The 57,329-nt window shown below is 49.3% G+C and carries 59 protein-coding genes, 1 pseudogene and 1 other annotated feature (1 of these 61 running past the window's edge); of the genes and pseudogenes, 40 read left to right on the top strand and 20 right to left on the bottom strand.

Annotation, left to right across the window (positions count from 1 at the left end):
* Positions 1–256: 256 nt before the first annotated feature.
* Together C8J48_RS18950 and C8J48_RS18795 are read right to left on the bottom strand one after the other, a co-directional pair.
* Positions 257–370 carry a sporulation protein YjcZ gene (locus C8J48_RS18950; RefSeq protein ID WP_211316624.1) on the bottom strand — a complete coding sequence of 38 codons (114 nt, stop codon included), beginning with the start codon at positions 368–370 and terminating at the stop codon, positions 257–259.
* Between the two features lie 96 nt (positions 371–466).
* Positions 467–616: a hypothetical protein gene (locus C8J48_RS18795; RefSeq protein WP_170105469.1), complete on the bottom strand. Its 150-nt coding sequence runs from the start codon at positions 614–616 to the stop codon at positions 467–469.
* A gap of 186 nt (positions 617–802) precedes the next feature.
* Here C8J48_RS18795 and C8J48_RS12765 point away from each other — a divergent pair, with 186 nt between their 5' ends.
* Both C8J48_RS12765 and C8J48_RS12760 read left to right on the top strand, forming a co-directional pair.
* A complete protein-coding gene (locus C8J48_RS12765) occupies positions 803–1,093 on the top strand; it encodes a hypothetical protein (protein WP_107727404.1) in 291 nt (96 codons plus the stop codon).
* 195 nt (positions 1,094–1,288) lie between these two features.
* Complete coding sequence (locus C8J48_RS12760) at positions 1,289–1,570, top strand: hypothetical protein (protein WP_146160490.1); 282 nt, start codon at positions 1,289–1,291, stop codon at positions 1,568–1,570.
* A 73-nt stretch (positions 1,571–1,643) separates the two neighbouring features.
* Here the strand turns inward: C8J48_RS12760 and C8J48_RS12755 are convergent, their stop codons facing one another.
* Together C8J48_RS12755 and C8J48_RS12750 are read right to left on the bottom strand one after the other, a co-directional pair.
* Entirely contained in the window at positions 1,644–1,976 is a 333-nt protein-coding gene (locus C8J48_RS12755; RefSeq protein WP_107727400.1) for a hypothetical protein, read from the bottom strand.
* A gap of 169 nt (positions 1,977–2,145) precedes the next feature.
* Positions 2,146–3,225 carry an isocitrate/isopropylmalate family dehydrogenase gene (locus C8J48_RS12750; protein ID WP_107727742.1) on the bottom strand — a complete coding sequence of 360 codons (1,080 nt, stop codon included), beginning with the start codon at positions 3,223–3,225 and terminating at the stop codon, positions 2,146–2,148.
* A gap of 185 nt (positions 3,226–3,410) precedes the next feature.
* On the opposite strand from C8J48_RS12750, the gene nagZ reads away from it, so the two are divergent.
* The 10 genes from nagZ (at position 3,411) to C8J48_RS12705 (ending at position 11,385) form a co-directional block, all read left to right on the top strand.
* On the top strand, positions 3,411–5,177 hold the full coding sequence (gene nagZ, locus C8J48_RS12745) for a beta-N-acetylhexosaminidase (protein WP_107727399.1): 1,767 nt from the start codon (positions 3,411–3,413) through the stop codon (positions 5,175–5,177).
* A gap of 42 nt (positions 5,178–5,219) precedes the next feature.
* Positions 5,220–5,630, top strand: coding sequence for a DUF948 domain-containing protein (locus C8J48_RS12740; protein WP_170105467.1), 411 nt, complete (start codon positions 5,220–5,222; stop codon positions 5,628–5,630).
* A gap of 19 nt (positions 5,631–5,649) precedes the next feature.
* Entirely contained in the window at positions 5,650–6,036 is a 387-nt protein-coding gene (locus C8J48_RS12735) for a YtxH domain-containing protein (RefSeq protein ID WP_107727395.1), read from the top strand.
* Between the two features lie 185 nt (positions 6,037–6,221).
* Positions 6,222–6,650 carry an EamA family transporter gene (locus C8J48_RS12730; RefSeq protein ID WP_170105465.1) on the top strand — a complete coding sequence of 143 codons (429 nt, stop codon included), beginning with the start codon at positions 6,222–6,224 and terminating at the stop codon, positions 6,648–6,650.
* 2 nt (positions 6,651–6,652) lie between these two features.
* On the top strand, positions 6,653–6,820 hold the full coding sequence (locus C8J48_RS18790) for a hypothetical protein (RefSeq protein ID WP_170105463.1): 168 nt from the start codon (positions 6,653–6,655) through the stop codon (positions 6,818–6,820).
* 32 nt (positions 6,821–6,852) lie between these two features.
* Positions 6,853–7,389, top strand: coding sequence for an RNA polymerase sigma factor (locus C8J48_RS12725; RefSeq protein ID WP_107727390.1), 537 nt, complete (start codon positions 6,853–6,855; stop codon positions 7,387–7,389).
* Positions 7,390–7,401: 12 nt separating this feature from the next.
* Positions 7,402–8,178, top strand: coding sequence for an anti-sigma factor family protein (locus tag C8J48_RS12720; protein WP_107727388.1), 777 nt, complete (start codon positions 7,402–7,404; stop codon positions 8,176–8,178).
* Positions 8,179–8,284: 106 nt separating this feature from the next.
* The gene (locus C8J48_RS12715; RefSeq protein WP_107727386.1) at positions 8,285–9,391 is read left to right on the top strand and encodes a bifunctional 3-deoxy-7-phosphoheptulonate synthase/chorismate mutase; all 1,107 of its coding nucleotides are present in this window, start codon (positions 8,285–8,287) and stop codon (positions 9,389–9,391) included.
* A 249-nt stretch (positions 9,392–9,640) separates the two neighbouring features.
* Positions 9,641–10,669 (top strand): catabolite control protein A, encoded by a 1,029-nt coding sequence (gene ccpA / locus C8J48_RS12710; protein WP_107727383.1) that lies wholly within the window; start codon positions 9,641–9,643, stop codon positions 10,667–10,669.
* A gap of 11 nt (positions 10,670–10,680) precedes the next feature.
* Positions 10,681–11,385 (top strand): 5'-methylthioadenosine/adenosylhomocysteine nucleosidase, encoded by a 705-nt coding sequence (locus C8J48_RS12705; RefSeq protein WP_107727381.1) that lies wholly within the window; start codon positions 10,681–10,683, stop codon positions 11,383–11,385.
* A gap of 94 nt (positions 11,386–11,479) precedes the next feature.
* On the opposite strand, the gene C8J48_RS12700 is transcribed toward C8J48_RS12705, so the two are convergent.
* The 3 genes from C8J48_RS12700 to C8J48_RS12690 form a co-directional block, all read right to left on the bottom strand.
* Positions 11,480–11,671 (bottom strand): hypothetical protein, encoded by a 192-nt coding sequence (locus C8J48_RS12700; protein WP_107727379.1) that lies wholly within the window; start codon positions 11,669–11,671, stop codon positions 11,480–11,482.
* Positions 11,672–11,825: 154 nt separating this feature from the next.
* Positions 11,826–12,992: an acetoin utilization protein AcuC gene (locus C8J48_RS12695; protein ID WP_107727377.1), complete on the bottom strand. Its 1,167-nt coding sequence runs from the start codon at positions 12,990–12,992 to the stop codon at positions 11,826–11,828.
* 96 nt (positions 12,993–13,088) lie between these two features.
* Entirely contained in the window at positions 13,089–13,721 is a 633-nt protein-coding gene (locus C8J48_RS12690) for a GNAT family N-acetyltransferase (RefSeq protein WP_107727741.1), read from the bottom strand.
* A 382-nt stretch (positions 13,722–14,103) separates the two neighbouring features.
* Between C8J48_RS12690 and acsA the strand changes: the two genes are divergently transcribed.
* Positions 14,104–15,822, top strand: coding sequence for an acetate--CoA ligase (acsA, locus tag C8J48_RS12685; RefSeq protein WP_107727375.1), 1,719 nt, complete (start codon positions 14,104–14,106; stop codon positions 15,820–15,822).
* Between the two features lie 113 nt (positions 15,823–15,935).
* Here acsA and C8J48_RS12680 read toward each other — a convergent pair whose 3' ends face one another.
* A complete protein-coding gene (locus C8J48_RS12680) occupies positions 15,936–16,490 on the bottom strand; it encodes a hypothetical protein (protein WP_107727373.1) in 555 nt (184 codons plus the stop codon).
* Positions 16,447–16,734 (bottom strand): hypothetical protein, encoded by a 288-nt coding sequence (locus C8J48_RS12675; RefSeq protein WP_107727371.1) that lies wholly within the window; start codon positions 16,732–16,734, stop codon positions 16,447–16,449. Before C8J48_RS12675 ends, C8J48_RS12680 begins: the two co-directional genes overlap by 44 nt.
* Positions 16,735–17,147: 413 nt before the next feature.
* Here C8J48_RS12675 and C8J48_RS12670 point away from each other — a divergent pair, with 413 nt between their 5' ends.
* Together C8J48_RS12670 and C8J48_RS12660 are read left to right on the top strand one after the other, a co-directional pair.
* Positions 17,148–17,996 (top strand): MBL fold metallo-hydrolase, encoded by an 849-nt coding sequence (locus C8J48_RS12670; protein ID WP_107727369.1) that lies wholly within the window; start codon positions 17,148–17,150, stop codon positions 17,994–17,996.
* A gap of 180 nt (positions 17,997–18,176) precedes the next feature.
* Positions 18,177–18,899 carry an SLC5/6 family protein gene (locus C8J48_RS12660; RefSeq protein WP_146160489.1) on the top strand — a complete coding sequence of 241 codons (723 nt, stop codon included), beginning with the start codon at positions 18,177–18,179 and terminating at the stop codon, positions 18,897–18,899.
* 218 nt (positions 18,900–19,117) lie between these two features.
* On the opposite strand, the gene C8J48_RS12655 is transcribed toward C8J48_RS12660, so the two are convergent.
* Positions 19,118–21,757 (bottom strand): transglycosylase domain-containing protein, encoded by a 2,640-nt coding sequence (locus C8J48_RS12655; RefSeq protein WP_107727363.1) that lies wholly within the window; start codon positions 21,755–21,757, stop codon positions 19,118–19,120.
* Between the two features lie 207 nt (positions 21,758–21,964).
* Positions 21,965–22,187: a binding site (T-box leader), on the top strand.
* An 81-nt stretch (positions 22,188–22,268) separates the two neighbouring features.
* Here C8J48_RS12655 and tyrS point away from each other — a divergent pair.
* Positions 22,269–23,507 carry a tyrosine--tRNA ligase gene (gene tyrS / locus C8J48_RS12650; protein ID WP_107727740.1) on the top strand — a complete coding sequence of 413 codons (1,239 nt, stop codon included), beginning with the start codon at positions 22,269–22,271 and terminating at the stop codon, positions 23,505–23,507.
* A gap of 426 nt (positions 23,508–23,933) precedes the next feature.
* On the opposite strand, the gene rpsD is transcribed toward tyrS, so the two are convergent.
* On the bottom strand, positions 23,934–24,533 hold the full coding sequence (gene rpsD, locus C8J48_RS12645) for a 30S ribosomal protein S4 (RefSeq protein ID WP_107727361.1): 600 nt from the start codon (positions 24,531–24,533) through the stop codon (positions 23,934–23,936).
* Between the two features lie 778 nt (positions 24,534–25,311).
* Between rpsD and ilvA the strand changes: the two genes are divergently transcribed.
* A complete protein-coding gene (gene ilvA, locus C8J48_RS12635) occupies positions 25,312–26,607 on the top strand; it encodes a threonine ammonia-lyase IlvA (RefSeq protein WP_281261209.1) in 1,296 nt (431 codons plus the stop codon).
* A gap of 154 nt (positions 26,608–26,761) precedes the next feature.
* Here the strand turns inward: ilvA and C8J48_RS12630 are convergent, their stop codons facing one another.
* Positions 26,762–27,703: a hypothetical protein gene (locus C8J48_RS12630; protein ID WP_107727357.1), complete on the bottom strand. Its 942-nt coding sequence runs from the start codon at positions 27,701–27,703 to the stop codon at positions 26,762–26,764.
* Positions 27,704–27,849: 146 nt separating this feature from the next.
* On the opposite strand from C8J48_RS12630, the gene C8J48_RS12625 reads away from it, so the two are divergent.
* Both C8J48_RS12625 and C8J48_RS12620 read left to right on the top strand, forming a co-directional pair.
* Positions 27,850–28,884, top strand: coding sequence for a carboxypeptidase-like regulatory domain-containing protein (locus C8J48_RS12625; RefSeq protein ID WP_146160488.1), 1,035 nt, complete (start codon positions 27,850–27,852; stop codon positions 28,882–28,884).
* 27 nt (positions 28,885–28,911) lie between these two features.
* Positions 28,912–29,286: a FixH family protein gene (locus C8J48_RS12620; protein WP_107727353.1), complete on the top strand. Its 375-nt coding sequence runs from the start codon at positions 28,912–28,914 to the stop codon at positions 29,284–29,286.
* A gap of 95 nt (positions 29,287–29,381) precedes the next feature.
* Here the strand turns inward: C8J48_RS12620 and trmB are convergent, their stop codons facing one another.
* Positions 29,382–30,023 carry a tRNA (guanosine(46)-N7)-methyltransferase TrmB gene (trmB, locus tag C8J48_RS12615; protein WP_107727351.1) on the bottom strand — a complete coding sequence of 214 codons (642 nt, stop codon included), beginning with the start codon at positions 30,021–30,023 and terminating at the stop codon, positions 29,382–29,384.
* A 685-nt stretch (positions 30,024–30,708) separates the two neighbouring features.
* Between trmB and C8J48_RS12605 the strand changes: the two genes are divergently transcribed.
* The 8 genes from C8J48_RS12605 (at position 30,709) to C8J48_RS12570 (ending at position 39,084) form a co-directional block, all read left to right on the top strand.
* On the top strand, positions 30,709–31,677 hold the full coding sequence (locus C8J48_RS12605; RefSeq protein WP_107727349.1) for a sugar phosphate isomerase/epimerase family protein: 969 nt from the start codon (positions 30,709–30,711) through the stop codon (positions 31,675–31,677).
* Positions 31,678–31,785: 108 nt separating this feature from the next.
* Entirely contained in the window at positions 31,786–32,802 is a 1,017-nt protein-coding gene (locus tag C8J48_RS12600; protein WP_107727347.1) for a Gfo/Idh/MocA family protein, read from the top strand.
* Between the two features lie 20 nt (positions 32,803–32,822).
* Positions 32,823–33,881 carry a Gfo/Idh/MocA family protein gene (locus C8J48_RS12595; RefSeq protein WP_107727345.1) on the top strand — a complete coding sequence of 353 codons (1,059 nt, stop codon included), beginning with the start codon at positions 32,823–32,825 and terminating at the stop codon, positions 33,879–33,881.
* An 87-nt stretch (positions 33,882–33,968) separates the two neighbouring features.
* A complete protein-coding gene (locus C8J48_RS12590; protein ID WP_107727343.1) occupies positions 33,969–35,243 on the top strand; it encodes an ABC transporter substrate-binding protein in 1,275 nt (424 codons plus the stop codon).
* A gap of 90 nt (positions 35,244–35,333) precedes the next feature.
* Entirely contained in the window at positions 35,334–36,626 is a 1,293-nt protein-coding gene (locus C8J48_RS12585; RefSeq protein ID WP_107727738.1) for a carbohydrate ABC transporter permease, read from the top strand.
* Positions 36,627–36,631: 5 nt separating this feature from the next.
* Positions 36,632–37,459 carry a carbohydrate ABC transporter permease gene (locus tag C8J48_RS12580; protein ID WP_107727342.1) on the top strand — a complete coding sequence of 276 codons (828 nt, stop codon included), beginning with the start codon at positions 36,632–36,634 and terminating at the stop codon, positions 37,457–37,459.
* A gap of 26 nt (positions 37,460–37,485) precedes the next feature.
* On the top strand, positions 37,486–38,520 hold the full coding sequence (locus tag C8J48_RS12575) for a LacI family DNA-binding transcriptional regulator (RefSeq protein WP_107727340.1): 1,035 nt from the start codon (positions 37,486–37,488) through the stop codon (positions 38,518–38,520).
* Positions 38,521–38,616: 96 nt separating this feature from the next.
* Complete coding sequence (locus tag C8J48_RS12570) at positions 38,617–39,084, top strand: hypothetical protein (RefSeq protein ID WP_107727338.1); 468 nt, start codon at positions 38,617–38,619, stop codon at positions 39,082–39,084.
* Between the two features lie 116 nt (positions 39,085–39,200).
* Here the strand turns inward: C8J48_RS12570 and C8J48_RS12565 are convergent, their stop codons facing one another.
* Positions 39,201–39,815: a GNAT family N-acetyltransferase gene (locus C8J48_RS12565; protein ID WP_170105461.1), complete on the bottom strand. Its 615-nt coding sequence runs from the start codon at positions 39,813–39,815 to the stop codon at positions 39,201–39,203.
* 118 nt (positions 39,816–39,933) lie between these two features.
* Here C8J48_RS12565 and C8J48_RS12560 point away from each other — a divergent pair, with 118 nt between their 5' ends.
* The 6 genes from C8J48_RS12560 (at position 39,934) to arsC (ending at position 44,598) form a co-directional block, all read left to right on the top strand.
* Complete coding sequence (locus C8J48_RS12560; protein ID WP_107727334.1) at positions 39,934–41,130, top strand: hypothetical protein; 1,197 nt, start codon at positions 39,934–39,936, stop codon at positions 41,128–41,130.
* Entirely contained in the window at positions 41,131–41,736 is a 606-nt protein-coding gene (locus C8J48_RS12555) for a histidine phosphatase family protein (RefSeq protein ID WP_107727331.1), read from the top strand. It begins immediately after the preceding gene.
* A 47-nt stretch (positions 41,737–41,783) separates the two neighbouring features.
* Positions 41,784–42,344, top strand: coding sequence for a histidine phosphatase family protein (locus tag C8J48_RS12550; protein ID WP_107727328.1), 561 nt, complete (start codon positions 41,784–41,786; stop codon positions 42,342–42,344).
* A gap of 164 nt (positions 42,345–42,508) precedes the next feature.
* Entirely contained in the window at positions 42,509–42,820 is a 312-nt protein-coding gene (locus C8J48_RS12545) for an ArsR/SmtB family transcription factor (RefSeq protein WP_107727326.1), read from the top strand.
* Between the two features lie 27 nt (positions 42,821–42,847).
* Positions 42,848–44,140: an arsenic transporter gene (locus C8J48_RS12540; protein WP_107727737.1), complete on the top strand. Its 1,293-nt coding sequence runs from the start codon at positions 42,848–42,850 to the stop codon at positions 44,138–44,140.
* Positions 44,141–44,163: 23 nt separating this feature from the next.
* Positions 44,164–44,598 carry an arsenate reductase (thioredoxin) gene (arsC, locus tag C8J48_RS12535; RefSeq protein WP_107727324.1) on the top strand — a complete coding sequence of 145 codons (435 nt, stop codon included), beginning with the start codon at positions 44,164–44,166 and terminating at the stop codon, positions 44,596–44,598.
* A gap of 111 nt (positions 44,599–44,709) precedes the next feature.
* On the opposite strand, the gene C8J48_RS12530 is transcribed toward arsC, so the two are convergent.
* On the bottom strand, positions 44,710–45,618 hold the full coding sequence (locus C8J48_RS12530) for a metal-dependent hydrolase (protein WP_170105459.1): 909 nt from the start codon (positions 45,616–45,618) through the stop codon (positions 44,710–44,712).
* A 141-nt stretch (positions 45,619–45,759) separates the two neighbouring features.
* The gene (locus C8J48_RS12525) at positions 45,760–46,665 is read right to left on the bottom strand and encodes a diacylglycerol/lipid kinase family protein (protein WP_107727319.1); all 906 of its coding nucleotides are present in this window, start codon (positions 46,663–46,665) and stop codon (positions 45,760–45,762) included.
* 205 nt (positions 46,666–46,870) lie between these two features.
* Here C8J48_RS12525 and C8J48_RS12520 point away from each other — a divergent pair, with 205 nt between their 5' ends.
* The 6 genes from C8J48_RS12520 (at position 46,871) to C8J48_RS12495 (ending at position 53,081) form a co-directional block, all read left to right on the top strand.
* Positions 46,871–47,524, top strand: coding sequence for a class I SAM-dependent methyltransferase (locus tag C8J48_RS12520; RefSeq protein ID WP_107727317.1), 654 nt, complete (start codon positions 46,871–46,873; stop codon positions 47,522–47,524).
* A gap of 136 nt (positions 47,525–47,660) precedes the next feature.
* Entirely contained in the window at positions 47,661–49,061 is a 1,401-nt protein-coding gene (locus C8J48_RS12515) for a sigma-54 interaction domain-containing protein (RefSeq protein WP_245891144.1), read from the top strand.
* A 474-nt stretch (positions 49,062–49,535) separates the two neighbouring features.
* Positions 49,536–50,951 carry a GntP family permease gene (locus C8J48_RS12510; protein WP_107727315.1) on the top strand — a complete coding sequence of 472 codons (1,416 nt, stop codon included), beginning with the start codon at positions 49,536–49,538 and terminating at the stop codon, positions 50,949–50,951.
* 34 nt (positions 50,952–50,985) lie between these two features.
* Positions 50,986–51,759 (top strand): 3-hydroxybutyrate dehydrogenase, encoded by a 774-nt coding sequence (locus tag C8J48_RS12505; protein ID WP_107727313.1) that lies wholly within the window; start codon positions 50,986–50,988, stop codon positions 51,757–51,759.
* Between the two features lie 397 nt (positions 51,760–52,156).
* Complete coding sequence (locus C8J48_RS12500) at positions 52,157–52,633, top strand: PaaI family thioesterase (RefSeq protein ID WP_170105457.1); 477 nt, start codon at positions 52,157–52,159, stop codon at positions 52,631–52,633.
* Positions 52,634–52,667: 34 nt separating this feature from the next.
* Entirely contained in the window at positions 52,668–53,081 is a 414-nt protein-coding gene (locus tag C8J48_RS12495; protein WP_107727308.1) for an NUDIX hydrolase, read from the top strand.
* Positions 53,082–53,203: 122 nt separating this feature from the next.
* Here C8J48_RS12495 and C8J48_RS12490 read toward each other — a convergent pair whose 3' ends face one another.
* The 4 genes and pseudogenes from C8J48_RS12490 to C8J48_RS12480 all read right to left on the bottom strand — a co-directional run bounded on the left by C8J48_RS12490 (position 53,204) and on the right by C8J48_RS12480 (position 56,615).
* On the bottom strand, positions 53,204–53,743 hold the full coding sequence (locus C8J48_RS12490; RefSeq protein WP_342748252.1) for a DMT family transporter: 540 nt from the start codon (positions 53,741–53,743) through the stop codon (positions 53,204–53,206).
* A pseudogene (locus C8J48_RS19290) lies at positions 53,723–53,923 on the bottom strand (EamA family transporter); the annotation flags it as partial. The gene C8J48_RS12490 and the pseudogene C8J48_RS19290, both read right to left, overlap by 21 nt.
* A 39-nt stretch (positions 53,924–53,962) precedes the next feature.
* Positions 53,963–55,834, bottom strand: coding sequence for a S8 family serine peptidase (locus tag C8J48_RS12485; RefSeq protein ID WP_107727304.1), 1,872 nt, complete (start codon positions 55,832–55,834; stop codon positions 53,963–53,965).
* Between the two features lie 271 nt (positions 55,835–56,105).
* A complete protein-coding gene (locus C8J48_RS12480) occupies positions 56,106–56,615 on the bottom strand; it encodes a GAF domain-containing protein (RefSeq protein WP_107727302.1) in 510 nt (169 codons plus the stop codon).
* Between the two features lie 118 nt (positions 56,616–56,733).
* Between C8J48_RS12480 and C8J48_RS12475 the strand changes: the two genes are divergently transcribed.
* On the top strand, positions 56,734–57,329 hold the 5' portion of the coding sequence (locus C8J48_RS12475; protein WP_107727300.1) for an aminopeptidase. The gene runs 520 nt beyond the window's last position; only the first 596 of its 1,116 coding nucleotides appear in the window; its start codon is at positions 56,734–56,736; the stop codon falls past the right edge of the window.

Raw genomic sequence — 57,329 nt, 5'->3', positions numbered from 1 at the left:
AAACGCCGCAGACCGAAGCCATAACCAAAACCGTAACCGTAGCCCATGATTCTCCCTCCTTCCCAGCGGTACAAGGATGCCCCGGATTAGGGGGCCCTGTTTTTAGTAACACACCAGAGCGAAGATGGTGGCGATGACCAGCAGGAAGATCAATAAACGACGCAAGCCAAAGCCATAACCGAAACCATAACCGTAGCCGGACATGGTTTTCCCCCCTTTCCACGCCCGGTTGGGGGACCGGGCCTGCTTTGTTCGTTCAATACCAGATGCCGAGAACGGCGAAGATGGTAGCGATGATAAGCAGGAAGATCAATAAGCGACGCAGGCCGAAACCATAGCCATAACCATAGCCGTAGCCGTAGCCGGACATGTGGTCGCCCCCCTTCCCAACGTGATGGTACAAATTATGCATAGGGCAAATGAAGTGTACAGGCGAATATCACGAGCCTGTAAATTGGATGTTCGTCTAGTAGAACTCCTCATCTAAAACACCTGCGTACCAAAAAATCGTCGGGATAATCAGCAGAAAAAGAAGCAAGCGTCGCATTTCCTCCTGAAACGCCGCCTCCTCTGGGGGGAGGGAAACCGGTGCCGAAGCTTTTCGGTAACGGTACAAGATTTTTTCCCCCTTCCTTTTGTAAAAGACGAGTATCCTCTGCTTTAGCATATTCATTCCCATCGGGAAAGCGCGGGGAAAATGCTTGTCACTGAAGCCTATTTTGTCCGACCGAAGGCAAGTGCCCGTGCTCTTGCAAACAGTTGGACATATGGTGAAGGGAAAGAGCGCAGGGGAGGGAGAATCATGGCGGGTGAAGGTCCTTCGGTAAAGCAGTTGACTGAGATGATCAATAGCATGATGGGCCAACGGGTGCTGACGGAGCAACAGTTGAATCAAATTTTGGCCGGAGCGAAACGGGCGAATGAACGCGGAGGTATGGGTGCCGTTCTCGATTATCTGATGAAAGTGACACAAGCGGATGTAGAAAAAGGTGAGTTGCAGGATTTTGCCCAGGATATTAAACGCAACCCCCAGCTCGGGATGGATTTTCTACAAGGAAAACGGAGAATTCCCCGTGGACGGAGGAAAAAATAGACGGGACGGTATTCGTCCCGTTTTATTTTTGGCCGAAATCTTGGGGAAAGGTTTATCGATTTAAAAAAAGCCCTTTCACTCTTCTTTTCATTTCGTTTAAAATAAAAGTGTTATCCAGATATTCATTTTGGTTTATTTTTACAAAAACAACAGAGAAGCGTGGTAGACACTCAGCCAGGAAAGGACCGGTCGTTGATGGATCTGCAAAAGAAAAAGATGATGGCGATTATACTACGCATGGTTAAAGAAGTCTACCAAAAGACAACACAGTTGGAGTCTGTATTACAATCAGGAAGCGTTCAGCTGTTAAGTCGTTCCTATGATCCGCTCAACGAGATGTTAGAAGCGCTCGAATATCCGCCTGAGCAGATGGCGACGGTATACGAGCTGTTGCAAGTCTACCTGGAAGACCAAATGACACTGGATGAAGTGATTATTGGTATTGAAAACGGATGGAAGCAGGCGAATGCGGGTTAAAGAGAAGTTACATAAGCAAAGGCCCGGTATAAAAAAGAACGACCGCCCTGGTGAAATGTCAGGGCGGTTGCCGTTATGAGCGTAAACGGGTCAAAGGAAAGGAGCGGTGTGGAGAGGGGGGACTCCATGTTGAACATCCATGGTCTAAATAATCTTTCATGATCCTTTTCGCTTTTTTGATGGCCCATGTTTTTCGGAATTCGCTTTCAAAAAAGGTCCACCCGCGCACGGAACGTCCGTCCACATCCCATGTTGTTTCCAGATAGATTTCCCAGTGGTGATAGGATTGTCCCAGGATTTTTGCCCGCAGTATCGGTTTTGAATCTTTGATGCAATGCAAGTAGATGATGTGACCGTAATAACCCCGAAATTCCATCTCCATCCAATGAGAATTGTTCCCGCGCACATGACATCCTCCTTTTTTTCTCTATTCCCGGTGAAGAGGGGGAGAATAACGTATTTTTGAGAAAGAATCCATTTTTTGTTGTAAATCTTCCTTCGGGCAAACGGGTGAGTCATTTGCGCAGGAAAAATTGCAAAATAAACCCCCGCAGTTTGTCGGCGGGGGAGAGGAGTTACATCTGTAGGCTGTTCCATACCTCCAACTTGGTTTGAACCTTGGCGATTACCTCATCAGTAAATTCAGAGGTAGTGGCGTTTCCGCCCAAGTCGGATGTGCGAACCCCTTCACGTACCGTCTCAATCGTCGCTTCGTAGATCGCACGAGACGCTGCTGACGCTTGCGGTTCATGAAAGTGAGTTAACAGGGAAGCAGTAGCCAAAATCATGGCCATCGGGTTGGCGACATTCTTTTTATACAGGGAAGGCGCCGTGCCGTGAGGGGCTTCCGCCATTACGACTTGCGGATTAAAATCTTCGTCAAAGCTCATCAGGATGGACTCCGAACCGGCGATGGAGCCAAACAGTTGCAACACCATGTCGCTGAGGCAATCACCGTCGCGGTTGAGGGCCGGGATTACCAGCGGATCGCCAGGGCTGTTCAACAACAGTGCATAGGTGGCATCGATCAATTGGGGGTCGTAGGCAACCTCCGGGTACCGTTTGCTGGCTTCATCCATCTCTTCCTTCAACATGCCTTCATAAACGGGACTGACCGTATATTTGGGACCGCCGAATACTTTTGATTTGGTACGTTTGGCATGGCGAAAGGCATATTCAGCGACGGCACGACATGTTTTGCGATCGACCGTTTCCGTACGGTAGGCGACCTCATCCACCCCTTCGCCTTCGCGCCATTCTTTGGCACCATAAGCATCACCTACGGCCATGCGGATGACGGAGATTGGAGAGAAGGTCCCGGCTACAGGCACCACACCAGGGATGCGGCGTCCGGTTCGAATGATCACTTTCCCGTCGATCTCCTTGCGCAAAATAGCGTTAGGGCTGCCCACGTCCCCTTTTTCTTCTGGGGTGATGGTGGCCGCTTTTAATCCGTAACCGGCTTCTTTCATGGCCCGTGCCGCTTCATAAACGATTTCGTTTTGGGTGGCACGACGGTTTTCCAAACTAAGATCATAGTGTTCTAAATCGATTTCCATCCCGATCACATCGGGAGCGATAACACGCAGAGCTTCTTCCAACAGTTCTTGGCCGGTTTGGTCTCCGTCCAGAACGACGATGCTTTTCTTCTCCACCAAGATGATCACCTCGTCTTTATATCCTTCCCCATTATACCTATAGGAGGGTCTTGTCACCACCGCTGAACATTCAGAAAAGACGTCGTTTTGTCGAATTCTAACCTTCAGTGGCGGATAGGGTCGTTTATAATGGGGGGGACGAACCCCTACACGGGTAAGTCACATTTAAAGGAGTGTTGGGATTGAAGCGTGCCTACGGGCGCAAAGCGCTGGCGGTGCTCATACTGGCCGTCATTTTGACCCTGTCCTTGTGGTTTTTTTCCACTCAGTCTCCGGTATCCCATATTGGCGGAAAAGCGGAAGGAGAGACTGGGGATGAGTGGGTGGAGCGAAAGATACAGGAAATGAGCTTAGAAGAAAAAGTTGGGCAAATGTTTATGGTCGGTTTTCAAAACGGAAACCAACCGGCATTGGAGATGAACGAGCAAGCCCAAGCGTTGATTCAGGATTATCATGTGGGGGGGATGGTGCTGTTTGATCGCAATGTGGATTCCCCCGAACAGGTGGCGGAACTGAACAATACGCTTCAATCCACTGCTGAAAATGGATCGACAGGAGTTCCCCTGTTTATTTCCATTGACCAGGAAGGGGGCAAAGTGTTACGCATCCGTGACGGTGTCACGGTTTTCCCTGGAAATATGGCTTTAGGCGCAACCGGGGATGTGGAGTTGTCCCGTCAAAGCGGAAAAGTGATGGGAGAAGAGCTGAGAGCCCTCGGGATCAATATGAATCTGGCCCCCTCCCTCGATGTCAACAACAATGATCAAAACCCGATTATCGGTGTACGTTCTTTTTCTAGTGATCCGGATCAGGTGGCGGAGATGGGTATCGCCCAAATGGAGGGCTTTCGTGAAGGCGGCGTGTTAAGCGTGGTAAAACATTTCCCCGGTCATGGGGATACTGACAGCGATTCGCATATCGATCTGCCGACGGTCGCTCATTCTATGGAGCAGCTGGAAGAAGTGGAGCTGAAACCGTTCCAACGAGCAACAGATGAAGGGGTGGATGCGGTGATGTCGGCTCATATCACGTTTCCGGCCATCGATGATACGCCGGGTTTACCGGGTACTCTCTCCCCCCGTGTGCTGACGGATCTGTTGCGGAAGGAGTGGGGGTATGACGGCGTCATCATGACTGACGACATGGAGATGGGAGCGATCGTAGATAACTTTGGGGCGAGCGATGCCGCTGTACGAGCGGTAAAAGCGGGAGCGGACATCCTCTTGGTCGTCCATGAATGGGAACGGCAAAAAGAATCGATCGAAGCTGTGATTCAGGCTGTGGAAAAGGGGGAAATCTCTGAACAGAGGATTGACCAATCCACTCGTCGGATTCTACAATTAAAAGCGAAGCCACTTGGACAAAAGTCTATTGTGGATCATCCGTATACCGACCTCGAATCACTTCCAGAGAAACTAGCCACCTCAGAACATACTCGTCAAGCTGAAAAAGTAGCGGAGCAATCGATTACAGTTGTACGCGACCCAAACAATCAACTTCCCCTCAACCCGTCAAGAACTGCACGAATTTTGATTCTGACACCCGCCTATGAAGAGGAATGGGAGAAAGCGTTCCAGGGATTCGATTTTCAAGTGGAAACACGATCGGTTCCACTAATACCTAAACCGGAGGAGCGGCAGGAAGCGCTAGCCGGGATCGCCGCCTATGATGTGGTGGTGGTAGCTTTATCGCAAACACAGATGCGACCGGATCAACAGGCATTGGTCACTGAATTGAATCAAACTGGCAAAGCGGTGATTGCGGTAGGGTTGGATACCCCTTATGATGTGGTGGCGTTGCCATCCAATATCCCTTATATCGCCGCATACAGCTCCCAACCGGTTTCAATTCACGCAGCAGTGGCGGTTGTGACGGGTAAAAAAGACCCCGGCGGAAAGCTGCCGGTTGCAATTCCTGATTTCTATCCTCTCGGTCACCCGGATCGCTAGTGACAAATCACGATCGTACCTTCTTGAAAGGAGGTGCTGACTTTGACCCTACAAATCAGTGTAGCCGTTGTTGCGATTGCGTTTGTTGCACTTGTGGTCTACTTGATTCTGGCCTTGCGCCAGTTGACCCGGACATTGACATCCGTCGATACCACGCTACAGGAGATGAAGCCCCGCTTAGAGGAAGTGGCTGATGAATCGAACCGTACCCTCAAGGAAGCGAGGGCGCTCTTGGCGGATGCACGTCAGAAAACGGAGCAGACAGATGCGTTTTTCCAAGCGGTAAACAATGCGGGAACCAGTTTGAAGGAATTATCATCCGGTATTACTCGCGCAGCAGCTGTACAGAAAGAACGATTGGGCAGCGTGACGGCGATTGCGTCCGTAGCGATTGAACTGATGAAAAAATGGCGTTCGGAAAAAGGGACCGATGACCGCAAAAGGGTAAACTAAATCAAAAGGGGATGGGAACATGGGTGATCACAAAGGTTTAAACGGAAAAGATTTTTTTATCGGTGCGGTGGTTGGAGGCTTTATCGGTGCAACTGCGGCTCTGTTGTTGGCTCCGAAAACCGGGCGGGAAACCCGTGAAGATCTGAGCCGCAACTTTGATACCGCCAAGGGTGTTGTATTAGAAAAATCGGATCAATTTACCCGGCGGGCGAATGAAGTGAAGGATACCGCCGCCGACAAGTGGATTGAGATCCGCGACACCGCCTCCTCCACCGTCAAAGAAGTCGCTTCTACGGTGGAGGAGTGGAAGGATGTAGCTGGTAAGAAGAAAGCGCAAGACGAAGCGGATCAAGTGGAAGCAAGTGAAAAAGCGGAAGCGACAAACTCAAACCCCTCAGAAGTGTAAGATAAAACGGCACCGATGCAAATCGGTGTCCAAATGTCGAAACCCATTAGAATATCGACTTCGACTGTTTCGATGGGATCATTCATCACCTTACGCGGGCGCCGACTGGCGCCTTTTTTTACTCCATCCGAAATATAGCATGTCCGCTTGTCCGGCACATATATATGTGTGGGAAGAAGGGACGGATGCCCATGAGCCGGGAATTGACATTTGCGTTGTTGGCAGCGTTCTGTTTTGGTGTAGCCCCCATTTTTGAAAAACTGGGACTGGCCCGAACGGACGCAGCGGTGGCACTGTTTCTCAGAGCGGGAGTTACCACAGTGTTGGTCGTTATCTATTGGCTTCTTTTTCCACAGATGGGCGGGTGGACGATGCCGGATGGACGTTCACTGGTCTATATATTGTTGGGTGGGGTTTTTGGTGTGTTGTTTGCACAATACTTCTACTTCAAAGCGCTGGCGATCGGCGATGTAGGCCGTGTGATGCCGATTGTGGGTAGCTTTCCGGTGTTGGCGTTTCTCTTATCGGCCCTCATCTTGGGTGAAGCGGTAACGGTAATGAAGGTAGTGGGGATTTTATTGGTTGTCGTCGGTGTTTTTCTATTAGGAGAATAAGATTGCAAACGGGTTTATATTTGGGAGGAAATGAGAGAAAGCCCAAAGAAAGAAGAGCCTATCCTGAGATGGATCGGTTGTGCTTTTTGTTTGAACATGTTCTTCTGTTACAGAAGACGGTGCGTCTTCAAAATCTACAACAGGAATCGCTATCCACCCATATCTGTTAGGTGAACGAGTGGAGAGCAGGAGGTTTCTTAATATGAATGGGGAAGAATCATCAAGAAAATCGTTTACGGATGAATTTTTGGAACGGCTTCAGGAGCATCGACGCTACCTGTATCATATTGCCTATCGTTTAACGGGAAATACGGAGGATGCCAAGGACCTGGCACAGGAGACATTGTGGCAGGCTCATCGCAAATCCAATAAATATGTATATGAAAAATCCCTGAAGGCATGGTTGCGAACCATGATGACCAATCGCTTCCGTGACCAGAAAAGGAAAAAAAGCTTGAAACTGGTTGCCCTGGAAGACGCGTTTATACAATCAGAACCCCCTCATTCGGTCGACCGTCTATCCGTTGAAGAGCAGGTAGAACAGCGATTGATGCTGGAGCGGGTGAAGGGTGAGATCCAAGAACTGCCTGAAATCTACCGGAGGGTGGTTGTACTACGGCATTTCCGGGGATACTCCTATACCGAGATCAGTGAATCCTTGGATATTCCTGAAGGAACAGTAAAAACGCAGTTGTTTCGCGCCCGGAAGATGCTAAAGGAGCGACTTTCCAAAAAGTAAGGGGATCGATGGATGTCTTGCAAGGATATGGATCGCTTAATCCAACTCTACCTCGATCAAGAGATTGAGGAGACGGATCTCCAGCGGCTTTGGGAACATGTCCAAACGTGTGATTCATGTCGACAGAGCTTGCGGGAAATGATCGCCCTGGTGCAAACGTTGGAAGGAATTCGGAGTAAACGGGAGGACAGCCGAATCGTCAGAATGAACCAGCTGGTCAAATGGATGGCTGTTGCTACTTCGATCGTGTTTATCATCGTTTTTTCCCCCCCTCTACAAAGTCACTACCAATCGGAATCTGACATCGCTGGCCGCTCACCGGAACCGATCGCCACTCATGCTGCGGAGGAATTGCCGGTGGAATCGGCAGAGATGATGGTGTTGGCCACAGGATCGGAGAGTTTGCCGATCCCTGAAAACGATTATATTCGGGTGATTCGGCCTCGGGATGACGAGGAGGGGTTAGAGGATGATGAACTGCAAGCGGATACTGCATGGATCTATCCCAGTGCTTTGCCGTTTGTGTTGCAGAATCAGATCGATTGGCACGAACAACTGAAACGGTTGGTTTTTATCGGGGTGCCGGATTCCGATACCTTGCACACGCTGTTAGCGGCGGTGGGATTTTCTCCCAGTATACAGGAAGAGCTTGAAGAGCCGTCCTTTCCTACCTCCGTAATTTTGACTACAGGGCAGAACCCACAGCTGGAGACCTTTACTTTCCCTGAAAAAGAAAGCAGTATATCCCATTGGTTTGAAAAAATGGCCACCACCCCCGCCATACCCTGACCCTAAATTTGGGAAAGGGCATTGGCGGTTTTTTATGCCTTTTTTATGACATAGCCGGAGGATTTCGATATAATAGGGATTAAAAATTTGTAAGGGGAGTTTTGGGATGAGCCAGGAACAGAAACATCCAGACTTGGAACAGTTGCGCAACCAGATCGATGACATCAACCAACAACTGTTACAGTTGTTGAGCCAACGGGCGGAGTTGGCCCGTGCGATCGGCGAAGTGAAAAAAGCACAAGGGATTAACCGCTTTGACCCGGTGCGAGAACGGGATATGTTGGATCGATTGGTGCAGGATAATCCGGGACCGTTTGACGACGGTACGATCCGGCATCTGTTTAAACAGATTTTTAAAGCTTCCCTTGATCTGCAACAAAAAAATCACAAAAAAGCATTGTTAGTCAGCCGCAAACGGCGTCCCGAAGATACCGTGGTTCATGTGGGAGAGATCCCAGTCGGAAACGGGGCCAAATCGATTGTGGCCGGACCGTGTTCAGTGGAGTCGGAAGAGCAAGTGCGTCAGGTGGCCCAGGCGTTGAAGGAACAAGGGGTCTCCTTGCTGCGAGGTGGAGCGTTTAAACCCCGCACCTCCCCTTACGATTTTCAGGGGTTGGGAATTGAGGGTCTGCGTATTTTGCGCAAGGCGGGGGATGAGTTTGGGTTGAAAGTGGTCAGCGAGATTGTGAATCCCGCCGATATAGAGCTGGCGGAGCAGTATGTGGATGTGATTCAGATCGGTGCGCGCAATATGCAGAACTTCGAACTGCTAAAGGCTGCTGGAGCAGCATCCAAACCGGTCTTTCTGAAGCGGGGAATGTCGGCGACAGTAGAGGAATTTCTGTTTGCAGCGGAGTATATCGTCTCCCGCGGAAACAGCCAGGTAATGTTGTGCGAACGGGGAATCCGCACATACGAAAAATGGACGCGCAACACCTTAGACATCTCAGCGGTACCCATTTTAAAACAGGAAAGTCACTTACCCGTCTTTGTCGATATTACCCATTCCACCGGGCGACGGGATATTCAACTGCCTGTGGCGCGGGCGGCATTGGCTGCCGGAGCGGACGGAATTATGCTGGAAGTGCACCCCGACCCGTCGGTTGCCTTGTCTGATGCCAACCAACAGATCGATATCCCTCAGTTTAACAAGTTTATGGAAGAGATGCGCAGGGCAGGATTTGTGACATCGTCTACTGCTACTGTCGGTTAACGGACTATATGTCGGAATCATGTTAGATTTGTTGACGATTTTGGTAATTTTAATGGGGGACCGGCTATTATTCAGCCAGTCCCTTTTTCTTGTAAAAGTAGCGCAAACAAGGGATGGACAGCCTTTGTTGAGGGAACGATATTTTTTTGAAAAGGTGTTCTTCCAAGGTGGACATCCTTTGCATGGAGATGGAATTTATCGTATTCTTATAAGAACAGCGGAAAATCAAACCAAATGGATGTGGATCCAATGGGGAAAAAAAGAGAAACGATTACGATTTATGATGTTGCCCGTGAAGCGGGTGTATCGATGGCAACTGTTTCCCGTGTGGTTAACGGCAATCCCAATGTAAAGCCGGTCACCCGTAAAAAGGTGTTGGAAACGATCCGCCAGATGGGGTATCGTCCCAATGCGGTTGCCCGCGGGTTGGCAAGTAAGCGAACGACGACAGTCGGAGTCGTCATCCCTGACATCTCTTACGCTTTTTTTGCCGAATTGACACGGGGAATTGAAGATATCGCCAATATGTATCACTACAACATTATGTTGTGTAACTCCGATCTGCAAAAGGATAAAGAACTGCAACTAACTGAAGCGCTGTTGGAAAAACAGGTGGATGGACTGTTGTTTTTGGGTGGCGAAGTGACACAGGAGCATCGGGAAATATTTGCTGGGGCCCAAGTGCCGATTGTACTGGCGGCTACGTTTGACGAGGTAGAGAAAAGCCGTCCTTATGTAACCATCGACCAAGTAGGGGCAGCCAAAGAAGCGACCCAAGTGTTGATCCAGGAAGGACATGAACGCATCGGTCTGTTGGGAGGACCGTTAACCGACCCGATTATCGGCTATCCCCGTTACCAGGGATATAAAGAAGCCTTGGCGGAAGAGGGGATTGCCTTTAACGATCAATGGGTGCGTCTCGGTAACTACCGCTATGATTCTGGTTTGGAGGCGGCTAAGGAGCTACTGGCAATGGAGGATGCGCCGACTGCGATTTTTGCCGTCAACGATGAGATGGCGGTAGGTGCGATTCATGCCGCCCAGGATCAGGGGCTGAAAGTGCCAGACGATGTGTCGGTGATCGGCTTTGACAATACGCCGTTAGCGTCGCAGGTGCGGCCGCTGTTAAGTACGGTTTCCGTACCGATGTATGATATCGGTGCCGTGGCAATGCGATTGTTGACCAAGTATATGAACGACGAAACGATTGAAGAGAACGAAGTGGTGTTGCCGCATCGACTGCGACTGGCCGACTCCACTCGTCTAAAGGAAGAATAGGAGAAGAAAGCATGGAGAAACCGATTGGTATCATTGGGGCGATGGAGGAGGAGATCGCCCTTTTTTTGAAGGAAATGGAGCAGGAACGAACGGAAGAGCATGCGGGGATATCATTCTACATCGGACGGCTGGTCGATCGTTCTGTGGTGATCTGCCGTTCTGGGGTGGGTAAAGTAAATGCAGCCGTCTGTACACAGGTACTGATCGATCGCTTTCAAATAGAAGCTGTCATCTTTACCGGTGTGGCGGGGGCATTAGATCCGGAACTGGAGATCGGTGATATCGTGGTCTCATCCTCTTGCCAACAACATGATGTCGATGTTACTCCACTGGGACTGGACAAAGGAGTGATTCCGTTTCAGGAGACCTCGGAGTTTCCGGCGGATCCCACATGGATTCAATTGGCGGAAAAAGCGGCGTCCGCCTGGACGGAAGGGCGTGCGATTACAGGAAAAGTACTCTCCGGTGACCAATTTATCGCAGATCAAGAAACGGTCCGTCAATTGCGCGAGCAGTTAAACGGGGTTTGTGTGGAGATGGAAGGAGCCGCCGTCGCTCATGTTTGCCACTTAAACGACGTTCCCTTTGTCGTGATCCGTTCCATGTCCGATCGGGCGGATCATTCCGCCGATGTCAACTTTCAAGAATTTGCTGCCGTTGCTGCCCGCCGTTCCAACGGAATCGTCAAGGATATGCTTGCACAGAAACCGATATAATGCGAGCGCAATCCCGTCATAGTTCGGGGAAAGCATCTTGTAGTCAGTAATGATAACCCGTCAGTCCCAGGGGCTGACGGGTTTATTCTGTCTGTCAATCGTCACTGCGAAAAAAGACTCTTTCATCCGTTACCGCTTGTGCCTCACATAAGCAGGTTTCCATGGTTCTTTCATCGGGGAAAATCGCTTCATATCCCGTTTCTACCATCTGAACCGCGATTCCTCGTGCAACCAGCTGCTGTGCGAAACGATCTCCGCCCGGCCCCCAAAATCGGCAGATCTCCATTGTTATCCCTCCTCTCAAAGCGATCGCACTACTGGGAGACAGGCTATGCCGTGTAAGCATCGCACCATCGGTCCCTAACAGGCAGGTGGCTTGCCGTCTTCTACTCACTATTGGTGTTGGTTTCAACAGGCGAAAATATTCTCGTGCAATTTTTTCACTGGCCACAGGCCTTATCACTGTTGAAATATTGGGATACTTGTTGCGTAATGATTGCATTTTTGCGGGAAATCTCTTCTCTCCGTGGAATTGGTTGAAACATTCCTTCTGGATCTAGTAATCGTGTCGGTAAAGGGTGGGGGCTTTCCGTTTGCCACCGTTGAACCCAATCAGTGGGAAGGTCCTGGTCATCTAATCGTTGATCGGACAGTTCCGCCCACAGAAGCGTCCAGGCACGTGGAACCACCCGCCAGATATCGTAGCCGCCACCGCCCACAGCAATCCATCGTCCCGCGGTATAGGTGTGAGCCAACTGGTGAATGCGCCTGGGAATTTCATGATAGATGCGCATGGTGGCGGACAGGTGGGTAAGCGGATCAAAGCGGTGGGCGTCACAGCCGTGCTGGGAAAGAATAACGTCAGGACGGAATTGCTTAATCGCTGAGGGTACCACTTTTTCAAAGGCGTGCAGCCAGGATTCATCCTCGGTAAAGGCATCCAAGGGCACATTGACACAGGTGCCCAGTCCGATATCTGTTCCTCGTTCATACACATTTCCCGTCCCAGGGAACAAATATCGTCCCGTTTCGTGGAGGGATACGGTCATTACATGGGGATCGTCGTAAAAAGCCCATTGCACCCCATCGCCGTGGTGTGCATCGGTATCGATATACATGATGCGGGCGTCATAATTTTTGCGCAAGTAAGCGATTGCAACAGAAGCATCATTAAAGATGCAAAAACCAGAAGCCTTTCCCCGAAGAGCGTGGTGAAGCCCTCCGGAAAGGTTGAGAGCGTGGGAGCAGTGACCCCTCATCACCGCTTCCGCCGCTGTCAGCGTTCCCCCCACCACCAGGGTGGCTGCTTGATAGATGCCGGGAAAGACGGGGTTGTCTTCGGTGTGTAACCCATATTCCTGCAGCCGCTCAACGGGGATCGTTTCACGATCCGCTTGTTTGACAATGTCAATATATTCCGGCGTGTGAACGAGAGCCAACTCCTCTTCCGTCGCCATACGCGGTGGAATTAGGTGCTCCGCAGCCAGGAGTCCAAAGGAACGTATCAATGCAAGTGTCAATTCCAATCGCTTGTTGTTAAAAGGGTGGGTATCATGAAAGCGGTACTTTAAAAAGTCGTCGCTATAGACGAACCGTGCGGACTCCATATGTGAAGCCTCCTCTACGGTGAATTCAATCGGGTCATTTTTTTGTACTACCCTTCAATTCTTCCACATCGATCATCCGTCATCCTTTATGACCATTTAATATAAAATGCGGAAGCGGAAGCGCAGGCGGTCAAACTTTTCCACTGAGGATTGAGGGACATGTTTGCCGAAGCGGGCCATCAGGCAGTTGGCGGGATGGGCGGTAATTTCAGGATCATCGGTAGCCACCCACTCCAAACCAGCGCTAGACATCACTTTTTCCATCACTCTACGATATTCCCACACTGATAGACCGGTCCCTTTTAAATCCCAGTGCCAATAATATTCCGTGGAAATGACGATATAGTTCTCCATATAGGGATCGCGAAAAGAGACGCCCAACAACGCCTTTGCTACTCCATACTTGCGATAGGGAGCAGCTACCTCGATCGCTCCCAACTCCAACAAATCTTCCATATTTCCTTTGGACCAATGTTCCAGCGGATCTGGATGCAGATAAGTGACATAACCGACAATCTCGTTGGCGGTACGGGCGATGATAATGCGGCCTTCCGCCAGTCCGGCGATGCCGATGAGCGCTTCCTGTTGCTCTTCTGGTGGTCGAAAAGCGACCAAGCCTTCATGAAAGGAATAATATTTCAACCGATCCGGAAGGACCGGGCCTTCCACCACTAAGTCGCCTTCCGATGCGGGTAAGGTTTCTGCGTAATATTTTTTTCGATGTTCCAGCGCTACCACCTCCAAAAATTTCGTGCAAGTGCGAAGAGAAATCGTCTTTTATCCATTATAACGGGTGATCGGCTGTCAGCGGGATCAAAATTGAATTGGAATCCACGATGCCGAAAGCAATGTAACCCTTTTGGCATAGGGGACAAATGTGGTATCATTAATAAAAAGTTTGAAACCGTTCTCATAAATCGAGCGAAAACTCGGTTTATGTCCGCATTTCAAACTTGGGTGATGGTTAGAAAAAACGATCAGGACTGACTAATGGACACAAGAGCGATCAGGCTGTATATGGAGTGTTACACTGTTGGTTGAAGGCGCTTTCATTCGATTTGCCGGAATTGATGGATTTCCGTGTAAATCCAATCTGATTGGAGGGCTTCCAATGAAACAAGCGGAAACGATTGATCGGATGACGACCGATAACAATCTCGGCTCTTATGAAGAGGCTTATGAAACTTTTGATTGGAAAGAGGCGGAAAAAGCATTCTCCTGGTATCGGACAGGAAAAGTGAATGCTGCTCATGAAGCGATTGATCGCCATACGGAAACGGAGCGACGGGATCAAGTCGCCTTACATTACAGTGACCCCAATCGTAAAGAGTCCTACACATTCCAACAGATGCGGGATCAGTCCAATCGATTTGGAAATGTATTAAAAAAAATCGGCATACAAAAAGGGGAACGCGTCTTTATCTTTATGCCGCGAACACCGGAACTTTATTTTAGTTTTCTGGGGATCTTAAAAGTGGGAGCGATTGTCGGTCCGTTGTTTGAAGCCTTTATGGAGGGAGCTGTGCGGGACCGGCTGGAGGACAGCGAAGCGGTCGCATTGGTAACGACGCCACAGTTATTGGAGCGGGTTCCGGTGGATGAGCTGCCTGCCTTGAAGCACATTATTCTGGTGGGTTCGACCGGAGAATTGACGGGGGGCTACTATCACTTTGAAAAAGAGATGGCGGCCGCATCGACAGAGCTTGCGATCGAGTGGATGGACCGGGAAGATCCGATGATCATCCATTATACTTCCGGATCTACCGGCAAGCCCAAAGGAGTGCTCCATGTTCATAACGCCATGATCCAGCACTATCAGACCGGTAAATGGGTGTTGGATCTTCAGAAAGATGATATCTATTGGTGTACAGCGGACCCCGGTTGGGTGACCGGAACCTCCTACGGCATTTTTGCACCTTGGCTCAACGGAGTGACCAATGTGATCCGCGGGGGTCGCTTCAGTCCCCAAGACTGGTATCAAACATTAGAGGAAAATCGGGTCACGGTCTGGTACAGTGCCCCTACGGCTTTCCGCATGTTGATGGGAGCGGGAGCCGATTTGGTGAAAAAATACGATCTATCCCGTGTGCGCCACATCTTGAGTGTAGGTGAACCGTTAAATCCTGAGGTGGTTCGTTGGGGCCTGGATGCGTTTAACCGGCGCATTCACGATAACTGGTGGATGACGGAAACCGGTGGAATCTTGATCTCCAATTATCCGCAGATGGTGATGAAACCGGGTTCCATGGGGCGTCCCTTTCCTGGGGTAAAAGCGGCGATCATCGACGATGCCGGAAATGAACTGCCGCCATACCGCATGGGTAACCTGGCCATCCGCACACCCTGGCCATCTATGATGCGCGCCATCTGGAAAAACGAAGCAAAATATAATGAGTACTTCCGTATCCCCGGTTGGTATGTCTCCGGCGACTCCGCTTACAGGGACGAAGACGGATACTTCTGGTTCCAGGGGCGGATCGATGATGTGATTAATACCTCCGGTGAGCGGGTGGGTCCCTTTGAAGTGGAGAGCAAACTGGTGGAGCACCCGGCTGTGGCTGAAGCGGGTGTCATCGGCAAACCGGATCCGGTTCGGGGTGAAATTATTAAGGCATTTATTTCCCTGCGCAAAGGATATGAAGCCTCCGATGAACTGAAGGAGGAGATTCGCGTCTTTGTGAAGGAAGGCTTAGCAGCCCACGCCGCTCCCAGGGAGATCGATTTTAAAGATAAACTGCCTAAAACCCGCAGTGGTAAAATTATGCGCCGGGTGCTAAAAGCGTGGGAGCTGGATCTGCCCACCGGAGATTTGTCGACGATGGAAGATTGATGGGACGGTTTAAAAAGAGCGGCGAGTTCGCCGCTCTTTTTGTTTTGGACAGGTTATAGGTATCAGAAACATGTCGATCCGTTTGGAATGAGCGACAATCAAAGCCGATTGTTTCATTCATTAATCCAGGTGGTCCATTCTTTTTCTTCGGTTTTTGTTTGCAACTGTTTGCTGATATATGTGAGGTCGAGCTGATCATGATGCAATTGAAGTAGCCGATACCCCCACTCGCGATCCTCTTGGCTTCTCCAATGGACAGCGGCACGTAGACGGTCCAAGATCAGGTCTTCAATTCCGATCACATTAATTTTTTTCATTCCTACGGGCACAGTGGTTATTTTTGATGGATCCCCTGCTAAAATGTGATCTGGAATTTCAACGGAAACTAGAAGGTCCGGATGCCACCAATCTTTCCCCTTACGGATAAATCCGATAGCGGTAAGGATTTCATCGGCGATGTGTCTACCGTCCATCACAAAATCGATATCCTGGGTGGTATATGCTTGTAAAGTATAGATCTCCACTGATAATCCCCCTACTACGATAGGGGTGATACCATGGGCTTCCAATTGTTCAGTAAGAATGGCTGCTGTTTCCGTCATTTTTTCAAAGCGAGGAAGATCTCTAAGACGAGTTAGTTCCTCTCGAACTTCTGACCAATTTTTCAATCCGCAACACCCGTCTTTCCGGATCATAGTGAACGTGACCCGCTTTCACTGCATCATCCCAATTTTTTTTTGCCATTAGCGTCAATAAATGAATCTCATCGGGATCTCGTGGACGATTTCGTCTTCGCGGTCGTTTTCCTTCCGTCTGCTCCCAATGTTGACGCATGCGCAAAAGGGCTTCCTCCGTTTCTTTCTGCCGTGATTCCACCCTTTCCCGAATCTCCTCCATGGTCCATCGACGCATTATCGATCCCTCCGTTGCCCCATATTCTCCGTGTGATGGATGGATTCCTGTTTGCTGGTTATACGGTTATATGTACACTGTGTGACGGACTAGTACCTGTCAATATTTTACCCAATGACTTTAGTTTGCGTCTCATCTTACCCCCTTAGATCAAAAAGGGGGCAATTCCATGTAAGTTTCTATCCCTCAAATAAATCAAAAACAGAATACTTCTTTTGGTTTTTGCAAAAAAGGGATTCATTACTAATTGGAGAAGTTTTTATTCAGGAGGGAAGAGAAGGGTATGCGTTGTAGATAAGGAGGGTGTTAGGGAAGAAAGCATTCCCCCTATACTATACTGCTTGATGGTGACAGAACCGTGCTGAGTTATGAAGAGTTTAAAAACCCAGAATAGAAAGGAATGAGAAAAGAGATTGAGTGGCCAACGATTGTTTATACATAAAGGAACGCGGGTTTTTCACAGCATTAACGGCTTTCAATATAATGCAGCCGTTGTTGAGACAGATGATTTGGTTCTTGTGATTGATGCGGGCTTTTTTCCCAGTGATATTGAAGCCATGCAAGAGTATGTGGAACATGTCAGGGGATCGCGACCATTGTATGTAGCGTTTACCCATGCGGATTGGGATCACATTATGGGTGGACAAGCGTTTACGGGCAGCACGACGATTGGAAGTTCACAAATGGATCAGTTGACCGAAGAGGAAAAAAAGCAAAGGTTGACGCAAGCGAAGGATAGCCTACGGATTCAATATTATGTTCAACCTCCAGAGCTAATGTTTCCTAAGCTGGATATCAAAATCGACATCGATGGTCAAACCGTAGAGGTGGGAGATACGACACTCACCTTCTATCTAGCAGCGGGCCATACTGATGAAAGCATGATGATTGTCATGAATTCCCATTTATTTTTGGGCGACTATCTCTCCAATGTTGAGTTTCCCTTTATTTTTGGCGATGCCCATGATTATGCAGCGACTTTGTTAAAGCTAGATCAAATCGTAGCGCGTCATCAAATTGATTGGGCGGTTCCGGGGCATGGTCGGGTTATTCGCTCCCAAGAAGAATTGTTTCAACGAAAACAGGCTGATCTGCGCTATTTACAAATCTTAACCGAAATCGACGAAAAGGATTGGGCCAAGCCATTAACGGATTATTACTATATCCACGATTGCCCGGAGTCCCGCTTGATTCACCAGAGAAATTTTCGTAAAATGCGGAATTTAAAGAGGGATTATTTTGAAACAAGGGGAGGGATATAACATGGTTGGGAACAGAAATTCAGGTGCTTTATATTCGATTTTTAGTCATGATTATGCCCGAGAGCCAGTTCCACTTTCGAAACGTGTTCATTGGCTGTACTTGTTTTTTATTTGGGTGGCAGTTGGAGTCGATCTCGCAGCTTTTTACTTGGGGGCTGTTTTTAGTCAGGGAAATGAGATGTGGTCGGTTATTTGGGCAATCCTGATAGGGTCTGCAATTCTGACGCCTATTGCCGCACTGTCTGGATGGATCGGTGCCGACAAGCAGCTTTTGCTTGTGCGATCGGCTTTGGGGTCGGCAATTCTCTTACCTGCATTATCGCGGCTATTTTGTATTTTTTGTCCGGTGCAGATAATGTGGTAGATGTGATGATTACGATTGGTGGAGGTGTGTTGGCATTTCTGATTATGCTAGCCGCTACGTGGACAAGCAACGATAACTCCCTGTACTCTTCGGGATTAGCGCTTAGTATCATCTTTCGAAGTATACCCAAACCTATTTTAACGATTGGTGCGGGGATTTTGGGAATCATTGTGGGGATAATGGGAATTCACGATAACTTGGAGAAATTTCTGTTTGTCTTGACTCCCCTTATCGTGCCCGTAGGCGGTATTCTATATGTTGATTACTTCTTGTTGAATAATCACAAGTATAAGATGGCCTTTATTCGACAAGATACTCCGCCAATGTTTAAACCAATGATCCTCTCCGTCTGGGCTGTTGCGACTATACTAACGTTTATGACAACACCAGGGGGAGAAGGGGGCTTAGGCCTTTTCGATTTCACAACGATTCCAGCGTTGGATGGGATTATTTTTTCCACGGTCCTTTACTATGGTGCAAGTAAAACATTGGATTACTATCGACAGAGAAAAGCAAGGAATCAGGAACGAGCGGCATAAGTGAATCTTTCTTACAAAAGGGGGGTAAGAGGATTCGCTTTTTCTTAGCTTGCCGAGATAATCCGTGGAATGTCAAAAGTAACTCAACACACTGACGAGTAGGCCGTGGTAGGGCTTTTTGCAAGGTCAACTGGAACAATAAGATATAGCTTTGTTGAATCGCCAACCAGTATGTAGGTGAGGAGGGGACGAGGTCTAACCGGCCCCGCCCCTCACGTTTACCACCATTGCCACTTTTTCTGCGGACGTTTCATTTTTTCCGTTCTCGGATGTGTAGGTGCCGCTCCTATCGATGCCGTTACCGCCTCTGATTCTAGCCCATCAACAGCGACGGAGGTGATGCTGTAAAAGCCGGGGGAATCAGTATAGCGGTTGGATTGGTCAACGGGGATGCTGGCGATGCGAATGCCGTCGCGGTAGATGCGATATCCCGCTACTCCGCTGGAGGGGGAAGGGCTCCAGGTTAAGGTGATGCCGTTGTGATCAGGGTATGCCGATACGACTGGCGGCAGCGGTGTACCCGTGCTGAGACGGGGATCGGTTTCCTGGGGTAAAACCTCTCCGTTGTAATATTGATACGTCTGTTCTTCATCCGGTGGAATCTGGATGCCGGTGATCTCCTCTGTAAAGTCGTCGGGAGTAGTGGGGTGAGCCAGATACCGCTTGCCCTGAACCGTGACGGTTGTTGCCGTTTGATGTAAGGGACATGTGTGCTCCGGAATCCGTTCAACTGGCAGTCGTTCTTCTACGGTTTCCCCTGCTTGTTCACAAGCGGGAGAGGCGAGTTGACCCGACACTTTACATAGCTTGACTTGTTCCCAAGAATCAGGCAGCCCTACAAAATGCACTTCAGCGGAAAACAGCTCCGGCCGGGCGGTTTGGGCGGCTTGGAATACCTCCCGCCATACCCGTTTGGCCCGTTTATCGTCGGGGAGGGGGTGGTTCCAATCATACCCCACCCACACTCCTAAGGAGAGGCGCGGGGTATACCCGATAAACCAGACATCGTGATTCTCCTGGGTGGTGCCTGTTTTTCCCGCGATATCCAGGTGGGGAAAATGGCTCCCCACCAATCGTCCCGTTCCTCGATTCATCACATCTTGCAATAAGTCGGTCATCCAGCGCGCCGTTTGCGGAGAAAATATACGCCGTTCTTCTGGCTTCTGTTGATACACCGTACGACCTTCCGCATCTTCAATTAGTTCAATCAGGTGTGGAGGATGGTAGATGCCGTCCGTTGCCAGCGTAGCGTAGCCTGCTGTCATCTCTTCCACCGTAAAACCACGGGTAAAGCCGCCGATGGCAGAAGCTTCTCCGTCAAAACGATGGATGGGAAAATCCATTTTTCTTAAGGTGTTGAATCCCTCTTGAATGCCTACCTTGCGCAGGGTTTTAATCGCCGGGATGTTGAGGGATTGTCGTAGTGCTTCCCGTAAGGTGACCGGCCCCCGATATTGCTCGGTCTGATTTTTATAGATCTTATTTTTATCCTGTCCTTGGGACTCCAACGGTTCATCAATCAAAACGGTGGCGGGATCGGCGATGCCTTTCTCCAGCGCCGTACCGTAATCCAACAACGGTTTAATGGTTGAACCGGGTTGACGACGGGAATGAAGCGCATGGTTGGTCTGTTCCCGCTTAAAATCCCGCCCGCCGACAAAGGCGAGTACAGCTCCGTTCTGGGGATTAATCAACGTCGCTCCCACTTCTTCCTGGGCATGTTTGATGCGCTTGGGACCGCGATCGGTACGGACGGTATAGCTGACTGGTTTGGCGTAGAGGTGAGGATTGAGTGCCGCTCGGTTAATCGCTTCGTGTAGGTTGGGGTCCAAAGTGGTGACAATATGATACCCACCGGTCAAAATTCGTTTGCGGTATTGTTCCAGCGTGCTGCGGTACATCCCCTGACGGCTTAACTCCTGTGCATCTAAACCTTCCGCTTTCATCAATGCTTGGGCCGCTCGTTCTTCAATCGCAGCCATGACAAAGGGATGGCGCCGATAGGCACTTGAATTTTTTGGTTTAGCCAAGGATGTAGACAAATCATAAGAAAGAGCCTCCTCTGCCGCAGCTTGGTCAATCATGCCGTTTTGTACCATTCGACGGATAACGGTGCGCATCCGTTTTTGTCCAGCCGCCAGAGATGCCGGTTCAAAGGGGTTAAAGGCGTTGGGTCGTTGAATCATCCCGGCCAAATAAGCGGATTGAGCCAAATTGAGTTTGGATGCATCTACCCCGAAGATGCCGCGGGCGGCGGCTTGTACGCCGAGAAGATTGTGATGATTGGCCCCTTTGCCGAAAAAGAGGCTGTTGAGGTAGTAAGCTAAAATTTGATCCTTTGACAACATGCGTTCCAACTTGAGTGCGAGCCACATTTCTTTTAATTTTCGTTCCAGTGCCTTTTCCCGGTTTTTTAAGATTGCATTTTTCACCAATTGCTGCGTAATTGTACTACCTCCGCTAGCAAAAGAATGATTTTTTATATTATCCCAGGCAGCACGAGCCAATCCGCGAGGGGAGAGGCCAGGATGGCGGTAAAAATCTTTGTCTTCTGTCGCCACCAGCGCTTGGATCAGGTATGGACTTACTTCATGCATATGAACCCACTTTCGATCCGCTTCACTGCGCATCGCTCCGATTGACGTCCCATCCCGAAAATGGGCAAAACTAGTCTGATTCCAGCTGTCCAAACGATGTTGCAGTTCAGCGCGATCCAAGCCGCTCCGTTCCACGGTGGAAAAGAGGTAGCCCACTACTGTTCCGGTGCCTGCCAATAAGAACACGATTACAAAAAGAGATAGGACGGTTATCCAACGAAGCCAAGGATAACGAGTGAGATTGCGTTTCTTTCGTTTCATGATGGATTGCGGGGAGCCCGCCTGTCCCTCCTTTCGTCAAAATGTAGTGACAGAAGAGATTTTTGAACCCTTTGCAGTGTATCTACCCAAAAGCTCCTTCCCCAAATTTGCCTGGCAGTACATGGGGAGTTGCTTGATTTTAACCGAGCGATTATGGTAAGATAATCGTTAAAAAGAAGCGGCGTACTAGTTGGTACTGCTGTGAAGTAAACGGCAACGAACAAGTGTCAGTAGCAGGGAATGCGAATCCGCAGAGAGCTGGTGGTTGCTGTGAACCAGTGATCGCATCCATTGTGAATTACCGCTTGGGAGCTGTGCGCTTTCGATGAGAGATCGCGCCGGTCACCGGTCCGTTATCCGGATGAGTGGAGAATCGCATCATTAGCGGTTTTCAACAAGGGTGGTACCGCGAGTCAACCTCGTCCCTTTATGGGGACGAGGTTTATTTTATGGATTTTTTGCCATAAAAATAATTGCAGGCAGGTGTTAACGATTGGAAAAAAGTAAAGAGATGTCAGCAGAAGTGAAACAAGAGGTCGCACAACAGCTGCAATTAATCCGACGCGGGGTAGCGGAAATTATTCCTGAGGCTGATTTGGAGAAAAAAGTGCGGCAGGCGGTAGAAGCGGGCCGTCCGCTTAAAGTGAAGCTAGGGTTAGACCCGTCTGCACCCGATATTCATATCGGCCATACGGTGGTATTGAACAAGCTGCGCCAGTTTCAAGATTTGGGTCATTTTGTTCAACTGGTGATCGGGGATTTTACCGGCCGTATCGGCGATCCCACCGGCAAATCGGAAACGCGGAAGCCATTGACGGAAGCGGAAGTCAAGCAAAACGCCCAGACCTACGCCGATCAGTTATTTAAAGTTCTGGATCGGGACAAGACGGAGATTCATTTTAACAGCCGTTGGCTCGGTGCGCTCGATTTTGCTGCGGTGGTGGACCTGGCGGCGAAAACAACGGTGGCGCGGATGTTGGAGCGGGATGATTTTTCCAAGCGTTATCATGGGGGACAGGCGATTAGCGTGCATGAGTTTTTTTATCCCTTGATGCAAGGATATGATTCCGTCGCTTTAGAGAGCGATATTGAATTGGGAGGGACGGATCAAACCTTTAACCTGTTAATGGGGCGCCAATTGCAAGCGCAGTACGGGCAAGCAGAGCAAGTGATCCTGACGATGCCTCTGTTGGAAGGGTTAGACGGGGTAAAAAAAATGTCCAAGAGCTTGGGTAACTATATCGGCATCAATGAACCACCGGCTGAAATATACGGCAAGGCGATGTCCGTTCCTGACGAGCTGATGTTGAAGTACTATGAGTTGGTAACAGATCTTTCTCTGGAGGAATTGGATCAATTGCGGACGGGGATCAACGATGGCACACTTCATCCCCGTGATGCAAAAATGGGATTGGCTCGCCGGTTGGTGGAGATGTACCATGGAGCGGAAGCGGCGCAAGACGCAGAGGAAGGATTTAAACGCGTGTTTCAGCAGCGGTCGCTCCCGACGGATATCCCCGAAGTGGCGATTCCTTCGGCTGAGTTGGAAGAGGGACGGATCTGGATCGTCCACCTTCTCAGTCGTGCCGGCTTGGTCGCCTCCAACGGTGAAGCCCGCCGCATGGTCAAACAAGGTGCGGTCAAAATTAACCAGGAAAAAGAAGCGGACGCCGATGCCCAGATTGCGGTGGAAGATGGGATGATTTTGCAAGTGGGCAAGCGCAAATTTGCCCAGATAAAAGTGGTATAACGGAATGGTTCCTTCGTAATGCCCTCACCGATTGGGGAGTTAGAGGATCGGTATCCAGAAGAGTCGATTTTAAGTTTGTTGATTTGCTTTTAGGGAGAGATTTTTGAGTCTGGGTGCTTTTGCTGTTTACAAAGTGTTAGAGTTTCTTCCGCTAAGTGACACGGCAAAGATGCCTCTCAAATATCTCTCCTATCACTTTGATAATCAGATCGGACACTTTTTTAACTGTTTTCTGATTATGTTAAATTAATTGACAAACAACACAAGATATGAAATGATAGGAATGATCCTAATTTTCAGGGGGGATGAAAAATGAAAAAATTAACCTCATTTGCTGTCATCGCCTTTGTATTTCAGATTTTGGAAGGTTGGAGCTGGCAGTAAATTAAAAACCCCCTCATCCCATTGGATGAGGGGGTTTTTAATTTACCGGCTGTAGTACTCAACGATTTGACGCTCGTTGATTTCAGCGGGCAACTCACTCCGCTCTGGTAGGCGGGAGTAGGTGCCTTCCAGGTTGTTGGCGTCAAAGCTTACATACTCCGGCAGATAAGCGCGCTCTTCCAGCGCCTCTTTGACGATGGTCAGGTTGCGGCTTTTTTCCCGCAAGCCGATCACATCGCCCACTTTTACCTGATAGGAGGGGCGGTCCAGCTTTTTGCCGTTAACGGTAATGTGGCCGTGAACCACCAGTTGCCGTGCTTGTGAGCGTGTGCGGGAAAAGCCGAGGCGATACACCAAGTTATCGAGACGGGATTCCAGGAGCTTCATGAAATTTTCACCATGAACCCCTTTCATCTTACCGGCTTTGTCAAACAAGGTGCGGAACTGCTTTTCGTTCATGCCGTACATAAAACGCAGTTTCTGCTTCTCCTGCAACTGAAGTCCGTATTCGCTTAATTTCCGACGCTGGTTGGGACCGTGTACTCCTGGAGGATAAGGGCGCTTCAGCTCTTTACCCGTACCGGAGAGAGAAATCCCTAAGCGACGGCTTAATTTCCAACGAGGTCCTGTGTAACGTGCCATAACAAAACCTGCTCCTTTCCATGTTGCCAAAAATGGTGCAAACAACAGGGTGTGGCTGGTTCGCTGTCCTTGCCTGACCGTTCCGGATAGCGGCGAAACGACAGGCACCTGTATAGCATTATCAGCCGCTGTCCATACAGGGCGAACCAGTGAGGGTGAATCCATCACCGTTCTTTGCGTGCTATCCTCATGTTCCCTTGTTGAAAGGAACAAATGGAGCCATACAGACACATATTATATCGAAATGACAGCATAAGTCAATGATTTTCCGGTATCAGGAAGGTGATTTGGGGCCTGCTCACCATTTCGATGCGTCTTTTCCTTTTATCAATGATGTGCAGTCGGTCAAAGGGTGTAAACAGGAAACTTCAATCACCCTTTTTTTGTATGTTGATGTCGAGAAAAGCGGCATCCTTGCCAACCCCCAACAAGAGTGCAGATCCGCGGGTGTGTTGCCTGGAGAGGCCTAAAAAGTAGAGTCCAGGATATGGAGAGATGCCGCGTTGAATCGGTTTTCCCTTTTCATTCAAAACGTCGGGTACTTGCAGTCAACTGTAATCGGAACGATAAACTGTCGCCTAGATGATGTTTTGGATCGAGTACTGATTTCCATCCACAGTAAAGATCGTGTCGCCTTCTAAACGGGTAGTGCGAGATACCTGTGTTATTTTTCATTCCTGTATGATTTCACTAAAATACTCCGTTTTTTTCGCAAACGGTTGCCAAGTTCCCGCTGGACAGTGTATCATGGTCGGAAAACAACCGGGGGCATGGACCAGTGAAAGAAGGAAGTCAGACCGGAGTAAAAGAACCAAAAACCAACCCATCCCATCCTGTTTCCGTAGAAGATGTGATCATGGCCAACCACTTGCTAAAAGATGTAGTGACGCATACACCTTTGCAGCGAGATCCCCTTTTATCCCAGCGGTATGGCTGCCATTTGCATCTGAAAAGGGAAGATCTACAGGTGGTGCGCTCGTTTAAGATTCGTGGGGCTTACAATGTGATTTGCCACCTGCCGCCGGATAAATTGAAGAACGGCATCGTCTGTGCCAGTGCGGGCAATCATGCGCAAGGGGTGGCTTATTCCTGTCAAGCATTGGAGATCAAGGGGAAAATCTTTATGCCCAATCCCACTCCGCGGCAAAAGGTGAACCAAGTGAAACGGTTTGGTGGCCCATTTGCTGATGTGGTTTTGACAGGAGACACCTTTGACGATTCCCTGGCAGAGGCGTTGGCATATAGCGAAAAGCATGATATGGCGTTTATCCATCCCTTTGAAAATCCCCAGACTATCGCCGGCCAAGGTACGGTTGGCATGGAAATTTTAAACGATCTACAAGAACCTTTAGATTATCTGTTTATCGGCATCGGTGGTGGCGGTTTGGCTGCTGGAGTCGCTTCTTATGTAAAAGCAATCAGTCCCAAGACGCGGATTATCGGGGTGGAGCCGGCGGGTGCTCCCGCTATGGCTCGATCAGTAGAAGCGGGTAAAGCGATCACCTTGGATGTGATCGATAAGTTTGTGGATGGTGCCGCCGTTCGGCGGGTGGGGGAAATCAACTTAAGCATCTGCCGCGAACTGGTGGATGAATTTGCCGTTGTGCCTGAAGGCAAGGTGTGTACCACCATATTGCAGTTGTACAATGAGAACGCCATTGTGGCTGAACCCGCCGGTGCTTTACCGATCGCCGTTTTGGACCAGTACCGGGATCAGATCAAGGATAAAAACGTCGTCTGCATCCTCTCCGGCGGCAATAACGATATTGACCGCATGCAGGAGATCAAGGAGCGTTCACTCATCCATGAGGGACTCAAACATTATTTTACGATCCAATTTCCACAGCGGGCGGGAGCCCTACGGGAGTTTATCAATGATGTATTAGGACCCGACGACGATATTACCCGCTTTGAATACACCAAGCAGAACAGCCGTGAACAAGGGCCGGTCCTTCTGGGGATTGAATTGAAGCGACGGGAAGATTACGGGCCGTTGATTGAACGAATGGATAAAAAGGGATTTCAATATATCGAAATCAATAAGAATCCAACGCTGTTTCAGCTACTGATTTGAATGAATAAAAATATCGAGATTCCAAAACAACCTCAATATAGCGAGTAAAACCTCTTCGACTGCTGTTGCAGTCGTTTTTTTTGCTCAATTTGTAAATAACTTTTTGTGATCCGTCGCTAGTTAACGATGGCAGATCTGCATGGATGTGCGATTTTTATTTTAGAATCTGCAACAGTTCGTCATCGAGTTGGATCGTTTTATTATTATCGGTAAGATAGCGATCATCATTGGAGGTTTTTATATAGGCCAGCTTCCACCGGAACGGATATTGGTCGGAGAAAAGGTAGACAGCAGCGGAGCGAACGATCTTTTCCGATTTCGGCTTTGCAACTTGAGGATTCTGCTCAAACAAAGCGATTAAACGGTCGAGATTTTTTTGGTTAACCTGTTTCTCTGTGCCGTTTCGCTCTTGTATCACCATTTGATTAGGAGAGAAATTATTTACGTCAATTGGTTCGGTTTGTTGGCGGTAAACACTGCAAAATGCGATGTTGGCATCCACACAAGTTGCCAACCATTCCGTTGTTGAGAAGCCTTTAATTGCGTATATTTTGGATGCGTTTGATACACCGATCGTCTTTCCCAAATGTTCACGGCTAACATCTGCCTCTCTCATGATGGAGTATTGTCGATCTTCATATTGAAGCGCGCTCCCCTCCTTCTGTATTTCAGGTAAATATGCATAGGAAAAGAGCCAACCATACATACATAGATTAACGAGCAAAAGCGCACCATTGCTAATCGTAAACAATCGGCCTTTCTTAAAATATCGCCGTCCGATCAGAATGCCGACGAGCCCACCAAGTACCCCCACCGCAAATTGTAGGAGAAAGGTGGAATGAACGCTTCTTCTTCCATACTTATTTTTAGATGCATGAGTGGCAAGGATATTTCTGGCTCTGCCCACGGTTACAAATCCTACAGTATTGATGATTATGGCGTATGCTATGGGGTAAAACATATATTCCCATGTGTGAAACGAGGTGAAATATAGAAATAGGATAGATACGGGAATGGTAAGTATAACGATCCCTAAAGTTAGAACGAGTATAAGAGAAGCATGTAATCGTGTCAGTCTTGGTTGATCATTACCCATCGGATTCCCTCCTGTCGAAATTAGAGCGGTTTTTCGGGTTCGCTTGTTACATTTATCATAACAGAAAAGGGTAATAACGACAGAATTGACTCCCTATTTCAATTAGAATAAAATGTTAAATAACCATCGAATTAGGAGGTGTTGGTGTGAACAGGCTCTCTAAAATGGTTATTTTTAGCACGGGGATTGTGTTTCTTTTTTCTTCCGTGTTCGCTTCCCCGGTCCATGCGGACAAAAAAACTGCTGTTACAGGGGAAGTGACAACGACGTTTGAGTTTAGTGACGAATACACCAAAGATGCAAAGAAATGGTTTGATCACGCAAATGAAGTGGCCAGAGAAGACCTGGAAAAGGACTTGAAGGAGGCTCCAAAAAAAGAGAAACCAAAGATCAAAAAAGCGATAAAATTTCTTGAAAAAAACCAATCTGATAAAGTGTTCAAGGAATACCCTGACGGGAGTTCCGAATTGAACCAGGCACTTGCGGGTATGGAAGTAAAGATCGGCAAACAGAAAACGACTACCAATCGTGCTGGTAAATATACGATCCCCCAAGTGCCCTTGGGCAAGCATAAACTGACAATATCCTATGAAGGGCACGAGATTCATTCTATGGATGTGGTGGTAAAGAGGGGCCAGCCGCGTAAAGATATCGACTTACAGATCTATGACAGACAATTTATTGAAAGTGCTCGCAAAATGAGTGAGTCGATGGCTTCCCACCATCAGGAAGAGCAAGTGGGGACACAAGAAGTTACCACATATCCGGAGTTGCCTCAGGGAGAGGAAGTGGGTGAAGGGAGGGGATCGATGGTGATTTTGACGGAGGAAGGAAACATCGTCAATTGTAATAAAGCTCATGCATACGAATCACCGCAAGGAAAAAAGCCCTTTGATCCCGCTGGCCAAGAGGATTGGAAGTCAGATACCGCGTCTTTTCCCTGGACCGAAGCGGATTGTGCCGTCTCTATCGCTTTAGGATTCCAATATCTGATGGCACCGTTTTTTCTATCCAAATACGATAACAGCTACTATTGTGTGTTGGAATCGATGAATGCGATTCCAATGGATCCGGAGACCCCAGAAAAAAACATCTATTGTAACGGTGAAAATAAAGACGGCAAATATAACTGCTCCTGGTTTGAGGGTATTGATCACGACGAAGCATTGCATACCCATTGATTTGTAGTCTATGGAGAGGATAGCAACATGATCGAAAAATGGAGGATTGGATCGATCCTACTGTCGCTTTTCGTTTTAGTCGCTTGCTCCGCTGAGGGCAACACGAGTGAAGCCTTAAAGGTGCGAGTCACAATTGAGCCCCAATCACCCCAGCAACATCAAGCTGCCAAGCTGATCGTGCAAACCCTTGTGGATGGTCAACCAATCGACGATGCAGCGGTGACAATCGGAATTCGGCATGACTCGGAAAAAGAGGCAAAAACGGTAGAAGCATCCCCAGACAACAAAGGAAATTACATAGCCACAGAGACGTTTCATGAAGCGGGTAACTATCAATTGACGATAAACGCTGAAAAAGGTGAGGTTTCCACTGTTGCTACCAAGCAGATTGTGGTTGAGTAGTTTTAATGGCGGTAAGCAAAAGCAAGCACACTCATCGGGTGTGCTTGCTTTGGTGGAAAGCCTACTAACCCCGCAATTTTTTATAATCAAGACTTCTACAACGGTTGTGCCTTCAAATAATAGATCGGCATGCCGCGGGAGGTAAATTTGGTTTCATATTCCGTTGCGATATTTCCGGAGAGGTATGGGCTGTGATAGAGGTCGCGGGTGGATTCGATCAGGCGGTAGCCCGCTTGCTCCAACTGCTCTAACGAGAAGTCAAATAACCCTTCGTTGTCGGTTTTGAGCAGCACCTCGCCATTCTCCTTCAATACTTTTCGGTACTGCTGTAAAAATGACGAGTAGGTTAGCCTCCGTTTGGTGTGCCGTGTTTTGGGCCAGGGGTCGCTAAAGTGTAGATAAATGCGATCCACCTCACCGGGGGCAAATACTTCAGAGAGGAGTTTTACATCCATCCACAGGAAGCGTAGGTTTTCGCACTCCGTATCATCCGCTTTTTGTAATGCTTGTAGCAAAACCTCCTCAATCCGCTCCACCCCGATCCAATTTACACTGGGCTGTTCCAGGCACGCCTGGGATAAAAACTGCCCTTTTCCCGTGCCCAGCTCTAGATAGAGCGGACGATCGCGTTTAAAGAGGTGGGAGTGCCACTTTCCTTTGTATGTTTGTGGATTGTTGACGACACGGGGGTGTTCCTGCACCATTTGTTGCGCATTTGGTTTTCGTCTCAGTCGCATGGTTTAACTCCTTTATCCCGATTGTTCCTGTATAAAAAGACTGTCCCTATTATAGCTTAATTTTTTTGACGGCTCGTACCCAAGATGGATCGCTCTGTGTGCAATATGAACATCCAGTTGCGATAACAGTTGAAGGGACGGAAGTGTTGACAAAGCTTAAGGGTTGATCCATGCGTAGAGATAGGGGAATGTTGGTGTAAAAGGCAGCACGGAAAAAAGTTTTTAGTGTTGGGTACTCCCCAGTCCAATAATTGAAGGAAATGCTTCAAGTATGCTCGTTCTTATCCCTACAGTTGAAACGGGTTTCTGGCCAATAAAAAATCGGCTCTCCAAAGAATAGGGAGCCGGTTTTCTATCGGTTATAGCTTGAATTTCGATGTACATACAGAATAGGATATAGTCTTATCGGCCTAAAAACAAGTCTTGCATCAAAAGGGAACTTTCTATACGCTTAGTTTAGGAAAACGTTTTCCTGTTGGCAATATTCGCAGGTGTTCGATTATCCCGTTTTTTGGTACCGCTTTCATTTCCGTTGATTTGCCAGTATTCCTGTTTGTTGCATCGACGACCAAAAATTTTGCGAGTAGTGTATGGTTACATGGATACGGCATCGATGGATGGAAGAGAGCTGAGGAAACGGTTTCGCTTTACTTTTTAAAAACCGTAGATCTGAGGAGGCGTATGTATGAAGCTGGGTGTGTTTACGGTCTTGTTTTCCGAAAAGTCATTCGAAGAGATGCTGGATACGGTAAAAGCAGCAGGACTGGAAGCGGTAGAGTTAGGAACGGGGGGCTATCCGGGTACAGCTCACTGTGATCCCGCGACTCTGTTGGAGGACGACGCCAAATTAAAATCGTTTCAACGGGCGATCGCCGATCGTGGATTGACGATCAGCGGTCTCAGCTGTCACGGCAATCCGCTGACACCCAATCAATCATTAGCGAAATCTTCTCATGATACGTTTGTACAAACGGTTCAATTGGCGCAAAAGTTGGAAGTGCCGGTAGTCAACTGCTTTTCCGGAACGCCGGGAGATCATGAAGGAGCAAAATACCCCAATTGGCCTGTCGCACCGTGGCCCAATGAGTATCGTGAGGTATTGGAGTGGCAGTGGCGGGAGAAGATCATTCCCTATTGGAAAGAGTGGGGCGGTTTTGCCGCTGATCACGGTGTCAAGGTGGCATTGGAACTACACGGTGGCTTCTCGGTTCACACGCCAGCGACGATGTTGCGGCTGCGGGAAGCGGTGGGTGAGGTGATGGGGGCCAACCTAGATCCCAGCCATCTGTGGTGGCAAGGAATCGATCCGGTAGCCGCCATTAAGATCCTGGGCCGGGAAGGGGCGATTCATCACTTCCACGCCAAAGATACGTATATCGATCCGGAGCAGGTCAATATGCACGGATTGACTGATATGCAATCCTACGAATTTTTACAAGAGCGAGCGTGGCTGTTCCGCACCGTCGGCTATGGCCACGATATGAAAACATGGGCGGATATCATTAGTGCCCTGCGCACGGTTGGTTACGATTATGTGGTTAGTATTGAGCATGAGGATGCATTGATGTCGATCGATGAAGGCTTCGCTAAAGCGGTAGCCAATCTGCAAACTGTGATCACCAAAGAGCCCGTGGCTGATATGTGGTGGGTGTAAAATAACTTTGCTTCTTGTAAGGCAGAATCGATGATGGTCAAGGTTGATGCCGTTTTGTCACATGGAGCAATGTGAAAATCCATTTTCAGGAGAAAGGGGACTCATTTGATGGAATCAGTAAAGATCGGCGTCATCGGCTGTGGCAGTATCAGTATCCATCGCCATATTCCGGAGTATTTCAAACATGCAAACGCACAGCTGGTCGCTTTTTGTGATGTAGATGAGCAGCGGGCACAGGCGGCAGCGTTGGAGTATGGGGGGCAAGTGTATACCGACTGGCGGGAGCTGCTTCAGCAGGAAGAGTTGGATGCAGTCAGCGTCTGTACGCCCAATGTGGATCATGCCCCCATCACCATTGCCGCTCTACAGGCAGGCAAGCATGTGTTGTGTGAAAAGCCGATGGCTACATCAAAGGAAGAGGCACAGGCGATGGTGGAAGCAGCAAAGCAAAACGGCGTCCAATTGATGATTGGACACAATCAACGCCTGATGCCTCCGCATGTAAAAGCGAAAGAGATTCTAAAGAGCGGCAAACTGGGACGGGTGCTCACCTTCCGTACGGCTTTTTCACACGGTGGGCCGGAAGGTTGGAGCGTGGATGGTGCGGACAGCTGGTTTTTTCGGAAAGAGCGCGCATTTGTCGGTGCTTTGGGAGATCTGGGCGTACACAAGGTAGACCTGTTGCGGTGGTTACTGGAAGATGAAGTCATAGAAGTGGCCGCTTTTACCGACACCTTGGAAAAGAAGGGGGATGTGGAGGATAACGCGGTGATGTTACTCCGCACCCGCAGCGGCGCCTTTGGCACCTTGGCGGCCAGCTGGACGCATCACCCCAGCGAGGACAACAGCACGGTTATCTATGGGGAAAAGGGATATATTCGGATTGTGGATGATCCGGTTCATCAGGTGATTGTCTACCATGTGGACGGCACGGTGGAAAAGGTTGAAATGGGCGGTATCGCCACCAATGACGACCAGACGGATAGCGGTGTGATTTCGGCTTTTGTCGATGCCATCGTTGGCGGAACCCCCAACCCGATTCCGGGAGAAGAAGGAATGAAATCCCTGGAAGTCGTGCTGGCAGCGGTAGAAGCGGCGGAAAAGAAAACGGTTGTGACGCCATAAGCGACTAAAGGAGATCACGTATGAAAAAAGCGGAATGGAAAGTGGGCATTATCGGGGCTGGTGGCATTTCAGCGGCCCATATTGAAGCGCTGGCACAAGAGCCACGAGCGCAGTTATGTGCGATTGCCGACCTGGATGAAGCGGTGGCTCGGTCTCGCGTCAACGACTACGGCAATCCCGCAGTGTATCGGGATTATCAGAAAATGTTGGAGCAGGAGCAGTTGGACGGGGTAATTATCTGTTTGCCCAATCACCTGCATGAGCAGGTGGCGATTGCGGTTCTGGATGCGGGTTGCCATGTGTTGTGCGAAAAGCCCTTGGCTACCAGCGCTGACGCCGCCCGCCGCATGGCGGAGCATGCTCGCCGCACCGGTAAGGTTTTGATGGTGGGACAAAACAATCGCTTTCGTGCAGATGCGCAATTGCTGAAGCGTTTACTTACCGACGATCGTCTAGGCGATGTCTACCATGCCAAGGCGGGCTGGATTCGGCGCAACGGTATTCCGGGGTGGGGTAGTTGGTTTACCGATCGAGAGCGCGCCGGCGGTGGCCCGTTGATTGATATCGGTGTTCATATGTTGGATTTAACCTTATGGTTGTTGAACTTTCCCCGTCCGGTCTCCGTTTTTGGACAAACTTACGCCCGCTTTGGCCCACACAAAAAAGGGTTGTCTGCCTGGGGAACGGTGATGGCGGAAGGTCGATTTGACGTGGAGGATTCAGCGGTGGCGCTGATTCGCTTTGATAACGGATTTACGTTAAATCTGGATGCCAGCTGGGCTTCTCATATCCCTAAGGAACGGGCCTATGTCGATTTGTTGGGAGAGACGGCGGGAGCGTCACTCGATTTCTACAGTCAACGGCTTCGCCTCTTCCAGGAAGAAACGGGAATACCAGTCGATGCGGAAATGACGCCGGGACCCCAACATGACCGTCTCCAACTTTTATCCAATTGGATCGGTGTCATGGCTGGAACCGAGCAGCCGATTTGTACAGCGGAGCAAGGGGTTGAAGTTTTGCGTATTTTGGATGCAATTTATACTTCAGCTCAAACGGGTCAATCGGTGTCATTGGATTAAACATCAATGCGATAAAGGGGGTGATCCCTTTTTTACAACCTTTTGAAAGCGCTTACGCCAATCAAACAGCATGGGGAGGAAAGCGAGATGAAAGCGTGGAGAAAAGTGTTGTCGATTGGAACGGCTGCGCTCCTGGTTTTTTCTCTGGCGGCATGTGGACAATCGACGGATAAAGCAGACGGTGGCGACGGTGACGTGGTGACCATCACCTACGCCCGCGGGAAAGATCAAACCGGTGCGTCGACGAAACTGATTGAAGCCTTTGAAGAGGCACACCCCAACATCAAAGTGGAATTTAAAGAGATGCCTTCCGACACCGGGGTGAGCCATGATCAATATGTCACCATGTTTAGCGGAGGCTCCGATGAGATCGATGTATTTGACTTGGATGTGATCTGGCCCGCTGAATTTGCCCAGGCTGGATATCTTCAACCCTTGGATCGCTTTATTGAAAAAGACGGCATTAAGTTGGACGAATATGTCCAGGGCGCTGTTGACGCCGGTAACTACAACGGCCGCCAATGGGCAATGCCGAAATTCCTGGATGCGGGTTTGCTCTATTATCGTACCGATCTGGTAGATAACCCGCCGCAAACCTGGGATGAATTGATTGAACAGGCGGAGGATTTAAAAGGAGAAGGCGGAACGAAGTACGGTTACCTGCTGCAAGGAAAACAGTATGAGGGACTGGTTTGCAACTTTATCGAATTTATCGGCTCTTATGGCGGTGAAGTGTTGGATAAGGAAGGGAAAGTAGCCATCAACAGTCCGGAAACGGTCAAAGGTTTAAATAAAATGATGGAGATTGCCCAGTCTGATTTTGTCCCCGGCAATGTTACCGCTTTGACTGAAGTGGAAACCGATGCCATCTACGGGGAAGGGGAAGCGGTGTTTGACCGGCAGTGGCCTTACCACTTTGCCAAGATGAATGAAGAAGGTTCCAAGGTGAAAGGGAAAGTGGAGATTGCTCCGCTCCCTGCGGGAGATGCCGGCAGTGCCGCTGCTCTGGGTGGTTGGTCCAGCGGCATCAACGCCAATTCGAAACACAAACAGGAAGCATGGGAGTTCATCAAATTTATGAACGGCCCGGAGGGGCAGAAGATCTCTGCCGTTGACGGAGGCTTGGCCCCTACACTGTTGCCGCTGTACGAAGATGATAAGGTGAAACAAGCCAGCCCGCTCTTTGACAGCGACGACTATGTAGAAGGAATCAGCAACGCCATTTCACGCCCGGTTTCTCCGGAGTATCCCAAGATCTCCGATGTAATCCAAACGGAAGTTTCCAGCGCCATCGCCGGCAAACAAACCGCTGAGCAGGCCGTAAAAAACATGGATAAAAAGCTGAAAGAGATTATCAAGTGAGATAGGAAGCCTGGGGCGGAAGTGAGAACGGCTTCCGCTCCACCCTTTTATACACGGTCCCATCTCAAGGAGAAACGTGGGTGAATGTTGATGAAAAAGGGACTCTCAGAGCGCAACATCGGGTATCTATTGATTCTGCCCGCGTTGTTGCTGATTTTGGTGATTGCCATCTATCCGGTGGCCCGTTCTTTTTATCTCAGTTTATATGATATTCGTCTCAATGATCCGACAAAATCGGAACCGCATCGCCAGTACGCCATCGATGTGGATCGGTATGCGGATAATCTGTTGCTGTTGGGATCAGCTTTGGATCGAGAAATCGAGCAGGCTGAGGGTGATGCACAGGAGCGATTGACGCAATTGCGGGGAGAATTAGAGGAGGTTCAAGGGGTGTTGGCAGAGGATCCCGCATTTGTAGAGCGATTTGAAACCGTGGATAATTTGCTCCTGGAAGGCGAGGATGTCCCTGCAGAGTTAAAACGGATCACGATTCAAAACGAGCAGGCGGATGTAGTGGTAGACAAGTTTCGTAAAATCAATACCATCTTGGTCGACCTCAATCGGCAACAAGCTTTAGCTGACGGAAAGCGAGTCGTAGGCTTATCCAACGGTCTCAAGGAAACGGTGATTGAACCCAACTTTATCGGGCTTCAATATTACAAAGATTATATCCAGGATGGACGCTTATGGTCCTCACTCAACAATACAATGGTCTTTACCGTTATTTCAGTAACGCTGGAGTTGTTGCTGGGCCTGTGGATTGCGATGGTGATCAATCGTCAGTTTGTAGGGCGTGGCGTCGTTCGAGCAGCTGTGCTCATTCCTTGGGCTTTGCCGACAGCGGTGGCGGCGATGATGTGGAAATTTTTGTTTGACGGCCAAAATGGCGTGATGGCCAAAATTTTTGAATCAATCGGTCTGATTCCCGATATGGGTGTGCTGTTAACCACTAAGTTTTGGTCGATGTTTGCCGTGATCTTTGCTGATGTATGGAAGACGACACCATTTATGGCGCTGCTGATCCTGGCGGGATTGCAGACAATTCCGCGCAATCTGTACGAGGCGGCGGAGGTGGATGGCGCTTCGAAAATTCAACAATTTTTTCGAATCACGTTACCGATGCTGCGCACCACGATTCTGGTTGCCCTTCTGTTTCGGACGTTGGATGCCTTCCGCGTGTTTGACCTGATCTATGTGTTGACTGGAGGCGGTCCCGCCAATGCGACTGAGACGATCTCCGTCTACGCCTATAAAACGATGTTTGCCCAGATGAATTTTGGGGCGGGCTCCGCTCTAGCCGTGATTGTATTTATCTGTGTAGCCATTATCAGCATGATTTTTGTGCGGCTGCTTGGACGAGACTTGATCAGCGACGGAAGGTGAAAACGATGAACAAAAAAGCTGGACTGCTGTTTTACCTTTTCCTGATAGGCTTTGTAGTGGTGATCTTGTTCCCCTTTATCTGGCAAGCGTTAACGGCCCTTAAACCACCGGGAGAACTGTTTGGGGCCAGCGCTTTTAAACCTTTTCCCCAAAATCCGACGCTGGATAACTTCGTCAGTGTTTTTACCCAGCGCCCCTTTGCCGCCTATCTGTTGAATAGTACCATCGTGGCAGTGTTTACCACCTTGTACTGTGTCTTTATCGCCGCCATTGCCGCCTATGCGATCGCACGATTGCAGTTTTGGGGCAAAAGCTTTATCTTAGGCATCGTATTGGCAGTTTCCATGTTTCCACAAATTGCCACTATCTCTCCCATCTTTATGTTTATGGAGGGTATCGGTCTGACTAACAGCTATCTGGGGCTAATCATTCCGTATACCACTTTTGCCCTGCCGCTGGCGTTATGGAATCTGACCGTCTTTTTCCGCAAGATTCCGTTTGAGTTGGAAGAAGCGGCCAAGATGGATGGAGCGACCACCATGCAAGCGTTTTGGAAGGTGATCTTTCCGTTGGCGATTCCGGGCACTTTTACCACAGCGATTTTAGTCTTTATCGCCGCTTGGAACGAATTTTTCTTCGCCTTGACCATTAACACCGATGAGGCAATGAAGACCGTTCCGGTGGGCATCGCGATGTTTCAAGGGCGTTTTTCCATCCCATGGGCAGAGATTTCTGCCGCTTCCGTGATTGTGACCATTCCCTTGGTGGTGATGGTATTAATCTTTCAACGGCGGATTGTCGCCGGATTGACGTCTGGTGCGGTTAAGGAATAAAACAAAAAATTAGGTGATAACCGACAATGGGAGTGACGATTCGGGATGTTGCTAAGCGGGCGGGTGTTTCGATCGCTACAGTATCCAGGGTGCTCAATCAATCAAAACCGGTGAGTAACCCGTTGAAACAGCGAATTATGCAAGCGGTGGAAGAGACAGGCTATCGTCCCAATGCGGTAGCGAGAAGCATGATTCGGAAGAAAACAGGGTTGATCGGTGTGATTGTACCGGAGATCGCCAATCCTTATTTTTCTGGCTTGGTGGAAGGGATTGAGGCGGTCGCCAAGGAAAGGGCCTATTACACCGTTTTGGCCATATCAGAAAAGGATGACCGCCGTGAACTGGAATTGCTGCGTATTTTTCAATCGAAACAGATGGATGGAATTCTGTGGGCGGCTGCCCGGTTGGACCCCGCTTGTCAACAGGAAATCATACAATCAAACATTCCATGTGTGATCATCGGACAGCGCTTAAAAAATAAGGATATTCCCTCCGTTGCGATCGATAACCGCCGGGCTGCTTATGAGACGGTCAGTCATCTGATCCAGCTGGGACACCGCCGCATCGGTATGATCCATGGGCCGTTGTGGGACGTTCAATCCGGACGCGAGCGGTTGGAGGGCTATCATCTGGCGCTCCAAACTTACGGTCTTTCCTTCCGTTCCGATTGGACCGCTGAAGCGGGGGAGTTTAATGTGGAGAACGGTTATCAGGGAATGCGAGCGATTTGGCGAACAGCGGAAAAGCCGACAGCGCTCTTTTGCGCCTGTGACCGGTTGGCTGTAGGGGCGATGACCTATCTAAAACAAGAGGGTGTCTCTTTACCGGAGGAATTTTCTGTCGCCGGCTTTGATGATGAAGAGTTGGCTTCTTTGATTACGCCACGGCTGACAACAGTCCGCCACTCCCCTTATCAGATGGGATACAAATCCGCACAAATCTTGACAGACCGAATCAAGGGCAAACGCGACTCCCGCTGTGACGCGATCACGCTGGATTATCAAGTGATTGTGCGCGAGAGTACTGCCATATTAAAACAAGTCTTAACAACAGACCTTTGATACGGTCTGTTTTTTTGTTGTCACCAAATGGAGATGATGATTGACGCAACAACGACTATAATAGGGGGCAAATACTTAGCAAGGACGGTGACAATTGTGAAAAAATGGAGCATCGTGCTGGTGGCGGGCTGCTGTTTGCTACTGGCTGCATGTGGAAATCAGTGGCCACAGCCTAGCCTGGAGCGGGATTTAGATGCAGCCGCGCAAAAGGTAATCAAAAGCGAGGAAGGGATCGGTCAAGGTTCTTCCCTGTTGCGGATGAGTCAAATTGCCAACTTTGATTGGGATTATGTCTATGTATTTGGCCCTGACACTTCCGGAGAGGAGATCAAAGCGCGGATGGGGATCGATTGGGACCAGGCGGAGGATTTAAAGGAGAGAGAAGAGAATTTACTGGTCTTTGTCAAAAACAATAAAGTGGTGCGATTTGTATCCCACCCGCTGGCTAAAGGGGAGTTTGCCGATTTACAGCATCCTCGCACACCAGGAACAGCAGTATTTATCGCTGAAAGAGAAGCCGATGGTAATCAATTGATCCAACCGGTCAATTCCGGTGGCAATTGATGGTTCAGGATTAGTACCCCGGTATCTTTGATTGTTTTTTTGGGAGAGATGGATTTCCGAATGAACGACTCTGTTTCGTATGGAGTGAAGGCGGAAATCCACTCCCGACGCCGAGATCAGGTCCGTAGTGTGGGAGGATTGATTTGGGTAAAGCAGTGATCAACCGGCGATTTCCAGTGACAACGCAACAAGCTGTATAAATGCAGATCGACAAAGCGCCCGTCTTTCCAGGCCCCTTGGCGCAATGTCCCCTCCAGCTGAAATCCGAGACGTTGCGCCACCTGATTACTGGCTTTATTGTCGGTTTCACAGCGAATCTCCACCCGATTGATGTTGTGTCTCTCAAACAGATATTGAATCACCTGTGAGACGGAGCGCTTCATCCAACCCTTGCCGGTGTAAGCAGGAGCTAACCAGTACCCCAATTCTGCGATACGGCTGTTAGTATCAATCCGCTCTACAGTTACCGAACCTGTTAACCGAGCTTGATGCCAAATGCCGAAATGAAGTTGCCTTCCCTTTGAAAAATCAAACAACGACCGTGTGATATATCCTTCTACCGCTTGCAGAGAGTGAATTTCGCGAATCCAGGGAAGCCACGGTTCCAAGTGATTGCGACTACTGTTAATCAAGTGGTAAAGGGATGGGGCATCTTTTAATTGAAACAGGATTAAAACGATTTCAGGATCCCCCTGCAGGATCAACATGGGAGTAACCTGCCTTTTTTCCATTAGCATGATCCTCTGTTTCAACCATCATTCTGGATGTGAATTCCTTTCCAGGGATAGTCGGGAACTCCTTTTTTCGTTAAGATAAAAGTGTGAAGAAGGAGCGACGGAGGGATGCGGAGTGCGTTCTTGGTTTAAAAAAAGCATGGTTTGGCTGATCGGCCTCTGCATTCTGACCGCTTGTGGCTCGGTACAAGCGGTACCGTCATTATCCAACGTGGATCCCGCAAAAGAAGAGGATCAAGAATTTCATCCATATCGCGATGATCAGGTTCCAAAATTGCGGGATTTGATCTCCTACCCTGGCTTCCGGCAATATGCATCACAGAAACCGTATCTGCTGGGTTACAGCCATGATGGTTCCCATATCGCCACTGTGATTTATGAAAAAAAGGCAAACGCTTACCGTATCGATATTTTTCATGTGAGCAACAACACGTTAGTGGAGACGGTTTATGCCCCGGCGGGTGAGGTGGAGGGAGAAAAGGCAGAGTCGGCGGAAGCGGAAATGCTGCAAGCGACGCAGGAGACTTTGGACTGGGGTTATCGCATTAAAGTGCCGGTTCGGCCTCATGAAGTTCCCATTCATCAAAGTATTCATCCTGATCATGAAGAGGGGTGGTCCTTTCGCCTGCGGCAGGATTCAGATCGAATACTTTTGACGGCGGAAGGATTGGGGGAAAAGTGGCAGGTGTACCAATATCCCCTGCAAGAAGGAGAACGGATTCGCCCGCAGTGGACAGTCGTCGCTTTTCCTGAATCCACACAAGGCCCGTGGTCGATCGTCACCGCCACCTATAAACCGGAGCAAGGATTGTCGGCGTTGGTGCAAAGTGTGGATATTCAAAAGTTAGATTCCGCTTGGTCGGAGTCCGCCTTGCATCAGCAAATCGAAAAAGGGTTGGGAGAAGAGGCACAGCTGGTGTACCGAGGCCGGCTGGGTGAGCAAGGGCCGGATGCGGTGTTGGCTGTTCTAGGTGGTGAGGCATCGGAGACACCGACGGCAAATCGGGTCTTGTATCGTGGAACAGTCCAACGCTTCATTCTGTTTGATACCGCGGGAAACATCTATCTCCGCGGCAATGCTGCCGGTTTGGTGGAAAAGGAGCAAGTCCGGGTCGATCCTGAGATCCCCAAAGATGATGATGTCCAATTTCGCCTTCTGCTAACCGAAAAAGAGACCGGCGATGGGGAACGCCAGCGTCTGTTGTTAATCGATCAGATCGATGGCGAGGGGCATTTGGTCCGTGCATATGAATGTATCTGGAATGCGGAGAACGGTCGCTTTGAGCGAATGACAGCGAAAGGGGCAGAGTAATTGGAGACGCATATCTATCTAATCCGACACGGAGAAACCCGATGGAACCGAGAAAAAAGAGTTCAGGGACATCATGACGAACCGCTGTCGCCAGAAGGTGTGGAACAGGCGCAGAGACTGGCAAAGCATATGAAGGAGTGGCCTTTGGATGCTGTATACGCCAGCGATTTATCCCGAGCGATTCAAACGGCGGAAATGCTGGGGCGGGATCGCGGGTTGGAAGTGAAACCATGCCCGGAGATTCGAGAGCGGTTTTTTGGTGAGTGGGAAGGGTTGCCAATTGAAGAGGTAAAGCGAAACCATCCCGATGAATGGGAAGAGGTTTGGTACCGCGGCGGTTGCTATGGCGTGGAAAAGGCGGAAGACGCTCAGCGGCGGATGATGACCTGGTTGGAGGAGCTGTTGGAACGTCACCGCGGTCAGCGTGTAGCGGTTGTAAGCCATGGCGGCAGTATTAACGCAGTCCTGGATAAGGTAAGCCGTGGAGAACACGGTCCAGGACGCACCCGCATTCGCAATACGGCGGTTTCCCATTTGCTCCACCATCGTGAAGAAGGGTGGCGTGTGGTTACGGTAAACCAGGATGACCATTTGCAAAAAGTGTGATCAAAAATAAATCACCACTTTCGGGCGTACCATGTGGGGGGAGTTGGATGGAATGGTTGTTGGTTCGACATGGGAGTGCGATGGGCCAAGAGGCGGATGCTCCGCTGACTGAGCAGGGGAAATGGGAAGCGGTTGCCTTGGCGGAGGTGCTGTTGCCGTTTCAACCGGATCAGGTGGTGACGAGCCCCTATCGAAGGGCGATTGATACCATCGCTCCGTTTGTGGAGCAAAGCGGGGCTTCGCTCGTAGTGGATGACCGCCTGCGGGAACGTGTGTTGAGCGCCCAGCCGCGAACGGATTGGCTCCAGTGGTTACAGGCATCCTTTGCCGACTTCGATCTTTCTCTAACAGGCGGGGAATCCAACCGCGAAGCGATGCAACGGGCGGTATCGCTGCTGACAGAATGGGAGCAATCCAGGGCAAACCGGGTGGTGATCGTAACTCACGGTGCGTTATTAACCTTGCTGTTGCACCACTTTGATTCCCGCTTTGGCTTTGAGACGTGGAAACAGCTGTCTAACCCGGACCTTTATCAGGTGGATGTGAGGAACGGACAGGCAAGCGTGACGCGGTTATGGTCTGCTGGAAATATGTGTAATATGAGATGATTGCCACCGCTTTGGTCATAGACCCATTAAGTAGACAGTAAATAAAGAGCTTTTTTATGTTACGAGTGCTTTTCGATACTCAATCGGGGAGCGCTCGCTTAATTTAGTCATTCATTTTGACAATATATATCGTTATATGCTTATATGTAAATGAGGTGATTGATATGGATATAGATAAACTTGCAGAGATCTATAAGGCTCTCGGTGATAAAACCCGGCTTCGTATCCTTTCACTTTTGAAAGCGGAGGAGCGCTGTGTCTGTGAACTGGTGGAGTTTCTTGGTATTTCCCAGCCAACCGTCTCTCAACATATGCGCAGATTGAAAAGTGTTCATCTGGTGAAAGAACGCCGCCAAGGACGGTGGGTGTATTACTCCTTGGATGGAAGCGCTTGGCCCTTTTTTCATTTCATCTTAGAGTCTCTTCCAGATCCAGAACAAGAAAATAAGACGGTACGAAAGGTAGTTTGTGACTAAGAAACAGCAAAGAAGGGACATCGTGTGATGAGTTGGATTGCTTTTGCGGTTTTTGTAATTACGTTGGTATTTGTCATCTGGCAACCCCGTGGCTTGTCCATCGGTTGGTCAGCAACTGGTGGAGCTCTCCTGGCTTTATTATTCGGGGTTGTCAGCCTAAACGATGTCTGGACCGTAACGGGGATCGTCTGGAATGCTACCTTGGCCTTTGTAGCAATCATTTTAATCTCCTTGATTCTTGACGAAATTGGATTCTTTGAATGGGCAGCTCTCCATATGGCCCGCCTTGCTGGTGGAAACGGACGCAAGATGTTTGTCTATGTCGTCTTATTGGGGGCAGCGGTGGCGGCTTTCTTTGCCAACGACGGGGCCGCCCTGATTCTCACCCCGATCGTGTTAGCAATGGTGCGAGCACTTCGCTTTGAAGAGAAAATGATCTTTGCCTTTGTGATGGCCAGCGGCTTTATTGCTGATACTACTTCGTTGCCGCTGGTGGTGAGCAACCTCGTCAACATTGTCTCCGCTGACTACTTTGGGATTGGTTTTGTGGAGTACGCATCGCGCATGATCATCCCTAACTTTTTCGCCTTGGGAGCAAGCCTCCTTGTTTTATTCCTATTTTTCCGGAAGAGTATCCCGAAAGATTACGATCTTGCAAATCTACAGAAGCCCATAGAGGTTGTTAAAGATCTACGTCTTTTTCGTTTCTCGTGGATAATTCTTGGCTTTCTGTTAGCAGGGTATCTCTTTAGCGAATCATTGGGAGTTCCAGTATCTATAATCGCTGGTGCAGCGGCTGTTTGGTTCATTTTAGCAGCTCGGCGCAGTCCCGCCATTCGGACGAAGCATTTAGTAAAAGATGCTCCCTGGGCAGTCGTTGTTTTCTCAATCGGTATGTACGTGGTGGTTTACGGACTGAAGAACGTAGGACTCACCAATGCTCTTGCTGGGGTGATCCAGTGGACGGCAGATCAAGGTATTTTGGTAGGGACCGTGGGCATGGGATTTATCGCTGCGATCCTGTCTTCCATCATGAATAATATGCCTACCGTGATGATCAACGCCTTAGCGATCAATGCTACTACGACTGACGGACTGATGCGAGAAGCTCTCGTTTACGCGAACGTGATCGGTTCCGATTTGGGTCCCAAGATCACTCCGATCGGTTCACTGGCGACCTTGCTCTGGCTTCACGTCCTCACTCGTAAGCGTGTGAAGATCACCTGGGGTTATTACTTTAAGGTGGGCATCGTGCTGACGATTCCAACCCTGCTGATTACACTCCTCGGCCTGTATGCATGGCTGATGCTGGTTTACTAATATCGATTCATGGAGGGATTGAAATGAATAAGAAAAAAACGATTTATTTCCTTTGTACCGGCAACTCTTGTCGCAGTCAGATGGCGGAAGGATTTGGCAAACAGATCCTTGGGGATCGTTTTAATGTTTACAGTGCTGGTATCGAGGCACATGGTTTAAACCCAAAGGCAGTGCAGGCGATGGCGGAGAAGGGAATCGACATTTCTAGTCAGACCTCCGATATCATCGATCCTGGGATCCTAAATAATGCCGACTACGCCATCACTTTATGCGGGGATGCTAATGACAAGTGTCCGATGACTCCGCCTCATGTGAACCGTCAGCATTGGGGTTTTGACGATCCGGCGAAGGCGGAGGGGACAGAAGAGGATGTCTGGGCCGTTTTCCAGCGGGTTCGTGATCAGATTGAAGAGCGAATCTGTCAGTTTGCAGATGAAACCAAGATCAAAAATAATTGATGCATCAATCCATACATCAAAAAAAGTTGAACCGATAGGTTTTTTTTCACACTCTTACCTGAGGGGATAATATCACCACCGCATTCATCAAGGCGGTGGCTTTGGTGTCTCTCATTTTGGAACGATCACTTCTGAAGTCAATAGCCCCCGAAAATTTCGGCCAAAACGGGGATCAAAAATGGTCACTTTCCAGTCGGCATCGGTCTCTTCCACATTGACTCCATAATCGGGCAAAAAGCGAACCAGCGCCTGGACTTCTCCATCTTTTAATGCTTCTTTTACTGCGGAAGTGTGCGCTTTCCGGTTGTCTTGTTCTTCTCCGAGCGGGGTAATTCCGGTCCAAAGGCTGCCTTGATAGTAGAGAAAGCGATCCCCTTCCCGGGCTACTAATTGAAACTGAGTGGGAACAAAACTGGCTTGAAAGGTGACATAATCCGGATTGGACACTTGTGTACGCACTTCTGAGGCGAGGGCGGCGCCCTGTATCCCCTGAGCCGCTACATACAGGAGGATCACAGCCCAAAAAGTTCGAAACACACGGATGCTGTCAAAACGGCGGCGGAGGAGAAAGGCAGTGACAAAAGCGAGTAGGATCACAACATCAATAATCGGCAAAAAGCCGAGGGAGTATCGTTCGGAACTGAGTGGTTCCCAGATTCCGGTTCCCCAGGTGTTAAACAAATCAAAGGAGATATGAACAACGAGAGCGAGTAAAGCGAGGCCAAATGCAGTTTTAAAGCGGATCGATCGGTTAAACAAGATGACGATGCCAACAGTCAGCAGCGCCAGCACCGGGGTAGCGAGATAAGAGTGGGTGATGGCCCGATGCCAAGTAAGGTAAGCTTCTTGACTGATCACTTCGGTAAAACCCTCGATATCCGGCAGCTCACTTGCGACGATGGCGGTGGCGGCATATCCGATTCGTTCTTTTTTACTCCAATCCCGCTGTTTGGTCGCGGCATAAACGGCATAGCCGAGTAAAGCGTGGGTAACGGTATCCAATTGTTTTCCCCTCTCCATGTAGAAAATCTCTTTATTAATGCTCCAAATCCAGGCCATGCGAAGCGAAACCCGGGAATGAAGTGATTGAGGCGAGACTCAAAATGACATGGGTGAAAGCGAGTTGGTGGTAATTTACGACCTCCCCGCCGCTAAAGGGGTCTAGCTTGTGGTGGTCGCGATTCGTTCCCCCATTAACACGGTGAGATGGCGAGGGAGTATGGTTAGCTCCGTCGGCGTCATCCTCCCTTTTTCGCCGTCACAATCCACTTCCTGAGCGGGGGAGGCTTTTACTTTGAGTGAAGGGGTTTGAAAATAGAGAAAATCATCACTTTCCGGCCACTCCTTGGTGAGATGGGAAAGTAACATTGACCAAGCCCCTTCGAAAGAAGTCTCTTTAATAATTAACACATCCATCATGCCATCGTCCAGTCTGCTATATGGAAAAAAGCCACGCACGCCCCCGACAAAAGAGCCGTTGCCTGCAATCAACATATCCGCCGGGCCGGTAAAGGCGACCTCAGTGCCTTTCACTTCCAGTTGAAACGGGCGTGTGACCTGCAGATGTTGAGCGGCACTCATATAGTAAGCAAGACGACCGAGTCGTTCCTTTTCAGTGGAATCAATGCCATCAGAGATGCGGGTGATCAGGCCAATTCCCCAAAAGTTGAGAAAATATCCGCCGGGTTGGCTGTATCCCACATCAATTTGTTTTTCGTTGTAGGCGAGAATTTGCTCCACGGCGTGTAAAGGATCCTGCTCCATTCCGAGTGCACGGGAGAAATCGTTGCAGGTACCTCCAGGTAGGATGGCGAAACGGGGGCGCTGATTGAGAGCGGCGAGGGCATTTACCACCTCATACACCGTCCCGTCTCCGCCGGCGGCGATGATCAGATCTCGCTCTGCCCCTACTTTCCACACGCGTTTGGCTCCGTCACCAGGTTGCTTGGTGACGGTTACATCCACATGGCGAAACTGCTGCCGTAATCGATCCGTGATCGATTTCAATTGTTGGATCATCCGCCCTTGTCCTGCTTTTGGATTGACGATTAATTCAACGGATTCCATACATCGTTTCCTTTCTTATATCCGTTTGTAGAGAGACTGTTTTCAATCATTCTACCCCGGAGAAAAAACCTTACCCATAAGGGTACCTATCAAGGTTGCTGGGATAGGTTGCTCTCCCCTTCCGTCTAAAAAGAGTATCCAAGTTTAAAGAGGTAAGTATACTGTTGACACAACGATATTTGCTACGGTAGGGAGAGAGTGTAGGATGACGCGATTTAACGATTTGTTTGATCGGTGGGCGGAGGATTATGATCGGACCGTAGCCGGTCTCCATCCCGAATATCGAGAAGTCTTTGCCGGATATCGAGCGATTTTAGAGAAAGTTGTGCAGGAACTGGGCCTATCTCCCGGGGCTAAAGTATTGGAAATTGGAGTGGGTACGGGGAATCTGAGTCAGCTTTTGCTTGCAGCGGGGCTAGATGTTGTCGGAGTGGAGCCATCAACGCAAATGCGACAGGGGGCTCTTGCAAAACTGCCGGATTTGGCGTTGTATGAGGGTCATTTTTTACAATTACCTTCAACGATTGGATTGGTGGATGGAGTGGTTAGTACCTATGCCTTTCACCATTTACTGGATCAGGAAAAGCGTCAAGCGCTGACACTTCTCCATCGGTCGGTAAAGCCGGGTGGACGCTTAGTATTTGCCGATACGGTTTTTAAAAATGAGGATATCCGTGGCCAAATGCGCCAGGAAGCGAAGGATAAGGGATTTTTGCAGCTGGCGAATGACTTGGAACGCGAATATTATCCCCTGTTGGAACCATTGCAGCAGATGTTTGCGGATACGGGCTGGAAGGCTCAATTTCAGCAGTTGAACCGCTATGTGTGGCTGATGCGAGCGGATAAGCAGTCCAGTTAAAAGGAGATGAATGGGGGCCTGCTCCTGCCGTTAACCACAGGCTGAAGCGGCTTGTCTCCCTTTCTTATGAAAAAAGGGAGACAAGCCGCTACTGTCGAAAGAGTTCTCTATGGAGTAAAGCGGCGGAGGCAATGATATGGAAGCACATTTGGATAGCATGATGGAGGAGTTACGCATTTGCCGGGAAACCAAGGCGATGCTGGAGGCTGCTTTTGAAAGCGCTTACGAAGGGATCGTTGTAACCGATCCGCAGGGAACCGTGCGTATGTTGAACGAAACATACGCACGCTTTTTAGGGGTAAAAGCGGGTGATGTCATCGGGAAACATGTGACGGAAGTAGTAGAAAACACCCGGATGCATATCGTAGCGAAGACAGGAAAGGCGGAGCTGGCTCAAGTGCAGCGGATTGGAGAAGGGGATATGGTGGTCCACCGAATTCCTATCAAACAAGGGGGACGCGTCAAAGCGGTGGTGGGAAAAGTCCTGTTTCAGGATGTGCGGGAGCTGCACGCACTGTCGGCCCGAGTTTTGCAGTTAAAGCAGGAGTTGGATTACTACAAGGGAGAGTTGATCAAGCATCTGGGGGTAAAGTATGGACCAACGGATATAACGGGGACCAGTCCAGCGATCCAAACCGCTAAAAAATGGGCTGAGCGGGCCGCACTTACCGATTCCACCGTTTTGATCACGGGAGAGAGTGGGACGGGCAAGGAATTGTTCGCCCATTCGATTCATCGGTTGAGCCACCGCAATCGGGGCCCTTTTGTTAAGCTGAATTGTGCCGCCATCCCTGACAATCTGGTGGAATCCCTGCTCTTCGGTTACACGGATGGGGCTTTTACCGGAGCGGTTAAAGGAGGGCGCAAAGGGAAATTTGAAATGGCTCATCGGGGTAGTATCTTTTTAGATGAGATTGGGGAACTGTCTTTGCCGATGCAGGTGAAGCTATTGCGGGTATTGCAGGAAAAAGAGGTGGAACCCGTCGGTAGTGTGAATGCGGTCAAAGTAGATGTTCGTATCATTGCCGCCACCAATCGCAACCTGGAAGAAATGGTGTCGGACGGGGAATTCCGCGAAGATCTCTATTATCGCCTCAACGTCATTTCGCTAAAAGTGCCTCCACTGCGGGAGCGAAGCGATGATATTCCCCTGTTGGGCATGGAACTGATGAGAAAGCTATCCACGGAGGTTGGGGTGAAGGCCAAAGGGATTTCGACACAAGCGATGGAAGCGTTGCAAGCTTATCATTGGCCTGGCAATGTGCGTGAGCTGAAGAATGTGTTGGAGCGTGCCCTTCATTTGGTGGAAGCGGATGAGATTCAGTTGGACCATCTTCCCCTTCATCTTAGCGGGCGCGAAGGGACCGCCAACCGTCCCGTTTCATTAAAGGATGCCGTAGCCCATGCGGAACGGGAAGCCCTGCGACACTCGCTCACCCTATCCGGGGGCGACCGCAATCGAGCTATTCAGCTGCTGGGCATCAGCCGTTCGGGATTTTATCAAAAGCTGAAGAAATACGGCATGGATCAGGAATGATGTAAAGGGTAGTGTGAGGGGGTTATTCCTCCTCCCTACTTACGAAAGAAAAGATACCCTGACGCCATTAATTGTAATAGGGAGACAACTGCAAAAATGGGTCCGATTGACCACATGGCTATGAATGCAACTACAGCTCATTTTTTTGACTGAACGTATCCTCATAAGTTTTTCATAGTCCATTATTATGGACTGAAGTCCAATAATCTGGACAATAGAAGGACAACAACAATGGTGGGAGTGGTGAAGGGCGTTTTCAATGCAACGTCCATTGTTCTGGACGGAAAATATCGCTAAAAAATCGATTCATCTCCCTACATCAGCAGGTAACGTTTTTATTTATTTGCGACTCCAGGTCGACAGCCGCTCGATTTCTAGGCATCCGCTCAGGGATGTCTTTTACTTTGCAGCGCGGATTTGGAATGAAAATTGCAAATATAGACACGGTGAGGTCGATGGAAAGGGGTGTTTACGATGGAAGTGTTAGGAATCTTTTTGGCTTTGGGCCTGTTGATCTTTATGGCGTATCGAGGGTATCCCGTTATTCTGTTTGCACCGGTATTTGCCCTGTTGGCGGCGGTGATGTCCGGGTTGCCGCTGTTGCCCACGTATACTGAGGTATTTATGCCGACGATGGTGAACTATATCAAATTGTACTTTCCTATTTTTTTGTTGGGTGCAGTCTTCGGCAAAATGATGGAAGCAAGCGGAGCCGCTCGTTCGATCGCCAAGGGCTTGATCGATACCTTTGGCCAAAATCAGGCGATCTTAGCAGTGGTACTCACCTGTGCCATTTTAACTTATGGCGGTGTCAGTCTGTTTGTAGTCGCTTTTGCCGTCTATCCTTTTGCAGCGGCATTGTTTCGGGAGTCTGACATCCCAAAGCGGTTGATTCCGGCCACCATTGCATTGGGAGCGTTTACATTTACCATGGTGGCTTTGCCGGGAAGTCCGCAGATCCAAAATATTATCCCGACAGCTTATTTTGGGACGACTTCCTTTGCCGCGCCAGTCATCGGTACGATCGGCGGTATCATCATCTTTGCCGTTGGCTTGTGGTGGCTGAATCGACGTCGAAAGCAGATGATAGCCAAAGGGGAAGGATATGGACCTCACACTCGAAACGAACCGAAAGTAGTAGAAGACGAAAAGCTGCCTGCCTTTTGGCTTTCCCTGGTTCCATTGGGGTTGGTATTGGCGGGTAATGCGCTATTCACCTATGTGGTGCTGCCCGACTGGTATCCACAATCGCTGTTGGAACAATACGACGGCTTAAATCTGGATCAAGTGTTGGGGATCTGGTCGTTGATTCTGGCCCTGGTGTTGGGGATTCTGTTTACTGTATACTTGCGCTGGCTCTACTGTCGTCATAACCCTGATTCAAACGAGGATAGCAACCGTTCAGACCTCAATCTGCCCGCGATTTTGGCTACTGGTACAGCTGGGGCGTTGTTGGCAATTATGAATACCGCTTCTGAGGTGGGATTTGGCAATGTGATCGCTACGATGCCCGGATTTGAAACGGTGGCTGCCTTTTTACTGGGGATGAATGTAAACCCACTTTTGTCTGAGGCGTTGTCGATCAACATTTTGGCGGGAATTACCGGCTCCGCTTCCGGTGGGATGAGTATTGCACTGGATACGATGGGAGCCCAGTATTTGTCCTGGGCCACCAATGTGGGAATCAACCCCGAGTTGTTGCATCGGATCGCTTCCATGTCAGCGGGAGGGATGGATACCCTGCCGCATAATGGTGCGGTCATCACGCTGTTGGCGATTTGCGGGTTGACGCATCGAGAATCGTATCTGGACATCTTGATGATCACCATTATCAGCACCCTTACGGTTCCGTTGATGATCGGTCTGGCTTGGGTAACAGGGTGGGTATAAGCGACGCTTAAACTCTTAGCAAAGGATGATGCAGATGACACAAGCGCGGACAGTGCTCATAACGGGAGCAGCCAGGGGGATCGGATTTCACGTGGCGAAAGCCTTTGCCCAGCGTGGTGATCGGGTGGCGATCGTCGATCTGCGGGCAGAAGAGGCACAACAGGCAGCAGTACAGATTAGTGCTGTGACGGGAGCCAGTCATGTGGAGGGTTATCAAGCAGATATATCCTCCGAGGATGCGGTGCGCCAGGTAGTAAAGCAGATCCGGGAGCTTTGGGGTCCGGTAGAAGTGGCAATCAACAATGCCGGGTTGCAACATATCGACCGGGTGGAGGATTTTCCGCTGGAACAATGGAATCGCCTGATCGGGGTGATGTTGACGGGACCTTTTCTCGTTACCAAGCACGTTGTTCCCGGTATGAAAGAGCAGGGCTGGGGGCGGATTATCAATATCGCCTCGGTGCACGGCAGAACGGCATCCCCGTTTAAATCGGCGTATATTGCAGCAAAACACGGTGTAGTGGGATTGACGCGGACGGTTGCGCTGGAAACAGCGGAAGACGGCATTACGGTAAATGCGATTATGCCGGGAGCGGTCGATACGCCCCTCGTTCGCAATCAGTTGGTGCGGCTGGCCCAGCAGGAGTCCATCAGCGAAGAAGAAGCGCTACACAAGCATCTGTTGCATAAACAGGCCCTCAAACGGTTTATTCAACCGGAGGAAGTGGCGGCTACCGCCGTTTTTCTGGCATCGGACGGAGCGGCATCCATCACCGGAGAGGGCATCGGTGTCTCCGGTGGGTGGTAAAAAGGAGATAAAAGCGATGGTTGGATCATACCCCTTCAGATCTTTTGCTGAAGGGGTATTGGTGTTTGAGGACTTCCGGAAATTCTATTCTCTAGGAAGGGATTCTGTGGTCGGTGGAGAGTCTTTGCATTTTTTTAACGAACAGGTCGATGAAAAAAGCAGATCGAACCCATAAAGTTTGGAATTGATCGGGGGCACTCCGGTTATTCTTACAAGGGGAATCGGATTGTTTGCGATTCACCCATTGGTGGGTGGCTATACGAGGGAGGATCTTCACAATCGACCCGCCTGGGTTCAATTGTGGTCGCGCCGGTTTTCCGAGGAATGGGTTTGTGATATGGTATGTAGGGGATCAATTACGATATCGAATCAACCGTGCCGGAAAGAGGAATGGAGCATGACATTGGAGGCCTTATGGCAGGAATTACAGGATTTAAATTCAAATGAAGTGGAAACCATCCACAAACTGGTGCAAGCCTTGAAGCGAACGCGGGTTAGCCCGATGGCTTATATTGAAGAGATGATGAATTTTCAATCCTTGGGTTATAATCCCGACGAGGATGCTTATGTTCACCGGATGTTGGTAACGGATGAACTAAAAAATCGCTATCAGATCCTTCACGGGGGAATGACGACCACTTTTATCGATACGGCGATGGCTTCCACCGTTTTTCAGGAAGTGGGTCAGGACCGGCGCTCTGTCACATTGGATCTCAATGTCAGCTTCCTGAAACCGGCCTTAGAAGGGTGGCTTACCGCCAACACCCAATTGATTAAAAAAGGGCGTACCATTATCGTCATGGAGACCAAAGTAAAGGATGAGCAGGAAAAGCTGATTGCACGGGCATCCGGAACATTCTTCAGTCAGCGATGACGATCCTCGCACCAAAGGAAGTGGAGAGGATGATATGAAAAAACCGTATAAGATCGCGGCGAAAGCGATTGTTTTTGATGGCGATCGCGTGTTGGTACTGCGCAAATCACCAGCGGAACGAAGTGCTCGCGATACCCATGGCTGGGATTTTCCCGGCGGAGGGCTGGAACCTTCAGAGCCGTTGATGGAAGCGTTGTACCGTGAGGTGTTGGAAGAGACGGGACTACAGATGAAAGTGATCGGACCGGCATATATTTACGATGACATTCAGGAAGAGAAACACTTGATCATCATTAAATTCGCCTGTCACCAACCGGTGGGACAGATTCGGCTGAGCTCTGAGCATGAAAGCTATCAATGGACACGTATGTCCGAATTGAGCCAGTCACCCTACCCGGAGTGGATGAAAGAAGAGATTCGACGTGCATACCGGATCTATATGGAGTGATATAGGGCAAAAAGGACCGTTCCGGAGGGACGGTCCGAGGATAAAAACCCGTCTTCAGCTGCAATTGGAGACGGGTTTGTCTTTACTTGGAAAAATGAAAGGTGAAATAATGGGATCCGTTCTTATGCCTCTTGCTCCTTGGGAAGAGGCGGGATGCATCGGTTATCCGAGCGTTTTTTTGCTTTTGAGTTCACCAGGACAATGCTAGTAATAATCAGAACAAGTCCCACCATTAGCTGAAAAGTTACCGTTTCACTTAAAAAGAGGACACTGGTCATGGTTGCAATTAGGGGTATTAGAAAAGTAAATGCGCCTACTTTACTGGCTTCGCCCGAACCGACAAGTTTAAAGAAAACGAGCCAACCTAACGCTGTAGAGAAAACGGAAATAAACAACAGAGTCGATATAAACGGCACCTCCCATACAATGTCGTTCCAATGTTCAATGGAGGAGCCTGTCGCTAATATTACAACTCCGCCAATAACAGATTGAAGAGCAATCAACCAAACGGCATCGACCTGTGGTGCTGTTTTTTTCATATACAACGTACCGAAAGTCCAGCAAATCGCACTAATTAAACCGAGAAAAATCCGAACTGAGGAAAGTTGACCAGAGCTACCGTTTAAGCAGATGGAAGCGACTCCGAGAAAGCCAAGAATCAAACCAACTGCTTTTTTGAAGAACATCGTTTCTCCTAACCACAACCATGAGCAGATACCTAGCAACACGGGTTGAAAGAAAACAATGGTTGCAAAAAGTCCCGCGGGTAAATAGTTTAGTCCGATGGTTTGAAATATATAAAATAGAATGATGTTTAAAATGGAGGAGATTACATAAATGTACCATGTATTTTTTAGGTTAAAGGAAAATACCGGTGGTCTTCACTCCTCTTCCGCAGTGTGGATTTCAAACTTACCGGTATAATCCGTGATGGTGTTGGTGCGGCCATCGATCCGCACTTGCCACTCCCCTGCTTCCGGAAAGGGGTATTCTACATAACGTTTGTTGCCGGTATCCAATAATCCAGCGCTGGAGACCGTCGGTTCATCCGTTTCAACATCCAGACCGGGGGCATACAAGCTGATATAGACGTTTTCCAGTTCATTGGCCCACTCTACCTCCGCATAAATGCGGAGAGCGCCCTCTTTGACTTGGATACCGTGCACCTCGTATCCGATCCCAGTTTGCCAGGAATTCGCCAATACGGTTCCACTGTAGGGTTGGGTTTTTACTTTGACGTTGGTGGGAGGCTCATACGAAACCAGATCGTCATCTGTAACGGCTGTGGGGATGTCGTTAGCTACAGCGCTTTGGACGGAAGCATAGGCATCGACGAATCCAGCCCCGGCTTCAAACGCTTGGTAACCAAACATCACTTCTTTATTTGCCGTTACTTCCGCCAACCGGACCAAATCTAGCGGTTGGATATGTTTGCCGTGGGTTTTTTTGTATGCATCCGCCACTAAGGTCATCACACCAGCGACATGAGGGGAGGCCATCGATGTTCCGCTGGCTGCTCCATATAAGCTTCCGCTGGTGGTCATCGGATGAAGGGGATTTTGGGCGGAGACGATGCCGGAACCGGGTGCAGCCACACCGGGGCGGTAAATTCCAAGGGGCTTTTGCTCATAATCCCATGAGGCCTGTTCCTCTTCTGAGGCATCCAAAAACGCATCCAAATTGTTTAGTGCCGCTTCCCGATCATGGTTTTGCTCTGCCAATCCCCGTGAGGAAAACCCGGCCAGCTTGTAATCTTTTTCGGTAGCAGCGACACTTAACACATAAGGAGCCGTAGTGTAAGGGTTACAGGTATCGGGGTCAGGGCCGTCATTTCCATAGGCGAAGACACTTAAGATCCCTTGCTCATATGCCATGCGCGTGGCGACATTGGTTGTATTGAAAGGGTTAAACTCACAACCGGAAGATCCCCAGCTGTTGTTGATGATGCGGATGTCGGCTTTACCCTGTTGGTTTTGGTACAGGATGTGATCATAGGATTCCAGTGTGAAGATTAGGAAAATGCCAGCACTTGAACTGTAGCTGTGAATAGTCGCTTTCGGAGCCATGCCTCTGTAGCGTCCGTCCGAGGCTTCGCCGGTGCCGGCGACGGTTCCGATCACATGAGTTCCATGACCGTATTCATCGGTGTTGATCGAGACGCCTGTTTTCGCGTGAGCATCGAGCAAAGGGGTCTCAAGATCGATTCCATCCGGAGTGGAACTAATGTAGGAATCGCCTGCCAACCCCAATGTACCGAACACTTGCCAGTTGTATTTCAGATTGGACAGGTCGGGATGGAGGCCGTCTGCACCGGTGTCGATTACGGCGACTTCGATGTCAGAACCATCGTAACCCAGTTCTTGCTGCACTTGCTCCGAGCGGGTCATCTCTCTTCCTTCTGCATTAAACAGTTGTAGTTTTCGATTCGGTTCCACAAAGCGGACGTGGTCCCAGCGGGTAACTTCCTCAATTTCCTGTTTGTTCAGTAACATGCGGGCCATCGGAAGCACACGGAAGGTTTTGTAGTCTCGGTTGAAGGAATCCAATTGCTTTACATCTTTCTTTTGCTTAAAAACGACGATGACATCATAGTATTTCCCTTTGTCCTGCTTTAGCTGAGTGGAAAAAGCGGAATCCAGTTTGGTTGTGTCCAGTCCGGCAGCCGCACGGGCATCCATGGTAAAGACGCCTGGAGACACGGCGAGTGCCAACGCTACTAGAAACACAAGTGCTCTCTTCAATCGATCAGTCATTCGCCTTTCCCCCTAATGGCTTTATTTTTTGTGAGAGTAATAGTATTCGCCGTGAATCGATTGAAGCCCTTTTCTCTCAGGCTACATCTTAAATTAAAAGAGTGAGAGCACGAAAAAACCACTACCATCTGCGGTAGTGGGAGGACTGATGAATTTCCGTTATATTGGTTGTATCGAATTTCGCTAGGACGCCAAAAGGTGACAGGGCTTATCGATAGCACTTGCGGATGACCAAGGCATCGATGATGTCCACCAGTGATTGGGAAGAAATTTAAGCGGTGGCGTTTTTCACCGGCGACCAATCGATACTCTCCACCAACAGCTGGGCAAATTGCTCCAAGTATTGGCGATCTTCCTCGTTAAACCGTTCCGGCTCCGGGCTGTCGATATCGAGGACGCCGATGATGTCTCCATCCACGATCAGGGGGATGACGATTTCGGAACGCGTGGTTGCGTCACAAGCGATATGGCCGGGAAATTTCAGCACATCCGGCACCAGCTGTGTCGCGCGCTCCTGTACAGCGGTTCCACATACGCCTTTCCCGACGGGGATACGGATACAAGCGGGAAGTCCCATAAACGGTCCCAGCACCAATTCCCCTTTTTTCATTAGATAAAAACCGGCCCAATTGACTCGGTCCAGTGCATGGTATAGTAATGAAGCAGCGTTGGCCAGGTTGGCCAGCCAATCCCGCTCTCCCTCAACCAGCGCTTGACCTTGCCGCAGCAAGTGTTCATAGCGAGTTGAAGCATCGCCCTCCACAGATTCTAAGGCAAACATGGGCAACTCCTCCTTGACTACCCATTGTACAGGCAAAGCCGATATCGGGCAATGTGCATATTGTGCAGAGCATGATACAATAGAAATACATACATATGGCGGAGGAGAGAAGAAAAAAATGCGCGATCAACGAATAAATAAGCTGGCCCGATTGTTGGTGCAGCATTCCATGAAGGTAAAATCCGGAGACAATGTTTTAATCGATGTTTACGGTGAAAAATCGGAGCTGGCCCGAGCCTTGGTGCCGGAGGTATATCAAGCGGGTGGCTTTCCCTTTGTTCAGCTTAACAACAGTGTGTTGCTCCGCGCCCAACTGCTGGATACCAGCGAGGAACATATGAAACGAGTCGCCAAGCTCGATTTGGAACGGATGAAAGCAATGGATTGTTATGTCGCCATCCGTGGCAGTGAAAACGTCAACGAACTTGCCGATGTTTCCGCGGAAAAGATGAAGCTGTATAGCGAGCACTACGGCGAGGTGGTTAACGGCCAGCGCGTCAATCACACCAAATGGGTGGTACTTCGCTATCCTAATCCGTCAATGGCGCAGTTGGCACAAATGAGCACCGAAGCTTTTGAGGATTTCTTTTTCAATGTTTGTACCGTCGATTATGTTCGAATGGATAAAGCGATGGATCCGCTGGCTAAACGAATTGAACAAACCGATCAAGTGCGGATTAAGGGGCCGGGAACTGATCTCACTTTCTCCATTAA

This window comes from Desmospora activa DSM 45169, from assembly GCF_003046315.1.
GTDB lineage: Bacteria > Bacillota > Bacilli > Thermoactinomycetales > DSM-45169 > Desmospora > Desmospora activa.
This window is presented reverse-complemented; position numbering and strand designations above follow the sequence as displayed.

What these genes read in the sequence shown, in the direction of transcription:
- C8J48_RS18950 (WP_211316624.1), bottom strand. Translation starts at nt 370, where the DNA reads ATGTCCGGCTACGGCTACGGCTATGGTTATGGCTATGGTTTCGGCCTG.
- C8J48_RS12765 (WP_107727404.1), top strand. Translation starts at nt 803, where the DNA reads ATGGCGGGTGAAGGTCCTTCGGTAAAGCAGTTGACTGAGATGATCAAT.
- C8J48_RS12760 (WP_146160490.1), top strand. Translation starts at nt 1,289, where the DNA reads ATGGATCTGCAAAAGAAAAAGATGATGGCGATTATACTACGCATGGTT.
- C8J48_RS12735 (WP_107727395.1), top strand. Translation starts at nt 5,650, where the DNA reads ATGGGTGATCACAAAGGTTTAAACGGAAAAGATTTTTTTATCGGTGCG.
- C8J48_RS12730 (WP_170105465.1), top strand. Translation starts at nt 6,222, where the DNA reads ATGCCCATGAGCCGGGAATTGACATTTGCGTTGTTGGCAGCGTTCTGT.
- C8J48_RS12725 (WP_107727390.1), top strand. Translation starts at nt 6,853, where the DNA reads ATGAATGGGGAAGAATCATCAAGAAAATCGTTTACGGATGAATTTTTG.
- C8J48_RS12720 (WP_107727388.1), top strand. Translation starts at nt 7,402, where the DNA reads ATGTCTTGCAAGGATATGGATCGCTTAATCCAACTCTACCTCGATCAA.
- C8J48_RS12715 (WP_107727386.1), top strand. Translation starts at nt 8,285, where the DNA reads ATGAGCCAGGAACAGAAACATCCAGACTTGGAACAGTTGCGCAACCAG.
- ccpA (WP_107727383.1), top strand. Translation starts at nt 9,641, where the DNA reads ATGGGGAAAAAAAGAGAAACGATTACGATTTATGATGTTGCCCGTGAA.
- C8J48_RS12705 (WP_107727381.1), top strand. Translation starts at nt 10,681, where the DNA reads ATGGAGAAACCGATTGGTATCATTGGGGCGATGGAGGAGGAGATCGCC.
- C8J48_RS12700 (WP_107727379.1), bottom strand. Translation starts at nt 11,671, where the DNA reads ATGGAGATCTGCCGATTTTGGGGGCCGGGCGGAGATCGTTTCGCACAG.
- C8J48_RS12695 (WP_107727377.1), bottom strand. Translation starts at nt 12,992, where the DNA reads ATGGAGTCCGCACGGTTCGTCTATAGCGACGACTTTTTAAAGTACCGC.
- acsA (WP_107727375.1), top strand. Translation starts at nt 14,104, where the DNA reads ATGAAACAAGCGGAAACGATTGATCGGATGACGACCGATAACAATCTC.
- C8J48_RS12675 (WP_107727371.1), bottom strand. Translation starts at nt 16,734, where the DNA reads ATGCGTCGATGGACCATGGAGGAGATTCGGGAAAGGGTGGAATCACGG.
- C8J48_RS12655 (WP_107727363.1), bottom strand. Translation starts at nt 21,757, where the DNA reads ATGAAACGAAAGAAACGCAATCTCACTCGTTATCCTTGGCTTCGTTGG.
- tyrS (WP_107727740.1), top strand. Translation starts at nt 22,269, where the DNA reads ATGTCAGCAGAAGTGAAACAAGAGGTCGCACAACAGCTGCAATTAATC.
- rpsD (WP_107727361.1), bottom strand. Translation starts at nt 24,533, where the DNA reads ATGGCACGTTACACAGGACCTCGTTGGAAATTAAGCCGTCGCTTAGGG.
- C8J48_RS12630 (WP_107727357.1), bottom strand. Translation starts at nt 27,703, where the DNA reads ATGGGTAATGATCAACCAAGACTGACACGATTACATGCTTCTCTTATA.
- C8J48_RS12620 (WP_107727353.1), top strand. Translation starts at nt 28,912, where the DNA reads ATGATCGAAAAATGGAGGATTGGATCGATCCTACTGTCGCTTTTCGTT.
- trmB (WP_107727351.1), bottom strand. Translation starts at nt 30,023, where the DNA reads ATGCGACTGAGACGAAAACCAAATGCGCAACAAATGGTGCAGGAACAC.
- C8J48_RS12605 (WP_107727349.1), top strand. Translation starts at nt 30,709, where the DNA reads ATGAAGCTGGGTGTGTTTACGGTCTTGTTTTCCGAAAAGTCATTCGAA.
- C8J48_RS12600 (WP_107727347.1), top strand. Translation starts at nt 31,786, where the DNA reads ATGGAATCAGTAAAGATCGGCGTCATCGGCTGTGGCAGTATCAGTATC.
- C8J48_RS12595 (WP_107727345.1), top strand. Translation starts at nt 32,823, where the DNA reads ATGAAAAAAGCGGAATGGAAAGTGGGCATTATCGGGGCTGGTGGCATT.
- C8J48_RS12590 (WP_107727343.1), top strand. Translation starts at nt 33,969, where the DNA reads ATGAAAGCGTGGAGAAAAGTGTTGTCGATTGGAACGGCTGCGCTCCTG.
- C8J48_RS12585 (WP_107727738.1), top strand. Translation starts at nt 35,334, where the DNA reads ATGAAAAAGGGACTCTCAGAGCGCAACATCGGGTATCTATTGATTCTG.
- C8J48_RS12580 (WP_107727342.1), top strand. Translation starts at nt 36,632, where the DNA reads ATGAACAAAAAAGCTGGACTGCTGTTTTACCTTTTCCTGATAGGCTTT.
- C8J48_RS12575 (WP_107727340.1), top strand. Translation starts at nt 37,486, where the DNA reads ATGGGAGTGACGATTCGGGATGTTGCTAAGCGGGCGGGTGTTTCGATC.
- C8J48_RS12565 (WP_170105461.1), bottom strand. Translation starts at nt 39,815, where the DNA reads ATGGAAAAAAGGCAGGTTACTCCCATGTTGATCCTGCAGGGGGATCCT.
- C8J48_RS12550 (WP_107727328.1), top strand. Translation starts at nt 41,784, where the DNA reads ATGGAATGGTTGTTGGTTCGACATGGGAGTGCGATGGGCCAAGAGGCG.
- C8J48_RS12545 (WP_107727326.1), top strand. Translation starts at nt 42,509, where the DNA reads ATGGATATAGATAAACTTGCAGAGATCTATAAGGCTCTCGGTGATAAA.
- C8J48_RS12540 (WP_107727737.1), top strand. Translation starts at nt 42,848, where the DNA reads ATGAGTTGGATTGCTTTTGCGGTTTTTGTAATTACGTTGGTATTTGTC.
- arsC (WP_107727324.1), top strand. Translation starts at nt 44,164, where the DNA reads ATGAATAAGAAAAAAACGATTTATTTCCTTTGTACCGGCAACTCTTGT.
- C8J48_RS12530 (WP_170105459.1), bottom strand. Translation starts at nt 45,618, where the DNA reads ATGGAGAGGGGAAAACAATTGGATACCGTTACCCACGCTTTACTCGGC.
- C8J48_RS12525 (WP_107727319.1), bottom strand. Translation starts at nt 46,665, where the DNA reads ATGGAATCCGTTGAATTAATCGTCAATCCAAAAGCAGGACAAGGGCGG.
- C8J48_RS12520 (WP_107727317.1), top strand. Translation starts at nt 46,871, where the DNA reads ATGACGCGATTTAACGATTTGTTTGATCGGTGGGCGGAGGATTATGAT.
- C8J48_RS12515 (WP_245891144.1), top strand. Translation starts at nt 47,661, where the DNA reads ATGGAAGCACATTTGGATAGCATGATGGAGGAGTTACGCATTTGCCGG.
- C8J48_RS12510 (WP_107727315.1), top strand. Translation starts at nt 49,536, where the DNA reads ATGGAAGTGTTAGGAATCTTTTTGGCTTTGGGCCTGTTGATCTTTATG.
- C8J48_RS12505 (WP_107727313.1), top strand. Translation starts at nt 50,986, where the DNA reads ATGACACAAGCGCGGACAGTGCTCATAACGGGAGCAGCCAGGGGGATC.
- C8J48_RS12500 (WP_170105457.1), top strand. Translation starts at nt 52,157, where the DNA reads ATGACATTGGAGGCCTTATGGCAGGAATTACAGGATTTAAATTCAAAT.
- C8J48_RS12495 (WP_107727308.1), top strand. Translation starts at nt 52,668, where the DNA reads ATGAAAAAACCGTATAAGATCGCGGCGAAAGCGATTGTTTTTGATGGC.
- C8J48_RS12485 (WP_107727304.1), bottom strand. Translation starts at nt 55,834, where the DNA reads ATGACTGATCGATTGAAGAGAGCACTTGTGTTTCTAGTAGCGTTGGCA.
- C8J48_RS12480 (WP_107727302.1), bottom strand. Translation starts at nt 56,615, where the DNA reads ATGTTTGCCTTAGAATCTGTGGAGGGCGATGCTTCAACTCGCTATGAA.